Origin of the sequence: Candidatus Cryosericum septentrionale (genome assembly GCF_003570995.1) — a bacterium.
Classification (GTDB): Bacteria; Caldisericota; Caldisericia; order Cryosericales; family Cryosericaceae; genus Cryosericum; species Cryosericum septentrionale.
Window position 1 is genome coordinate 1 of record NZ_QXIY01000033.1, and the last position, 57671, is coordinate 57671.

A 57671-nucleotide genomic window follows, 5' to 3' on the forward strand; every position below is an offset into this window, starting at 1 on the left:
AACAGCTTCGGTGAGCGGAATTGCGATTACTTCGGTGCCGCGGAGAGCAGCCATCTTGCCGAATTCGCCGTCATGGATCATCTCGACGGCTTTCACGCCGACGCGGGATCCCAGGATGCGGTCGAACAGAGTGGGGCTGCCTCCCCGCTGGATGTGCCCTATCGTGGCCGAACGAGTCGAGATTCCCGTCTTCTCCTCGACGATCTTGGCCACTTCCGGCCCCACACCCCTGTCCTGCAGCAGCATGTGGCCGAAGTCGTCTAGTTTCTCGCTGGTGACCTGCGTGACTTCTACGCCCTCGCTCACGACGATGAAGGCGTACTTCTTGCGCTTGTAGGCGGTCATGACCTGGCGCACCATGGCGTCCCAGTCGACGGGAACCTCGGGGATTAGTGTGTAATCGGCTCCTGAGCCGATGCCGGTGTAGAGTGCAACCCATCCGGCGTGCCTGCCCATGACTTCCAGGACGATGATGCGCCGATGGGACAGTGCAGTGTCCTTCAGCCTTCGCGAAGCGTCGAGGGCAACACTCACTGCCGTGTCGAATCCGAATGTGAAGTCCGTTCCTGACAGGTCATTGTCCATCGTCTTTGGAACGCCGACGACCTTGACGCCCAGCGCTGCAAGCTTGGTGGCTACACCCAGCGTGTCGTCCCCGCCGATGGCGATGACGGCATCCAGACCCAGGGCCGCGATGTTGGCAATGATCTGCTGGACGAGCACCGGGTCCTTGAACGGGTTGGTCCTCGAGGTGCCCAGAATGGTGCCACCCCGGTCGATGATCTCGTCGACGCGCGCGAGGTCCAGCGGTTCGGTCTCACATGAGAGAAGTCCCTGCCAGCCTCCGACAAGGCCAATGCACTCGTCTCCGTAGTCGAGCGCTCTGAACACCGCGCCGCGTATCGCCGGGTTGAGCCCGGAGCAATCCCCGCCGCCTGTCAGAATTCCGATTTTCATCTGTAAGTCGACCCCCATTCGTACATACTAATAGTAGATGTAGCGCACCTCCATTGTAGGGTTGCGTCAAGATGAGTCAAGGTGACGTTGTGGAGTGCGAATCTCATGGTCGAACACCGGTCGAAGGAGCGCACATGTCGGCTGGGGAGGTTGCCGTGAATCGTAGATGGGTTATTCTGGTCCTGCTCATCGTCACCGTTGCGGGCTGCAGACCCCGGACCACGTGGCCGGGCGCGAACAAGGTGGTGTCTGCGGCGGACGAACAGCGTGTTCACGACGCCGTTGCCGAGCTTGCTTCACCAGCCTATGCCGATCGTCGCACTGGAACGCCCTTACAGTTCAAGGCGATTGGTCTGCAAGAACCTCCCGGGTACAAGGACTATCTTGCCACCTATGACGTACCCCTGTATGTGGTGACCTCATTCACGGGCATCAAGGCAAGCTTGGTTTATGCTGAGACAGACATTAAGTATTTGGTGCCATCGGCGCAACATAGTGGCTTCCGACCGCGCGAGCGGTCACAGGTAGGTTGGCCACTTCACCATTTTTTTCTTGAGGTTGATGGTTCTGCCGTCGACCACGAAGGTGCCGTCCCCGTTGTGATGGATCATCCGGCGTTCCTTGCGCTCCGGATCAGTCCAGGCCTTGACTACTTCCAGGATGAAGAGGTTGTACTTGTCGACCAGGCTGTTGTCTGACACCCGGCATTCGAGATTGGCGAGACACTCGGCCACGAGTGGCGACTTCACCTTTTCGGCCGACACCGGCGTCAGACCAAAGGCATCGAACTTGTCGACGTCATCACCCGAACAGTTGCCGATCTCGACCACTTTGGATGCGAGATCGACCGTGGGAACGGCGATCACGCATTCTCCGGTCGCGCATAGTGCCGTGAAACTGTGATCCCAAGGCCCGATGCTGCAGCCGATCAAAGGCACGCTGCCGTCCTCGCTGCCGTCCTGTATGATCATGTAATAACTCATCGTCATGATGTTAGTGCTCCCTTTATACGCAGTCGTCATCAGTACGACCGGACCCGGTTCAAGGAAGCGGTATGCCTTAGATAAAGAAAGTTCGTTCATGATGACCACCTCTCTTTCGACCTCAGTTATGAAATAATCATAACAGCGTAAGAGACAAATTACAGTTTAGTAAATAGGGACACACCTATTTGCTGTAATATCACTCAGCGGAATGATAGCGATCTCAACACATGCTGGTATCCGGAGACAAAGCGTAGCCGCTGTTTGAGATAAACGATCTAGTATGCTAGATAGGTCATCGTAATTGTCTTGGTCGCTTGGTTGTAGTTTACTGTAGCGCCCAGCGACTCTGCGACAAAGCGGACTGGAAGGAGCGTGCGCCCGGCGACAATGATCGGGACGACCTTTGCATTCGTGTCGATGGGAGTGTTCCGACCGTTGACAACCGCGGTTGCTTTGCTAAGGGTCAATGTGATGTTGTTCATGCCTCCTGTTATTGTCGCGGTATGCGCTGTTGCATCCCAGGTGACAGTGACACCAAAGGCTTCGGCGATGGCCCGCAGCGGTACCAGCGTCCTGTTGCCCGAACCCAGGAACGGAGCAGCATCCAGTGTTACCGTCGTTGCACTTCCGTCCCGCGGTGCCACGGTCATTTGTGTCTTGTTCAGGGTGAGTGTCAAGGTAACATCAATGGAGGGAGTCATCGCGGCGGCACGACGGAAGAGCTTATTGTCGTCGCGCATCCAGGCATAGGCGGTCGCGTTGGATCCTGTTCCGACTGTCATATACCATGACCATATGTTCTGCGCCGCCAGGCCCGTGAAGGCGGGGACCCAGTGGTCGCCGTTGTCGTCGGAGCGAACAATGCCGACCGCCGTCGCTGCGTACAGTGTGCGATTTCCTTTCTCGTCGACGGCTAGATGGAGACGGGTCAGGGATCCTGACAGACTACCTTTCGAGATCTCCGTCCAGTGAGACCCCTGATCATCAGAGCGGAAGACCGAATAGTCTCCCGGTGGATGCGACGTTGCTACGTAGATGGTCGCGGGCTTCACGGGGTCGACAATGATTTGCGCAACATACGTGTCGGTAAGGCCGGATGTGCTGAGCCGTTTCCAATGAGCCCCCCGGTCCACAGACCGGAGCACGCCCCCTTGGTCTCCAGCATAGATCGTTGTTGGAGTTGTAGGGTCGATGGCCATCGTGCCTGCCGATATGTCTGTCCAATGGGCACCGCTGTCGGTGGATCGCCAGAAGCCTGTCTGTGTGCCGAGCGTGATAGCGTACAGAATAGCGGGCGTCAAGGGGTCAACGACAATGTCATTGATATTTTTTCCCTGAAGGCTGCCCGAGCAATTCGTCCAATGTACGCCGCGATCTGTGGAGCGGAAGATGTCCATTTTCGACGGCGCCGCGGACACCTTTTCGCACACAATGTACGCTTCTGACGGGGCGACAGCAATGTGTCTGACTACCGTTCCCGAAAGACCAGCCGAGACATTCGTCCAGTGGAGGCCGCCATCATCAGAACGGAAGGCGGCAGCATTCGTCCCGCTCGAACCTCCGGCATACAGCCTGTCCGGGTTCGTCGGATCGACTGTCAGTGTTGTCAAAGGCGTCACTGGGACTGTCGAAACCTGTTCCCAGTGGTCGGCAGGAGCGTCCTGTGCCGCCCGAACAGCAGGGTTCGGCAACAGCAAAGCGCCAGCGAGTACGAAAACCAAAACAACCTGCAAGACCCAAAGAATTCGATGTTGCATGTCTTCCACCTCCTTCGTATATCTCGACTCCTCTATATATTACAGGGAGCGTGTTAAGTCAAGTAAAGCAAGTATAAAGTAAAAGACGGAGGACTTAGATACACCATCTCCAACAACCTGGATACATATGCCAGAGCTCTGATACATATGCAACGACTTCAATCCATTTATTGGGACTCTAATTCCTTCCCTCGGGACTTGGCGAAGAGTTCTGGAGGTCTTCGTTTGCAGGAGTCATCGTGGCTTCCACACCAAGGATGTGTATAGTAATATATATAGTGTCAAGTGGACGTGATGAGCAAGCACCATGTCGGGGCGTGCGGCTCCGGCGAAGGGATAAGTGCTGATGGAGACGGTTCTGACAAGCCTTGGGCTCGCGCTGCTGTTCCTGTTCCTCGGGATCCCCCTGATGCTAGGCAAGGTGAAACGCAACAGCCTGTACGGCGCCCGGTTCCCTGCCACCATGGCAGACGACCGCGTCTGGGATGTCGTGAATCGGAAGACGGGATTCGTGTTTGTCGCGGGGGGAGCGGTGGCAGGGATTGTCGACCTGCTTGCCGTCGCCGGGGTCGTCACGCGGGATGTGGGGCAGTACGTTGTGGGAGCCCTGATGGTCTACATCCTCATCACGAGTGTCTGGCTGTGGCGCTACTCCGAACGGGTTGCGCGGGAAAGGGGCGTCACCGCCCGTGACATGGACGTCGGCAGGACCGAACCTCTCTTGGTCGCCATCGGCTGTTTCGCCGTGAGCGTCATAGGGGTTCTGTCGGCGTTCTCCACGCCCAATCCATGGCTTGGTTTTCGCGTGCCGGCGACGCTTGCCGATCCGGCGGTCTGGCATCAGGTCAACCTCAGGGTGGGACTGACCCTTGCCGGCTTGTCCGGCGTCTTTGGGTTCATGTTCCTCGGCCTGCGCAACATGACTGAAGGGGAGCGAAAGCGGCTGTTTTCGGGACTATTCATCGGCTGGCTCGCCGCAATCATCCTCGTGGCGGTAGCCGGCACCTTATTTGCATACAGCCTCACATACTGAGGGGGAGGTCGCCATGCGCTTCGGGCTATCACTTACTGACGGTGCCGTGTTTATGGCCGCATTGTCTATAGGCGTACCGGTCCTTATCTGTCTGGTGACACTAGTTAGCCTGAGGAGCATCCCCCGGTCCCAGCGCATTGCCGTGTCCGCGTTTGTCGCTTGCGTCACCCTGTTCGTCGGTGCTCTCGGTGTGTTCTTCCTGGTCGCAGAACTCCGTGCGGGTGTCGTGGTTGGTGATCAGATGGTCGTCGAGATCCCTCCGTTTGCCTCGGTCAGTGTCGAGCGCGCCGACATCCGTCGGGCCCATAGTGTGGCCGACCGGGCACAGGAACCGGACCTGGCTATCGCCGTCAGAACGAACGGTACCGCCGTCGGATCGTATCTGCTGGGAAACTTCAGACTAGAGGACGGGCGCTCTGCGGTCCTGATGCTGTCTGGACCAGCATGCGTCGTGATCGAGCTCAAAGACAGGGTCCTGATGCTGGCTCCTGACGACCTTGACGGATTTGTCCGGGCGTTGCTGGCGTGGGGTGTCCCGGTCCTGTGACCGGCGAGGAGACAGCATGGTCGAACTGACAGAAGAAGGCCGCGTGTTCCGTCCACGTGTGAGTGGATGGACCCGTGCTTCCACCTGGCTGCTTGCAGTCGTGCTGACAATTCCGTCTTTCAGCCTCATCATGGTGGGGCATGACGCCTGGGGCGAGTTGTGGTGGACGGTCCTCCTGATGGCTGCCCTCGCGGCGGCTGGCATCGTGGTGTCGGCGTATACCGTCGGCGTCGTCCGCACGATGCGCTACATCCTGACGGCAGATGCAGTCGAGATACGCGCGGGTCGCAATCTGCGCCTCATACCGTTCAAGGATATTGTCCGCGTCGAGGTGGTCGACCTCGCGTTCAACCCCCTGTCCAGCTACCGTTTGCCGGGGCTTGCTCTGTATGACGTCATATACAGCGACGAAGGTATCGTGACCATGTTCTCCACGCACGCCCTGAGGGACGTCGTCCTCATAGAGACCGCCGATCACCACAAGTACGGCATCTCACCCGAAGATGAAGCCGAATTCGTGGGCGATCTGCGGTCCCGACTCCAATTGTGAACACCCATTGTGCCTGACACCAAAGGCGTTCACAATTGCACCGTAACGCTGGCGGTGTATCCTGAAAGCTAGGGGGCCGTGGATGGCTTCCCAGTGGAGGAACGCTGATGTGCAGGATGTTTGGAATAGTCGCCACGACGCCACAATCCATAGCTCCTTGGATGACCGACATCGAACCTTCACTACGTTCACTCGCAATTGCCGACAAGTCCGGTCAACCGAACGCGGACGGCTGGGGTATCACATGGTATGACGGCGAACAGGACTGTCCCCATGTTGTCAAGGAGCCGGGACCTGCAAACGAATCGCCGCTCTTTGAGCAGACTGCCCGCGAAGTCAGCGCCTGCGTTGCTCTTGCTCACATCCGCCGCCGCAGTCGCACGTCTCGCCGGCTGGCCAATACACACCCGTTCGTCGCGGGACGCTGGGCATTCTGCCACAACGGGTACTGCTCGCGCGAACGTCTGATGGAGCATCTCCTGCCCAAGTTCAGGAACGGCCTTGAGGGCGAAAACGACAGTGAAGTCTACTTCGCGCTGCTGCTACAGCACCTCGAGTCGGCGACCGACCCCCTCGATGCTCTGAGGGGTGCTGTCCACGAGGTAGCGTCCGTCGGAGACTTCACCGGCCTCAACTTCCTCCTGTGCGATGGACGACGCATGTATGCGTTCCACTACAGCACTGATCCGGAGCGACACAGCATGTACCTGCAGCACCAGAGTGGCAGGGAACTCGTCGCCAGCGAACCCCTGGGCGCCGGTTCCTGGGAGGAGCTGCCCAATGGCTCGCTGGCCGTCCTGACGCCCGCAGGGCACACGCTCGCCTCTCTGATCTGAAACCAGGCCACAGGGACTGGCTCGCAGAAGGATTCGGCGGTTTCCTGGAAACTACGCCTTTGCTTTTTGGGGGCGTTTGTCTACCATATGGCATGTAATTGAGGTCACACTTGGAGGTACCACTGATGGTCTTGTGGAAAAGCATCGTGCTCGGAATTGTACAGGGGTTGACCGAGTTCCTGCCTGTCAGCAGCTCGGGGCATCTGGTCGTGTTCTCGGGACTCCTCAAGGCCGATTCGACGCTGGCCTTTGACGTGGCCTTGCACTTCGGCAGCCTCATCGCGCTGGTGATCTTCTTCTGGGGTGACATTGTGGGCTTGTTCCGGGGATTTCTTGCGACCTTCCGTCGCAGTCGGTCTCATGAGGAAGCGCGCAAGCGCAACATGTTCTGGCTCATTGTCGCGGCCATTATTCCGTCTGGAGTCATCGGTGTCATGTTCAGTGCGACCATAGAGAAGGCTTTTGCCAGTCTGTACGTTGTAGCGGCCATGTTCCTGGTCACAGCCGCCCTGCTGTTTCTGCAGCGTTTTTCGTCGACGGCCAGGACTATCCGCGAGGTTGGCTGGAAGGACGCTCTTGCCATCGGCATCGGCCAGGTGTTTGCGCTTCTGCCGGGTCTTTCCCGCAGTGGAACGACGATGTCCGTCGGCGTTTATAGGGGTCTCAAGCAGGAGGATGCCGCCCATTTCAGTTTCCTCATGGCAATCCCGACCATCGCGGGCGCCGCGATCTTCAAGCTCAAGGATTTTCTGCAAGCGGGGATGTCCTCAAGTGCCCTCACCGAAATCGGCATCGGTGTCGTCGTCAGCGTGCTGACCAGCCTCGTCGCGATCGGGTTGCTGCTCAAGGTTGCGCGGAAAGGCAAGATGCAATGGTTTGCGCTCTATTGTGTTACCGCGGCAGTTTTCACGTTTGCAGCCCACTATTTTGGACTTATCTGAGCTTTGCCCGGTGCACAGCAATCGGATTGAGGGTACAATAATAAAACGTATCACGTGAAAGGGGAGTGTGACCTATGTTCGAAAAAGGAAATGACAAGAAAGACATTGGCGGCCTTGCACTGTCGCTGGGTATCCGTGACGAGGAAGTCGATTTCTTTGGCAGATACATGGCCAAGATCGATTACCATATTCTCAATCGCTTGCAGGATAAACCGGATGGCAAGTACATCGATGTGACAGCTATCACGCCGACACCGTTTGGCGAAGGCAAGACTGTCACGACCATTGGGCTGGGTATGGCGCTGAACAAACTGGGATTCAAGACGGTCAACACACTGCGCGAACCGTCCATGGGTCCAGTCTTTGGTATCAAGGGCGGTGGAACGGGTGGTGGCAAGTCTTCTCTCTTCCCGATGGAGCAGATCAACCTGCACTTCACGGGTGACATTCATGCAGTGGAGACAGCAACCAACCTGCTGGCCGCCGTGGTGGACAACCATATCTCTCAGGGAAACGAACTGGACATCGATCCTCAGAGCATCAGCTGGCGCCGGACCATGGACGTAGAGGACCGGTCAATGCGCAAGCTCACAATTCAGTTGACAGAGAAGCAAAATGGCGTCAAGACGGAGACGTCGTACGAGACTGGCTTCGATATTGCCGCTGCTTCACCCATCATGGCCATCATGGGCCTGACGACGGGATTCGAAGATCTGCACGAGCGTCTGTCGGAGATTGTTGTTGCGCGTAGCCGCAGTGGAGCGGCTGTGACGGTCGCGGATCTGCGTGCAACCGGGGGCCTAGCTGCTGTCCTCAAGGATGCCATCTATCCCAATCTGGTTCAGACCGAAGAAGGCACGCCGGCCTTTGTTCACATCGGACCATTCGCCAACATCGCCTTTGGCAACAACTCGGTGCTGTCCGACCGTACTGCACTGAAACTTGGTGACTATGTCGTGACAGAGAGTGGGTTTGGTGCCGACATGGGTTTCGAGAAACTCATGGACATCAAAATCCGGCAGGCCGGTATGAAGGCGCCTGACTGTGTGGTCATCGTTGCTACGATCCGCGCGCTCAAGATGCACGGCGGTGCGTTTAGTATCAGGCCAGGCAAGAAGCTTGATCCCGCTCTTGTTTCAGCTGTCAACATGCCGGCACTCGAGCTGGGCTGCGAGAACCTCCGGGTGCATATCGAGAATGTTCGTTCCTATGGCCTGCCAGTTGTTATCGCTGTCAACAGATTCCCGGACGACACTGCCGAAGAGGTAGCGATGGTTCAGGCCAAAGCCCTGCAGTTTGGTGCGCTGGCCGCCGTTCCGCACACGTTCTTTTTGGATGGCAGCGAGGGTGGTCTGGAGCTGGCACGCGCTGTCCAGGAAGTGGCATCGACCTCCAACGTGGGCGTTGTCCACTATCCATATGAATTGACCGATACCATCGAGGACAAGATGCGCAAACTGGTCCGCGCGATCTATCGTGCCAGTGACATCGATCTGACGCCTGTGGCGGCCGAGCGCATCAAGGAGTTCACCGCGGCCGGGTATGACAAGTGGCCCATCTGCATGGCAAAGACGCATCTGTCCATCAGTCATGATCCCGATGTCAAGGGCGCACCCTCCGGGTACCTGTTCCCAATTCGCGACATTCGTGCTGCGACCGGTGCGCGTTTCCTGTATCCATTGGGCGGAACGATGCAGACCATGCCGGCACTCTCCAAGGTCCCTGCCCTGGTGAATATTGACGTGACCGGAGACGGTGTCATCACTGGCCTTCGCTAATCTGCCGAACCCGACCGGCACTGTGAATATTCCGCTCTGTGGCGTCCGTGCTGATTGGATACAATGGAGTGCAGCAACATAACTTGCGCATGGAGGTGAGCGTTGAAACAAACATTTCTCAATCTTGGTGCAGCTTTTGTAGGTGAATCCATGGCCCGCAACCGGTACACCATGTACAACAAGGTGGCCCGGACCGAAGGGTTTGAGCAGATAGCAGGGATCTTCGCGGAGACCGCTGATCAGGAACGGGAGCATGCGAGCATCCTGTTTCATTTTCTCCAGGACATCAAGAAAAAGAACGGTGGCGAACTGAAGCTCGCAAACGCGGAAGTCCCGCTGGTGCTGGGGACAACGGCCGAGAACCTGCAGGCGGCCATCGACGGTGAACACTATGAGACGACCACGATGTACCCGGTCTTTGCCGACATCGCCGATCAGGAAGGCTACAAGGCAATCGCGGAGCGCCTGCGTGCCATTGCGCTAGCTGAGGCCCACCATGAGGAACGGTACAGCAAGCTCCTCAAGGAAGTCAAGGGCCACTCCGTCTTCAAGAAGGGGCACAAGGTGGTCTGGGTCTGCCGCGAATGTGGGTATGTCTATGAGGGGACCGAGGCGCCGACCAAGTGCCCCGCCTGTCAGCATGCGCAGAGCTTCTATCAGGTCAAGTCGGAGAACTACTAGAGTCAGAGAGACAGTCATGGGGCCTGCTCCGGCAGGCCCCATTGTGTCTGACGGCGCATGAGCACGCGCATCGACAACTGTTTCGTCTGTTCACCGGATAACCCGGCCGGTCTCCATCTCCGTTTTGACATGAGGGACGGAACCAGCACGGCTGAGTTCTTGCTGGATTCGGCGTTCGATGGGTATCACGGCGTGACGCATGGAGGCATCCAGGCGGCAATCCTGGATGACGCAATGGCCAACATCTTTTTCAGCATGGGGCTTCCGGCGTTCACCGTGGACATCCATGTGCGCTACCACCGGCCGATGTATTCCGACCGGAAGTACCGGGTCGAGGCCAGGCTGGCCGAAGACCGTGGCAGCCGTATCAAGGCGACAGAAGCATGCATCAAAGACCTCGCAAGCGGTGAGGTCGTGACCGAGGCGATGGCGACGTTTCTTATCGGCCGAAGTCTCTTGGAGAGTGTCAGGAGTAAAACCGAAGATGAGCACCAACAACAGGAAAGCCACATCGAAATTGAGTCGGACGCAGGAGCTGCAGAAGAAGTATCCGGGCCACAAGCCCATTCCGCCGAGTACGCGGACAGTGGTCATCACGCTGGCAGCGACAGTCATCCTGTCGCTGTTGCTGGTGTTCGCCTTCCTCAAGAAGGCTCAGACCCCACAGGCGGTAGGCAACAAGTACGTTGTGCTGGAGACGAGCATGGGCACGATCAAGCTTTTACTCGACGGAGACAAGGCTCCCAGGACCGTCACCCAGTTCCTTGAGAACGTCGTGGGTGGCAAGTACGATGGACTTACCTTCCATCGGGTCGTGAAGGGATTCATGATCCAGGGGGGCGACCTCAATGGCAATGGTACGGGAGGCGGAGCGATCCGCTTCGAGAAGACCGACATCGGCCACGTCCGGGGTGTCATCTCCATGGCGGCATCGTCAGAGGCGGGAGTCACGCAGTCGGACATGCAGTTCTTCATCATGGATGGCGACTACACCAACCTGGATGGCAAGTTCGCAGCGTTTGGCCATGTTGTCGAAGGTATGGACGTCGTGGACAAGATTGCGAACGTGCCGGTCGGAGAGAATTCCAGCATGCCTGATGAGATGTCGGTCCCTCTCACCAAGATCACTATCATTCGGGCGACCGAAGTCGCCAACTAGGAGTGTCACATGGAAGAAAAGAACAGGGTTGTCCGTATGGAAACATCCAAGGGTACGATGAAACTCGAGCTGTACGCCACTCGGGCGCCCAAGACTGTCGAGCGGTTCATGACGGCCGTAAACGCCGGCAAGTATGACGGCCTCAAGTTCCATCGCATCATCAAGGACTTCATGGTTCAAGGCGGCGACCCACAGAGCAACGGCATGGGCGGAGGCAGCGTCAAGTTCGAGGGCTCGGACGTCAAGCACATTCCCGGCGTCATCAGCATGGCGGCTCAGCAGGCACACGTCGACCAGTCCGACATGCAGTTCTTCATCATGACCAGCACGTCTGACCAGCTGGATGGCAACTACACCGCGTTCGGACATGTCACAAAAGGCATGGAGGTTCTGGGGGCCATCGCGGCGACACCCGTTGCCCAGGCACCGTGGGGCGAATGTTCACGTCCTGTCGAGGACGTGTGCATCGTCAAGGCGTCCGAGATTCTCGACTAGGAGGAATTGGAAGGCCCTCATGGCTATTCACATTGTAACGGACTCCACAAGTTACCTTCCCACTGGTTTTGCCGAACAGCACGACCTTCCCGTCGTGCCGCTCAAGGTTTCGGTCGACGGAATATTCTTCCGCGAGTTTGTGGAGATATCTGCTGATGTCTTCTACGCGAAGCAGAAAGCTGGAGCCAAGTCTGGCACCACGCAGCCCGGCCCCGAGGATTTCATCACGGTCTACACCAAGTTGCTCGCAAAACCGGACGACGAAGTGTTGAGCATTCACCTGTCAGCTGCCATGAGTGGAACACTCAACAGCGCGTACATTGCAGCGGAGCAGACCGATCCCAGGCGCATCCATCTCTATGATGTGCGGACGTCAGGTCTCGGGCTCGGGTTCATGGTCATGCAGGCCGTCAAGCTGGTTGCGGGCGGAGCCGGCATCGACGGCATTATCACGATGCTGGACGGGATGCAGCCACGCACGCATATCTACTTTCTCGTTGGCACAATGAAGTATCTCGTCGAAGGCGGACGTGTCGGGAAGGCGGCCGGCGTCGCAGCCGGCATCCTGCAGATCAAGCCCATCCTCACGGTCAAGGACGGTATCGTCGACGTGTTCGAACGGCCGCGAACCATGCGGACAGCCCGAGACCATATGTGGGCAATCATCGACCAGGCGGTCGTACGGGGTATCGAGCACATTGGGTTCCACTATGCGGGTAACAGAGCCGAGGTCGAGGCCATGCGGACTGAGTTCACGAGGCGCACAGGTATTCCCTCCGTCCTCAGCCAGCTGGGCCCTTGTATCGGGTGTCATACGGGACCCGAGGCCATGGCAGTCGTCATCGTCGACAAAGCAGTCTGAACAAGATGGCTAACCTGGGCGCAGCGGCGAACTCGGACAAAACCTGTCGCCCAGGCACCGTGGGGCGAACGTTCACATCCTGTCGAGGACGTGCGCATCGTTAAGGCGTCCGAGATTCTCGACTAGGAGGAATTTATGGCTATTCACATTGTAACGGACTCCACAAGCTGCCTTCCCATTGGTTTTGCCGAACAGCACGACCTTCCCGTCGTGCCGCTCAAGGTTTCGGTCGACGGAGTATTCTTCCGCGAGTTCGCGGAGATATCTCCTGATGCCTTCTACGCGAAGCAGAAAGCTGGAGCCAAGTCTGGCACCACGCAGCCCGGCCCCGAGGATTTCATCGCGGTCTACACCAGGTTGCTCGCAAACCCGGACGACGAAGTGCTGAGCATTCACCTGTCAGCTGCCACGAGTGGGACACTCAACAGCGCCCACATTGCAGCCGAGCAGACCGATTCCAGGCGCATCCATCTCTACGATGTGCGGACGACAGGTCTCGGGCTCGGGTTCATGGTCATGCAGGCCGTCAAGCTGGTTGCGGGCGGAGCCGGCATCGACGGCATTATCACGATGCTGGACGGGATGCAGCCTCGCACCCATATCTACTTCCTCGTTGGCACAATGAAGTATCTCGTCGAAGGCGGACGTGTCGGGAAGGCGGCGGGCGTCGCAGCCGGCATCCTGCAGATCAAGCCCATCCTCACGTTCAAGGACGGGATCGTCGACGTGTTCGAACGGCCGCGAACCATGCGTGTCGCGAAGGAGCGCATCAGGGTACTTATCGACCAGGCGGTCGTACGGGGCATCGAGTACATTGGGTTCCACTATGCGGGCAACAGAGCCGAGGTCGAGGCCATGCAGACTGAGTTCACGAGGCGCACAGGTATTCCGTCCGTCCTTAGCCAGTTGGGCCCTGTCCTCGGGTGCCTTACGGGACCCGAGACCGTGGCAGTCGTCATCGTCGACAAAGCAGTCTGAACAAGATGGCCAACTTGGGCGCAGCGGCGAATTCGGACAAGAATGAGTCGGAAAGGGGCCAAGCGTGAGCATCCATATTGTAACGGACTCCACAAGCTATCTTCCCATTGGTTTTGCCGAACAGCACGACCTTCCCGTCGTGCCGGTCAAGGTCTCGGTCGACGGAGTATTCTTCCGCGAGTTTGTGGAGATATCTCCTGATGTCTTCTACGCGAAACAGAAAGCTGGAGCCAAGTATGGCACCACGCAGCCCGGCCCTGAGGATTTCATCACGGTCTACACCAAGTTGCTGGCAAACCTGGACGATGAAGTGCTGAGCATTCACCTATCATCCCGCGTGAGTGGGACGCTCAATAGCGCGTACATTGCAGCCGAGCAGACCGATCCCAGGCGTGTCCATCTCTATGATTCGCGGACGTCCGGTCTCGGGCTCGGGTTTATGGTCATGCAGGCCGTCAAGCTGGTTTCGGGTGGAGCCGGCATCGACGGCATTATCAAGGCGCTGGACGGGATGCAGCTACGCACGCATATCTACTTCCTTGTCGGTACAATGAAGTATCTCATCAAGAGCGGGCGCATCGGCAAGGCGGCGGGCGTCGCAGCCAGCATCCTGCAGATCAAGCCCATCCTCACGGTCAAGGACGGTATAATCGATGTGTATGACAGGCCGCGCACCATGCGGGCCGCCCTAGACCGCATGTGGGGGCTCATCGACCAAGCGGTCGTACGGGGCATCGAGCATATTGGGTTCCACTATGTGAGCAATAGAGCCGAGGTCGAGGCAATGCAGACTGAGTTCACGAGGCGCACAGGTATTCCGTCCGTCCTTAGCCAGCTGGGGCCGGGCGTCGGGTGTCATATGGGACCCGAGACCGTGGCAGTTGTCATCGTCGACAAAGCAGTCTGAACAAGATGGCCAACCTGGGCGTAGCGGCGAATTCGGACAAGAATGAGTCGGAAAGGGGCCAAGCGTGAGCATCCATATTGTAACGGATTCAACCAGCTATTTGCCGGCGGGTTACGCACAACAGCACGGGGTCGACGTTGTTCCCCTCCGGATCACGATCGATGGAGTGCTTTACCGGGAATTCGTGGACATTGCTTCAGATGAATTCTATATGAGACAGGAGTCCGGCGCGAAGGCTGTAACATCGCAGCCGGGACCGGAGGAGTTTGTCGGGCTCTACAAGAGGTTGTTGCAGAACCCGGAGGATGAGGTTCTCAGTATTCATATCTCCAGCCTCATGAGTGGAACGCTGAATAGTGCGCATGCGGCAGCCGCGATGATAGAGTCGCAGCGGGTGGTCCTGTATGACAGCAGAAGCAGTGGTCTGGGCCTTGGATTCATGGTCATGGAAGCCGTTCATCTGGCTGAGACAGAAGCAACCGTGCCTGACATTGTGGCGGCGTTGGATGCGATGCAGGCTCGCATACATATCTACTTCCTGGTGGGCACGCTGGAATACCTGGTGGCGGGGGCTCGTATCGGCAAAGCGGCCGGTGTTGCGGGCAGCATCCTGCAGATCAAGCCAATCCTGACGATCAAGGACGGCATGATCGATGTGTACGACAGGCCGCGCACCATGCGTGTCGCGAGGGAGCGCATCTGGGCACTTATCGACGGCGCAGTTGGGCACGGAGTCGACCATGTGGGATTTCACTATGCGGGCAACCGTGCCGAAGTCGAAGCTCTTCAACAGGAGTTTGAACGCCGGACAGGTATTCCGTCTGTCCTCAGCCAGCTGGGCCCTGTCGTCGGCGGCAATACGGGGCCCGAGACGCTGGGCGTTGTCATCGTCGACAAAGCAGTGTAATGTGAAACGGGGGAGAGAAACCTCCCCCTTTCACGGCCATGTGAGCAGTCCCGCTGTCTCCGCCGGCGGGACGAATGCGCAAGCGGAGAAGGAGTCGACAATGGCCATCCACATCGTAACAGACAGCACGGCGTGCCTGCCGCAAGGGTATGCCGAAGAGCATGGCGTCACGGTCGTTCCACTCAAAGTCTCACTCGACGGCGAGTACTTCCGGGATGGCATCGACATTGCGAACGACGAGTTCTACCGCCGCCTCGTGGCAGGCGCAACAGCGGCCAGCACGCAGCCGTCACCCGACGAGTTCGCGTCCGCATATCGCGCCATTCTGGACAAGGATCCCGAAGGAGACATCGTCTCGATTCACATCAGTTCACGCATGTCGGGCACGCTCAATGCGGCTCTCACTGGGCGCAACCAGCTGGACACGGTTCACGTCCGGCTGGTGGATACCTGGAATGCTGCTCTGGGTGTCGGATTTCCGACGATGCGAGCAGTGGAGCTCGCCGCGGCAGGGGCGCTGCTGTGGCAGGTCGTCGCCGAGGTGGAGGCGCTGTGTCTGCGGACCCATACCTACTTCGTGCTCGACTCCCTCAAATACCTCGAGAGAGGCGGGCGCATCGCAAAGGCTGCTGCCATCGCCGCCAGCATCCTGAAGATCAAGCCCATCCTCACTTACATCGAGGGGGTCGTGGATGTCGTGGACCGTCCCCGCACCAAGAAAGTTGCGCTGGAGCATCTGTGGGCAATCATCGACAAGCATGTGCAGAAGGGGATCGAATACCTCGGGTTCCACTACGGCGCCAACCGGGTCGAGCTGGAGGACTTCCAGCGTGAGTTCACGTCCAGGTACAACCTGCCGAGCATTCTGACCCAGCTTGGGCCTGTCGTCGGGACATATTCGGGGCCCGACTTGATCGGAGTCGTCATTACGGAGAAGAAGTCACCATAGCCGACAACGGACGGGAGAAACCATGATCTACGCCATTGCCTCGCTGTGCGACTGGTTTGGCGCCAAGCGCGTCGCCATGCGGTTATTTGCTTCGGCTCCACGTTCAGACTATGGCGCATGGTGGGGGGCGGTCGGTCTCATGCAGACCGGCAGGGACGAGGAGGCACTGGGCCTCCTGACACGTATACGCGCCATTCATCCCGGATGGAAGCGCACCAAGCGGCTTCTGGCAACACTGTACCTTCGTCGCGACCCCGAGAAAGCCGTTCAGCTCTATAGTCCTCCAATGGGCATCTGGGAAGAGGTCTTCCTGGGGGACCTGCTGTACTTCTTTCTTCACCGCGAGGACGAGGGGATACAATGGTGGCGTCAGGCATATGAGAGGGTGGACTGGAATACTGCCCGCGAACTGGACAATCCCGCGCGTCTCCTGCTCAAAAGGCTGTGTCGCATCACCAGCGACCCCGTGTTGCTCGAGCGGTTTGCGGAGCTGGACACCGACAACTTCCGCCAACAGGACATCGTCAACTATGTCGGCATCTTGGCATCGCGCGGCGAGATGGACAAGGCGAGGGAGATGCTCGACCGTGGTTTCTACATCTATCGCGGGGACCCGATACTGACAGCGTGCTGGGAGAGGCTCGGATTTGGCCAGCTGCCTCCGTACAAGGTGAAGACCTCGGGGACGGCGTCCGTCCGACACAACGTGTACACCGGGCTGCTCACCGAGGCGAGCGACCTCTCGTCGATCGTGGACAGGGTCCACCGGGAGTACCCGACGGGCGTCGTTACGATTGCCAGCAGTGTGATGACCATGTGCGAGGGGACGCTGATGTGGGTTGGCACGTTCAAGCCGTCACGCCTGGCGCGGTTCCTCGGTCCCTACACAGGGCACGGCGGTGGAAAGTTCATTCACTGGTACAGCTATCCGATGGAAGCAGCGTGGAAGGTTCAGGCATACATCGAGCTGGCAGGAACTTTCCGCGTCCTTCTTGGGGCGGGCGCCACGGTACTGGGAAAGCTGCTCCATCGCAAGGGCTGGTTCTATGCGGTGGTTGGTCCCGTGGCCAAGGCGGTCGATAGCGACAAGGTGATGCCCTATGATGTGTGCCTCGTCCCCGGCCCACTCGACGTAGAGACGAGCATCGCCACCCTGGCACGCAAGGGGGCTCACGTGAGCGTCGTTGACGTCAATGATGTCTTTGGCGCTGAGATCGTTGCGTCGACCGAAGGCGTCGACGAGGACTGGCTCAGGCGGTCGCTGGAGGACAACCCGGCGGGCAACGACGACTCCATGACGCCCATCGTCGTGGTGATGCCGGAGTAGCCAGAAGGGAACGTATGCAATGAAAAAGGCGGGAGCAGTGATGCCCCCGCCTTGTACATTTCCTGTGTCCTGAGGTCAGTTGGTGGCTGAGGTCTTCGGCAACACGCCGGCATAGACGATGAGCTGCGTCGCCTGTGTCGTCGTACCGTTGGATGAGACCGGCGTCACAACCAGGACCACGACCGAGTCTTTGGCATACCCCTCACTGACCGTCGTGTCACCGAAACTGTTGTTCTCGACATCACCTGCGAAACCTTGCTGGCGCAGCCACGCGTCGATGTTCACAGCTTCGTCCGAGGTCGCCGACTTGGCCATTATGACGACGCCCGAGAGGTTCAGCTGCGTCGGGTTGCCCTGGCCGGTGGCGACGTACCAGTCAAAGCTGTGCGGTACAGCCATGGAGAACTTGAGGCTGCTGTTTGTCTTCAGGTTGCTCAGGAGTTGCCGGGCGGGGGCAATGTCGGTTGTCGGAACCGGCGTTCCCTGCTGCTGACTCCCATGCCCGAGCATATACCATGCGACCCCGGCGGCCACGATCAGCACAGCCAGGAGAATGACCAGCACCTTGATTGCGATTTTCATTCAGCAAAACCCCCAGACTGTTGTCAAATAGATAGTTTATTATACCACATTCGCCGTTGCTTCAACCTTGAAAAAGCGATGATGGTCCAATGACATTGACGTTGCCCAGGACGCGAAGGTTCCGCAGGGACATGTTGACGTTTTGTCCAGCCAGCCTAGCATGATTAGTACAGGTGTGTCGAAGGCGGAGGTATATCGCATGCAGATCGAAATAGCGTGGCGTGACGAACGGGTCAACGTGTTTGCTCTGAGCGGCGTGAGCATGGGCATACGACTGGAGCCACAGTTGTTCGTCTGCAAGAAGCGTCCCATCGGGCACCGTGGGCCGTTCGTCCTCGACCCGCGCAAGGGTCGCCCTCGGTTTCAGTTGTCGCAGCTCGGCGCCACAGCTCAGGAGACAGCCAATCGGACTGAGTATGTCCTGTCCTACGTGGCCGAAGTGAACAGCTACCTGCATATCCCTGTCAACTACGACGTATTTGCGGGACTGTGCGCTGAGGGCTGGTTCTCGCTGTGGAACCCCTCGGCGCCGCTAGCCTACTTTGAAGATCTGCATGACGGTTACCTCGCGCTGATGCGGGTCTCACGACTTGATGCCGAGGTCCCGGAGCAACTGCTCGAGCATGGCAGGTCCGGTGCCAACTTTATCTACTACCTCGACCCACCCGTCACTGTGCAGAAGATGCACCCCATCCTCCACCCCGATGTGTATGAGCGCCGCAAGTGCGACCTCATGACCTTCCTGTCCGACCACAACTGGCTCCTCGGCGAGGAAGGTCCGACTGCGTCAAGGGAAGTGGAGACAGAAAGCCTGTTTGACGCGTCGGAGTCGTCCGAGAGACCTGCTCGAAGAAGATAGGAGAGGACCAACATGAAGCAGCACGAAGCCGTTATCGAGGCGATGGAGCGCGAGGGTGGATATGCGACACTTGGGCGACTCTATCAGGTTGTACCAACCATCACAGAGTGCGCATGGGGGACAAAGACGCCCTTCGCATCGATTCGCAGAATCGTGCAGGACCCGCGTTTCTTCTTCAGAATTCGTCCGGGCCTTTGGGCGCTGAACGACTGTCGAGACCGTTTGCCCGAAAGCGTCTTGCCATCCGGGAAGACCCCTGTTGCCAAAGTGAGCGAGAACACTCATGCATACTACCAGGGGCTAATTGCCCAAGTCGGTGCTATGCGCCACATGGAGACTTTTGTGCCGTTGCAGGACAAGAATAAGCCGTTCATGCAACAAACCTTGGCCTCGGTCACAACTGTTCCGACGATGTACAAGTTCACGTATGACGAGACGCTGAGAAAGGCTCAGACTGTGGACGTCGTGTGGTTCAACGAAAGGAAGATGCCTGAGACCTTCTTTGAGGTCGAGAACTCGACAGATATGCTGAATGCACTGTCAAAGTTCGTGCAGTTGCAGGACTTCGCAGCTGGCTTTTTCATTGTGGCTGACGCCTTGCGGAAGCGCGAATTCACGGACAAGGTAGCTTTGACAGCATTCGGTGACGTGCACAATCGAGTTCTGTTTGAAAGCTATGAACATGTCGCAGTTTTGCATGCGAAGCTAACAGAGCTGGCCCTGCTCGAACAAGGCGAGGGCCAAACACTGTAACACGCTGGCTGGCTTCTCCGCCTACCGACCTTCGGCTACGAGTGTATTAGGACGTTCATGGCAAGCTGCCGTGCCCCGCAACTTGTGGCTGCAGGGCACTTCGGGTCTCATCGTTGTGCTACTTGGCTGTGACTGTGATGGTTTTGGTCTGGGCAGGAAGAACACTTTCCCACGGGCGGGCGTAGGCCAGGGTAATTGTTGTCGTTCCCTTCCCGACAGCCTTGAACGTGAAGGTGTCCGTGCCGCCCCCTCCAACAACCTGAGGATCGCGGGCTTCTGCCACATATGCGTTGTCGACGAACGCAACCACGTTCGTGTCCTTTGTCGTCTGGCTCCAATTGTACCCGGTGGTGGCGTTGGCGTCCAGTGAGATGGTGAACGTCTTCCCGACAGTCGTTTCGAACGTATCCCCGGTGATCTTGCCCCCTCCGGAAGCTCGGGTCAGCACAAGGGCGACGATTACGGCGGCAACCGCCACCACAATCACGACGACAGCCAGTATTCTCTTCTTCATGATCTCATCTCCTTGAACCAGTCGGTGTCTCCGACCGTCATCCCTAGGACGTATGGAGTGCCGACACGGTTCCCGGGGTTACCCGGCCGACTGTGGACTGTTGCCCAGCATCGCGTATCCTGATATAATACAAAAAGAGGTATTCCATGGCGACAAACGAGCTTCACGGTAAGCAGTCCCGGCTGGTCGACCTCATCACGGTCCAGCCGGGAGCAGTTGTCAGCAAGACGCTGATCGAGCGGCCAACGGGGACAGTTACGCTGTTCGCGTTTGACAAGGGGCAGAAGCTGAGTGAGCACACGGCCCCGTTTGACGCGCTCGTGGCAGTACTCCAGGGGAGCGTCGACATCATCCTTGACGGCGTGCACCACACCCTGACAGCGGGGGACGCCATCGTCATGCCGGGTGGTGTCGTTCACGCAGTGGATGCGCTGGAACCATGTATCTGGCTGCTGACGATGATCCGGTCCTGACACCTGGAGGGACACGCAAATCCCTTCGCGAGGTTATGGTCCCCGCCGTCTTTGCACGTCGATTCAACCCGAAAGTGCTTGCGAACTGATGATTCGACCGGTCAGTCGATGGCTGTGACCTGTGTGTTTTCGCACAATGGTGTACTATATTGAAGTAGTGACAATGGCCGGTGGGCCAACATCGATGGAGGTGTGCGCATGGACGACAACGTCGCCAAGTTTCTGGAGGAACGGCTCGGCGGGGAGCAGTACGCGAAGCTCACCAAGATCTCAAATGGGAAACTGTACGATTTCATTGCCCACTTCATCAAGTTGCTCGATCCAGCGAGTGTCTTCGTCTGTGATGACTCGACCGGGGATCTCTCCTACATTAGCGAGAAGGCCATCCACGATGGGGAGGAGCAGCGCCTGGCAATGAATGGCCATACGATTCACTTCGATTCGCCTCTCGATCAGGGTCGCGACAAAGAGCACACGAACATCCTGGTAGACCCGGGCGAAGAGATGGGTCCCGAGATTTCCACTCGCGACCGCACCGAGGGTCTCAAAGACATAGGCGAGGTCATGGACGGCATTATGCGCGGACGTCAGATGCTGATCGTCTTTGCTACGCTGGGGCCGAACGGTTCCGAGTTCGCTATCCCCGCAGTTCAACTTACCGACAGCCCCTATGTCGCACATTCGGAGAAGCTGCTGTATCGGCCTGGCTATGAGGAGTTTATCCGCCAGGGTGAGCAGGCACACTTTTTCAAGTTCGTGCACTCCGAGGGCGAGCTGACCGAGAGCAAGACGACGAAGAACATAGACAAACGCCGTATCTACATCGACCTCAAGGACGATACTGTCTATAGCGCCAACACACAGTATGCCGGCAACACGCTGGGCATGAAGAAGATGGCCATGCGCCTTGCCATCCACCGCGGGTCGCAGGAGGGCTGGCTGTGCGAGCACATGCTGGTCATGGGCATCCACGGGCCTCATGGTCGCGTCACCTACTTCACGGGCGCGTTCCCCTCGATGTGTGGCAAGACCTCGACCGCTATGTTGGACGGCGAGAGCATCGTTGGCGACGACATCGCCTATCTCCGTAAGATCGATGGTGTCGTGCGAGCAGTCAACTGCGAGCACGGCATGTTTGGTATCATCCTGGGTGTCAACAGCAAAGACGACCCTATCCAGTGGAAGGCACTTCATGCGCCCGGTCATCAAGTCATTTTCAGCAACGTCCTCAGGACCGATGACGGCGGGGTATACTGGGAGGGCAAGGACGCAGCGGTCCCTGAGCACGGTGTCAACTTCAAGGGCGAGTGGACCCCGGGCAAGCTCGACAAGGATGGCAAGCCCGTGCCCGCTTCTCACGCAAATGCCCGCTTCACGCTGGGACTGGGCATGCTTGAGAACCTGGACAAGAACGTGGACAATCCTGACGGTGTCGAGGTCAGCGCATATGTCTACGGCGGTCGCGATTCGGACACTTGGGTCCCAGTAGAGGAATCCATCGACTGGGCTCATGGCATCGTCGCCTTTGGCGCATCTATCGAGTCCGAAACGACAGCTGCGACCATTGGCAAGGCCGGCGTGCGTCAGCACAACCCGATGTCAAACCTGGACTTCCTATCCATCCCGCTGGGCAAGTACCTGCAGATCAACGTCGATTTCGCCAAGGGAGCCAAGTGGCTGCCAAAGATCTTCGGCGTCAACTACTTCCTCCAGAGCCGCCACGGCAAGTTTCTCAACGGCAAGAATGATAAGAAGGTCTGGTACAAATGGATGGAGCTGCGCTGCAACGGTGACGTCAAGGCCATCAAGACCGTAACGGGCTGGATCCCGGAGTACAAAGACCTTGCCCCGCTGTTCAAGGACATCATCGGTCGCGAGTACACGCACGAGGAGTACGAGGCCGAGTTCTCACTGCGCATCCCCGAGAACCTGAGCAAGATCGACCGCGTCATTGCAAGCTGGAAGAACAGCACGCACGACACGCCTGAGGTCCTGTTCACCGAGCTCGAGGCCCAGCGTGCACGTCTGCTGGAAGCACAGAAGACCTTCGGCGACGAGGTCAAGCCCTCGCAATGGAGTGTCATCGCCTAGCCCTGTAACATCAGGTACTTTGGGGACAGGCCACACTAGTGTTACAGCGCCTCTCCATGTGGAGGGGCGCTGTCGTCATTTCTGGCCGATTCCTCTTGCCTGAGGCGGACCGGCCTGTCAGCATCATCGGTGTTGACCCCGGGGCGTGCTGGTGCTAGATTGGCTCGAAGCGCACTGGTGGGAGGTTCGCATGGAGTCGTCTTACACGGCACCATTTGCACAGGCATACAACCAACGATGGACCGGGTTTGTAACGCTGGTCGGGCCGAGGCTGCGGACCTTGTACGAGGAGGTCTGTCCCCGGGGCGAGCGGTCGCTGCTCGACGTCTGCTGTGGCACTGGGCAGCTGGCGCTGCAGTTCCTGCAGGCGGGGTATGTCGTGACTGGTCTGGACAACTCGGAACCCATGCTAGCCCATGCGCGCATCAATTGCGCTTCGTTCGTATCCTCTGGCGAGGTCTCCCTTGTCCAGGGTGACGCGGCCGACTTCTCGCTATCCTCGCGGTTTGGGCTTGCCGTGTCGACGTTCGACGCCCTCAACCACCTGTCCGGCATCGACAGCTTGCTGTCCTGTTTCGCCTGTGTGCACCAATGTCTGCTGCCTGGAGGCTTGTTTGTGTTTGACCTCAATACGGTGATGGGACTGCGACGCTGGAACAATGTGACCGTGGAGGACGCCCTGGATGCGATGGTTATCAACCGCGGCATGTACGACGAAGGCAAGCGTCAGGGGCGCATCAAGATCTCTGGATTTGTCCGGCAGGAGTCGGGCAGCTGGCTTCGCTTCGACGAGACATTCGTGGAAAACGCGTGGTCGGTGCGAGAGGTGACCACGGCGTTGCTGGAGGTCGGGTTCAGTGCGGTCTACCAGGCGCGTGCCGCAGACCTGACCGTACCTCTTGCCGACCCGGAGTCTGAGCCCCGCGTCTTCTTCGTCGCTCGGGTGTAACAGAAGTGGGGTCTTTCCCCATTGTTTCACGGCAGTAGCAGAACCGGCCCCGCCTTTGAACGGGGCCGGTTGTTGTTCCACGAGAAAAGAGGCGGCTAGAGGGACAGGATGATCTGCTTGGCGCGCGGGATCTTTGCGGAGGACATGGACAGTTCGTCGATGCCCATGGCGATAAGAACAGGGATTGCCTGCGGGTCGCCTGCCAATTCCCCACAGACGCCCACCCATTTGCCATGGGCGTGTGCCGCTTCGATGGTCATGCGGATGAGTGATAGCACGGCTGGATGCAGCGGCTGGTACAGATAGTTGAGGTCGCGGTTCGTTCGATCGGCGGCAAAGGTGTACTGTGTCAGGTCGTTGGTACCGATTGAGAAGAAGTCGACTCTGTCGGCAAGACGCTCCGCATCGAGGGCCGCAGACGGGATTTCCACCATGATGCCGACCTCGAGGTCGTGGTCATACGCGATCTCTTCTGCGTCCAGTTCCTTGCGCACGCTCTGGAGCAGGAGATTGGTCTGTTCGATCTCTTCAGCGACGGCGATCATCGGGTACATGATTCGCGTCGTGCCAGCCGTGCTCGCCCGCAGAATGGCGCGCAGCTGAGTCTTGAACAGTGTTGGTCTGCGCAGGCCAAGACGGGTCGCGCGTACGCCGAGGAACGGGTTGGCCTCGGCGGGCAGGTGCAGGTATGGGATCTGTTTGTCTCCTCCGATATCAAGGGTCCGAATGATGACAGGCTTGCTGCCAAATGCAGTGAGAACAGCGCGGTACGCTTCGACCTGCTCTTCCTCGGTGGGTGGGCTGTCCCGGTCGAGGAACAGGAACTCCGTGCGATACAGGCCGACCCCGTCGGCGCCGAACCGCAGGGCCGTGGCGACGTCACCAGGGCCGCCGATGTTGGCAGAAACCTCAATACGCTTGCCGTTCCTGAGGGCCACTTCCTTATCCTTGTACTGGGTCAGGAGCTCCTGTTCTGCTGCAAGAGCGCGGGCGCGCTCTTCGAGGGTCGCACGTTCCTCGGGGGTGGGGTCCAGAACAACCGTCCCGGCGGCTCCGTCGACGCCCAGGCGTACGTGTTCATCGACGCCTGCAAGCGCCGTGCCTAGGCCGACGACGGCGGGAAGGCCGAGTGCCTGAGCAAGGATGGCCGTATGGCTTGTTGTGCTACCCTGCTCTGTCACAAAGCCCAGCACATTCTCGCGGTCGACGGATGCGGTATCCGCTGGAGCAAGGTCACGCGCAACGACGATCGCCGGGTACGGCAGGGCGCGCAGGTCGGCCTTGGGCATCCCCAACAGGGCGCGGACCACACGATCCCCGACATCCCGGATATCCTTGGCCCGCTCACGGAAGTAGGCGTCGGCCAGGTTGTCCATTAGCTGGGCACTGTCCTCATAGGCACGGTGTACGGCTGCTGCGGTGCTGTATCCTTCTCGCGCATACCGTTCCATGGCCTGCTGCAGCGTCGGGTCGTCCAGGAACATCTCATAGGCGGAGAAGATCTCGGCTTCCTTGCTCTTGCCCTGCTCTTTCATACGTGTGTATAGCGCTTTGACCTGACGATGGACGCTCTCGTTTGCTAGACTGATCGCCTTGAGTTTCTCCTCCCCGGAGATGGAGTCGTGAGATTCGAGATCCAGGATGATGTCGTCCGGGCGGTAGATGTATACTCGACCGATGGCGATGCCTGCTGATGCAGCAATTCCTTTGAGGGTGCTCATTCCTCTTCGCCGATGGTGGTTGTCAGCAGAGTCTCCAGAGCGTCGAGTGCTACAGTCTCATCAGCTCCTTCAGCCTCCACCTCGATGACAGAGTTCTTGCCAGCGCCCAAGGAAAGCACGCCGAGGATACTCTTGGCATCTACTGTACGGCCTTCACGGGTGATTCTGATCCTTGACTTGAAGTGCACCGCTGTCTGAACGAACAACGTGGCAGGACGTGCATGCAACCCACTCTTGTTGTGAACAGTAAACGTTCGCGCTGTCATAGTGCCGTCGCCTCCCCGGGCGTTCCCCGCCTTTTCCGTCGTGGTGGGGCGTCGACTGTCAGTCTACTTCGGATGTAGAAAATGTAACACAGAATCGTGAACAGCAGTGAATCGCCGCTCCTGAGCTGTCGTCAGTCTTGGGGTATGCCTGTGCGGGGAGCCTCTGGGGTTCGGAACGTGGTGTCCGATCCTGTCGTGAGGTTGCCATCTGGTGCGACCCGCACCAGACGCGTGTGATATAGCGTGTCTGGTTTGAGCCCCGTGACTGCAAGGTCGACATTGCATGTCACGTATCCGAGAAGTGGACCCTGCTTGTCCGTGGCGTAGTCGTAGGTTTCCGAAGCACCATATTCGAAGAACCAAAGGGCTGGCTGACCATCAGGCCTGATGACTCCCTTCAGCATTGCCGACGTCGACGTTATCGATGACGGAGCAAGCGTCGTGACAAGACTTTCGGGTTCGACTGGTTCGGGTTGAGGGTTGAGAATCGTGGCAGGGACTGAACTTCTCGTCGTCACGGCAGGCTGGGCCACAACGGCTGTCTTTGCAGAAGTTGCAGGCTTGGGAGCCACTGCGACGGTGACCGGCGACTTGACGATGTGGTAGTACTTGACGTACGTCCAGCCGCTGAACAGCCAGCCTAGGGTTGTTTTCTTCCGGTCATACGTGTGGGCGTTGAAAAGGGGTTGGCCGTTCGACTGCTTGGCCGAGACAAATACGGCGTGACGCAGGCCCAGCCAGTTGCCGAAAATGGCGACATCGCCGGGTTGCAGGCCGGTCGGTGCACGCGAACTCGAGGACATCTTCCAGACAGTGGCTTTGAGGGTGTTCGTCAGGAAAGTGTCCAGGTTCATGCAGAGCGCAATGCAACCCCTCGTGTCGGCCGAAGAGCTTGCCCGCAGGTTGAGGCCGCCTGCAATAAGGCACTGTGAAACAAAGTTGGCACAATCACCGAAGCCGTAGCTCTGGAACTTGGGATTGCGCTTGTTCCACCACTGGTCCGCATACTGGATGGCTTTGAGAGGGTTGTACGTCCCAGCGCTGACGCGTGGGGCAGGAGAGAGAACCACCGAGGAGGCTGTCGCTACGATGATGGCTAGAACGACGGCGATCTGCCTTCTCCAGCGTGCTTCTGCTTTTGAGTTTGTCACAGTACAACTCCTTTCTTCCCGCGTGGTCCGACTTGGGATGGCCAAATAAGGGGCACCCTTCCCTTCTGCCGAGTTCATTAAAGCCAAGCCGGTTGTCTTGTCAAGAGCGCAAGAGCGTGAGCTGCCCGTTCTGCCGCTAACGAAGGAGATTGCGAAGCGTGTCGACCAGGAGAAGGACGTTGAGGCCACTGACGACGACCGTCGTCGTCCACAGGAGGACGCGGTCGAGTATAGTGTTCACATACTTTCCCATCACGCGCGGGTTTGAGGTGAGCAGAATCTGCAGGATGATCGTCCACGGTAGCTGAATGGAGAGTGCTATCTGGCTGAAGATCAGGCCCTTGAACGGGTTGGTGATCACGAGCGCAATCAGCAGAGCCCCAAGCAGTGTTATCATGATGCCCAGCCTAGTGTGATTGTCCGACGGATCATAGGGTTCCCCCGACATGCCGGCAACAATACTGCCACCTGCCATGCCCGCAGTAACTGAAGATGAGAGGCCGGCCATGAGTAGTGCTCCACCGAAGACGATGGCGGCTGCCTGACCCAGCATGGGCCGCAACATGGCCTGTGCCTGTCCAAGTTCTGTGACGGTGGTTCTGCTGGCAAAAAAGGTCGCTGCGGCAAGGATGATCATGGAGCTGTTGATGGCCCAGCCGACCACCATGGAGTTCAGGGTGTCCACGAACTCGAACCGGAGTTGCTTTTCTATGACGTCTGTACCCTTCTGGTTCAGCTGGCGGCTCTGGATGATCTCGCTGTGCAGGAAGAGGTTATGCGGCATGACGACGGCGCCGAGGACACTCATGATGACAGGAATGGAGCCCAGGGGTATGGCGGGGGTAACCCACCCGGTCGCCACCTCTGCCCAGGGGATACGCACGAGCGACAACTCATACAGGAAAGAAAGCCCTATCAGCGACACGAATGCGATGATGAGCTTCTCGATGCGCCGGTAGCCGTTGCTGAGAAGGAGCCAGATGACAGCGGTCGACACGAGAATGGCGCCGATACGCAGAGGCAGCTTGAACAGCAGGTTGAGCCCGATGGCGGCTCCCATGATCTCCGCAAGGGCCGTGGAGATGCAGGCGGCAACGGCCGAGCCCAGAACAAGGTGAGCGAACCAGGGACGTATGAACTTCGTGGCTGCCTCGGAGATGCACAGACCCGTGACAATGCCCAGGTGGGCGGCATTGTGCTGCAGGACGATAAGCATCAGTGTCGACAGTGTCACCATCCACAGGAGGCGGTACCCATAGAGCGAGCCTGCAGCGACATTCGATGCCCAGTTGCCGGGATCGATGAAGCCCACGGTTACGAGAAAGCCGGGACCAATGTACTTCAGGAGTTCCAATGCCTGAAGACGCGGAGTATGACCGTTGAATGATTTCTGGATCCGTGTGCGCAGATTCATGAGCTGAGTATATGTGGCCCGGGAATGTCATCAAGCGTCTGCGGGCAGGTCTTGCCCGTTCCTCTTGAAGTTGTGGTTGCACCGCGCCTGACAACTCCTACAATAATATTATCTATAGCAGGACATTCGAACGAGCACCCCAGTGGCGGGGTGCGTCATGGCCATAATGGCTCACCTTTCCGGTTGTCTGTTCTCTGAATTGAGTGGAGGTTTTCATGCGTATCAGGATCGAAGTACAGAGCGCTCTCGACAAGTTCATTTTGCCTCAGGGGTACAACCCCTACGTGCAGGGGCTTGTCAATGCGTGCATCCCCGAAGACATCAAGTGGTCTGGCATCGCGACGGGCACGGAAGAGGTCCATTTCAAGCTCTTCACCTTCTCGCAGCTCTATGCGAAGTCGGTGGAGCGCATCGACATCGCCCCGCGTGAAGAAGCTGAAGCGGATGGACACGTTCACTATCAGTTGGTGATGTCCTCACCTGTCTGGTTCTACCTGTCGTCGCCCAGCCCCGAGTTCATCGAGGCGCTTTCGCCTCGCCTGGAGCAGGCCCATGACCTTCACCTCGAGCGGAACCTCGTGCAATCGGTGCGTGTCAGTGCCGCCTACCCCGTTACCATACCCGCTCACGGGTTGGTGACATGGCGCATTCGCACCATCAGCCCCATCACCGTGTACCAGAGCGAGAGCAAGGACAGCAACTCCGCACGTTACTTTGCGCCCGACGACCCGTTATTCGCCAAGATTGTTCTGGACAATGCCGTGCGCAAGTACTACGCCTGGACACAGGAGAAGGCACCCAGCGATGGTTTCAGCATCATCTGTCTCGACCATACGCCGCATCTGGCTGTCATCTCGTTCAAGGACACGCCTGTGCGCGGCTATACAGGACGTTTCCAGTTGACTGGAGATGCCAAGCTGCTGTCGTTCCTGTACGAGTCGGGCCTGGGAGGCAAGAACTCTCATGGGTTCGGGATGTTCGACATCGCGCCTGAGGGAGAGGACGACGCTCATTGGCGTCGCAGGACAGAAGAAGATACCCATGAGGTGCGCAGGACTCCTTCGACGCCTATGGCCGCTGCCGATCAGGACAAACCGGACCGCCACGAGCGATCGAACAATCGTGGACAGGAAGGGCACGTGTGGCACGGCGAGCATCACGGTGCCGCTGGCGAGAGCAGCCCCTCGGGAAGTGCGGGATCCAAAGACGATCGGACGCATGTCAGCCGCCCGCGTCCCCAGGGTGAGCATTCAGATCGTCCGCATACCGACCGCCCTTATTCGGACAGGCCGCACACAGAGCGTTCTGCCTCGGACCGTCCACATACAGATAGACCGTATTCAGATCGTCCGCATACCGACAGGCCCTACTCTGACCGTCCCAGGACGGAGGGGCCGCGACTCGATGGCACGCCAGGAACGAGCCGGGGAACGGGGCGTCCAGGTACGGACAATCGAAGGTTTCAGTCTTCTCCGCGCGGTGGTACTTCTGATCGGAGAGGCCCTCGCGGCACAGAGGAACCGAATCGCAAGTTTGTAAGCCGCTATGCTCCCGACATCAAGCCGGTGAGCCACGAGAAGGCGGCTACCGGTTCCTACAGCATCTGGGATGGCAAGGCGAAGACCGAGCTGCCGCGCTTCGTCCGTCCGGACGGCACCGAGAGCACTGGCGGTCCTCGTCCGAACGAGCATCGTGGGGGACCTCGTCCTGATGCTTCTGGTCGTTCTTCAAGTGGAGACGGGCGCCCCCAGGGTGACAGACGTGGTGGGAGTTTTGGTGCTTCCAGACCAAGCGGAAGCTCTGGTTCAGTGCACCGTCCCAGCGGAGGGCACGGTGATCCGCGCGATCATAGGGGAGGCAAGGGCGGCCCCTACAACCACTAGCTTCGATCGAGATTGAGCTGACCACGAGAGGCGCCATACGGCGCCTCTCTTCTGTATGAGGGATCCGTGCCATTTCTTGTTCGTAGTACGAATAAGGGTATACTACTAGACGTCTGAAGCAGGTGCGGGTTTGTGCCCCACCGTCTGGAGGAGACCGTGGCAAGAACCGCATCAAGAAAAGAGATACTCGAGGGACCCATCGTCCGGATCATGTTCAGACTGGCATGGCCGTTGATGATTTCCAGCCTGCTGCACTACCTGTACAATATGGCCGATACCTTCTGGGTAGGTCACTTGCCCGTGTCGGAGAATGCCTCCGCGGTCGCCGGACTTCAGATAGCCGGCCCGGTCATTTTCTTCCTCATGGCATTTGCCTTCGGGTTCAACTCCGGAGGGCTGGCGCTCGTGTCCCAGTACATGGGTGCTCATCGGAAGGAGGAAGCGAATACGGCAGCTGCCAAGACGCTTTCGCTGTCGATTGTCTTCGGGCTGTTCATCATGGTTACAGGCGTCATCTTCTCACCTGCCCTGCTGAGGCTCCTCACCTCAGACCCTGCTGTTGCCCGCGCCGGAACGGTCTACACGCGTATCATCTTCATCGGCATGCCCTTTGAGTTCGTCGCGGCGGCGTATGCCCAGGTCATGGCAGCGTACGGGGATACGATCACGCCCATGCTCGTAAACTTGGCGACCGTCCTCGCTAATATTGTCCTGGACCCATTCATGATCTTCGGGTGGGGGCCCTTCGCGCGCATGACGGTGGCAGGGGCTGCGGTGGCCACCATTATCTGCCAGGCCATCGCCGCAGTCATCTCACTGGTCATACTGTTCAGGGGGAGACATGGTCTCCGTGTCAGCTGGCGCGACCTTCTTCCGGACTGGTTCTGGTACAGGCGCATTCTCAAGATCGGCCTTCCTGCTTCCATTGGTGTCTCTGGGACGTCATTCGGGTTTCTGGTTCTGACGGGCATCATCGGCCGTGTGCCCAACGCTACAGTAGCACTCTCGGCATATGGCATCGGTGACCGCTTCATCAACATCAGTTTCGTTGCCATCGATGGTCTGTCGCTGGCCATCTCGACGATGGTCGGGCATGCTTTGGGCGGGGACCTGCGGAAACGAGCCAACAGTGTCGTATGGACTGGCACTGCGCTGATGTTTGGCATGCTTGTGGGTGAAGGGATCCTTCTGTGGGTTTTCACGCCATGGTTGTTCAGGGCCTTCATTCCAACACAGCCAGCGATCATCAGCGAAGGCATCCTGTTCATGTCCCTGTTCCTCCCCTCCATTCCGTTCTTTGGCATCGTCAACGGGGTCCAGTCGGCGTTCCAGGGTTCAGGGCACAACACGCCGCCCATGATCATGCAGCTCGTACGTCTCTGGGGTCTTCGCGTCCCGCTGTCATGGTTCTTTGGGTTTGCCATGCACATGGGATCGCGCGGTATCTGGACCGGTATGCTGATCAGCAACGTCCTTGCGGCTGTTCTGGCACTGGTGTTTCTTGCAACGGCCGACTGGCACCACAAGGTCATTGAACACAGGCTTGCACTGGCTGAGGCGACCGATGAGACGGGCACGTCAGAGTTGATCCCGACGCCGGCCGAGCCCGGGGTGTAGGGGGGGCGGACATGAGCCGGCGTCCGACGATGCCCACGCGCGAGGAGATCCTTCACGGTCCAGTGGTGGCGACAATGTTCCGGCTGTCCTGGCCCGTCATGGTAAGCTCCCTGCTCAACATGGTGTACAACATGACCGATACGTTCTGGGTCGGGCACCTTCCAAAGACCGAGAACGCGGCAGCAGTCGCTGGGCTTCAGGTGTCAGGCCCTGTTGTATGGTTCCTCGTCGCATTCGCGTTCGGATTCGGGTCCGCAGGTCTCGCTCTCGTTTCGCAGTTCATGGGAGCGCACAACGAGGTTGACGCGGAGAAGGCGGCTGGTCAGACCATGTCTCTGGCAATCCTGCTTGGATTCGCTGTGGCGATCATCGGCGTGGTGCTGTCGCCGATTCTTCTCCCCGTCCTGACTCCAGACCGGGCCATTTCGGCGATGGCGATAAGCTACACGCGGATCATCTTCATCGGGATGCCCGCCATCTTCGTCTCGGCCCTGTACGCGCAGATCATGAATGCTTATGGAGATACTGTTACGCCGATGCTCATCAACACGATCACCGTCGGTCTGAATGTCATCCTGGACCCGCTGATGATCTTCGGATGGGGCCCGTTTGTCCACATGGGTGTAGCCGGTGCCGCTCTTGCGACCGTCCTATGTCAGGTCCTGTCCGCCGTTATCTCGCTCTCGGTTCTCATGACCGGGAGGCGAAAGCTGAGAGTGACCTGGGGCGACCTGCGTCCCGAGATTGGCTGGGTCAAACGCATCCTCCGCATCGGACTTCCCGCATCAGTCGGGGCATCCGGTACGTCCTTTGGGTTCATTGTCCTGACGGGCATCATCGGCCGCGTCCCCAACCCCACGGTTGCGTTGTCGGCGTATGGGATTGGTGATAGGATGTTCAGTATCACTTCCCTCATCAACGATGGGGCTGGCATGGGCATAGCCACGATGGTGGGACGGGCGTTGGGTGCCGGCATGAAGGAACGGGCCACAGCCGTCGTGCGACAGGGGACGACTGCCATCATCGGCCTGATGGCAGTTGCGAGCGTTCTTCTGCGCCTCATTACGCCCCTGGTGTTCCGGGCGTTCATTCCGAGCCAGCCGGAAATCATCGCCGAAGGCGTTCTCTTCATGTCAATCTTTCTCTGGGCCAACCCGTTCTTTGGGCTCATGATGGGTGTCCAGTCGGCGTTCCAGGGCTCAGGACACAACGTTCCAAACATGATTCTGGACCTGGTTCGGCTATGGGGCCTGCGCGTGCCGCTGGCGTGGTTCTTTGCCATGACCCTTAAACTCGGATCACGTGGCGTCTGGATTGGCATGACTGCCAGCAACGTGGTGGCAGGTTTCCTCTCGCTCATTCTTGTGTTCACGATCGACTGGCGCCAGAATGTCATCGAGCACTTGCTTCTTCCTGAGGCTCTCCTCATGGGCGAGGAAGCCATATCATCCATCTCCAGCGTTGAGGTCGACGACCGTCCGTAGGCCGTCTGCGCCTGCGTTCACCCTGCTGATTGCCGCGTCTTCACGGGTGTGCTTGACACCGCAAGCCATCATGCGTAGCATACAGGCGCTGTGCTATTCTCTCGCCCCAGGAGGCGCGAATGTTCTACCTCAGTAACATTCTTGGCATGCGCGTTCTGGATCGAAAGCAAGCCGTAGTCGGCTCGATAGCTGACCTTGAAGTGGCGACTGGCGAGAAGTTCCCGGTCGTCGTGGCTGTTCTCGTCAAGACGCAGCGCGGCTTGACGCGCGTGGCGTGGCATAACGTGCGCGGCCTGGGCATCACAGAGTGTACTCTCAAACTCGCTGATGCCGAACTTCAGCCCAACTTCAAGCTGGAAGACACCTCCATGCTGTTGCTCAACCATGTGTTGGACAAACAGATTGTCGACATCCACGGTGCGAAGGTCGTGCGTGTGAACGATATCGAGCTGGCGGAAAGTCACGGGCAGCTACGTGTCATAGCGGCCGATGCCGGGTTCCGGAGCTTCATGCGCAGAGCTGGATTCGCGTGGCTCATCCACATTATCGAACGGCGACGCCATCACAAGATTGGCGAGAACTCGATTCCGTGGAGCTTTGTAGAGCCCCTCGGGCGTGATGTTCGCAGCGTGCAGGTGAGGGCGACGTGGAAAGAGCTCTCGAAACTGCACCCTTCGGATTTGGCGGACATCGCGGACGACCTGGATTTTAATGAGCGCGACGCTCTGTTCAAAGCGCTGAACGACGAGCAGGCAGCCGATACGCTGGCCGAACTGGAGGACGACAAAGTCAAGGTCAGTATCTTGGAACGGCTCGGTGTGGCCCGTGCGGCCGACATTCTGGAAGAGATGGACCCAGATGACGCTGCGGATATCCTGCAGGACACGCGGGCTGAAACGCAGGAGGCGATGCTTCAGGAAATGGATCCGGAAGAACGTGAGGACGTTCGTGAGCTGCTGGCCTATGACGAGGATACAGCCGGTGGCCTCATGACCAACGACTATCTCGAGATCAGACAGGAGATGTCGGCCGAGCAGGTCATCGAGGTTCTCCGTCGGGAGGCTCCAGACACGGAGACCATCTACTACCTGTATGTAACTGATGATGACGGGCATCTGGTGGGGATCTTGTCGCTGCGGGCGCTGATTGTCGCGCAGCCCGGCACCGCCGTAGCCGACATCATGCAGAAACGCACCGTTTCCGTGTTCGTGGACGATCCGAAGGGCAAAGTGGCGGAGATCATCGACAAGTACAGCTACCTTGCGCTGCCGGTTGTTGACCACGAGGGCGTCCTGCAGGGTATTGTCACGGTCGATGACGTCCTCGACCAGGCCATGGACTAGCCTGGCGCCATGGCACGAATCTGGGAACGCGTCAGGGGCAAGTTCCAGCGTTTTGCGCTGACACTGCCCATCATGCTCGCCGTTCTTGGACCCGGCATCATTACGGGCAACGTCGACAACGATGCAGGGGGCATTACCACCTACAGTGTCATCGGGGCCAGGTTCGGGTACTCCATGTTGTGGATGCTCCTGCTGATTACGTTTACGTTGGCCATGATCCAGGAGATGTGCGCCCGCATGGGCGTGGTCACGGGCAAGGGACTGGCAGACCTGATCCGCGAACGGTTTGGCATTCGCGTGACCATGGTGGTCATGCTGCTGCTGGTGTTTACCAACCTGACCAATACCATGGGAGAATTTGCCGGCGTAGCGGGAGCCAGCTCGATCCTGGGCCTGAACCGTTTCCTCGTCATTCCTGTCGTTGCATTTTTCGTCTGGCTTCTGGTCGTCAAGGGTTCATATCGTGCTGTGGAGAAGGTTTTGCTCGTGTTCTGTGTCCTGTACCTGACCTATGTCATCAGTGCTTTCATGGCACATCCCAACTGGGGAGTTGTTGCCAAGTCCGTTGTCGTTCCGACGTTTCAGATGAACCCCGAGTTCATCTCGCTGTTCATCGCGACGATAGGAACCACGATTGCGCCCTGGATGCAGTTCTACCAGCAGTCTTCGGTCGCGGAGAAGGCGATCGATCTGAAGCAGTATCGCTATGAGGTTCTGGACACCTATATTGGCAGTTTCCTCACCAACTTCGTCTCCTTTTTCATCATCGTCGCGTGCGCAAGTACTCTGTTTGTGGCGGGCGTCCGGGTCAATACAGCGGCAGAAGCGGCAGGCGCGCTGGCACCACTCGCGGGAAAATACGCGTCGATTCTCTTTGCCATCGGCTTGATCAACGCCTCGATCATGGCTGCTGGGGTCCTTCCTCTCTCGACGGCGTATTCCGTGGCAGAAGCATTTGGCTGGGAGTCGGGGGTCGGAAAGTCATTCCGCGAGGCCCCTCTCTTCTATAGTCTATATACGGCTCTTATCGTGCTGGGTGCGGGAACGATCATGTTCGTACCGGAGAGCAAGCTCATCGGCATCATGCTGTTTTCGCAGGCGGCGAATGGGGTCCTGCTTCCTCTGATACTTATCCTCATGCTGAAACTGATCAATGACAAGTCATTGATGGGTGAGTACGTCAACAGTCGGGGCAAGAACATCGCGGTATGGGCGCAGGCGATCGTCATGATCATCCTGGCGACGACGCTGACGGTCCAGACCGTGCTCCAGATGGTGAGGAACTAGGTTCTTGACTCTACAACAACGAGAGTAGACTGTAGCCATCGGATAATTCGGTTAGCGAAAGGAAGAGACTGAGTGAACATTCGAAAGCGGCTACCGGCTTTTGAGTCCAAAGACTACCGGCTCTGGTTTGCCGGCCAGAGTGTATCTCTTGTCGGTACGTGGCTCCAGAACACAGGGCAGTCCTGGCTGGTTCTCAAACTGACAAACTCACCCCTCAAGCTCGGGGTGCTGACCAGCATCCAGTTTCTCCCGTCTCTGATCCTCTCGGTGTTCATTGGACCGATCATCGATCGTTTTCCAAAGCGCTCGATCCTGTTGTTCACGCAGATCATGTATGCGCTGGCCGCCGCCGCTCTGGCTGCCGTGACGTTTGGGGGTCATGCGCAGTACTGGCAGGTGCTGGTTATTGCCGCCGTCACAGGCCTCATCAGTGCTATCGACTGGCCGACCAGACAGGCGTTTGTGGGTGAACAGGTGAACGACAGGTCTGCCGTCGTCAATGCTGTTGCCCTCAACAGCACGATGTTCAACATCGCCCGTGTTATCGGTCCTGGTATCGGCGGGGTCCTGATCGCCATCGTGGGCATTCCTTGGACATTTGCCCTGAACTCGGTCAGCTTCATAGCCGTCATCATCAGCCTGCTCCTGATGAAAGCAGGCCGCAAGCCGACCAAGAGCAAGATGGGGAGCTATGCCCAGGAAGTCCGCGAGGGCACGCAGTACATTGCCCAGAATCAAGTCATCATAAGCCTCTTGGCGATAGCAGGCATCATCAGCCTGTTCCTGCTCAATTTCAACATCACCATTCCCAGCTTTGCCCAGCTGACTCTTGGCCTACAGGCAGATGGCTACGGGGGACTGATGTCGGCAATGGGAGTAGGCGCACTCGCCGCCGGGGTACTCATGTCTCTCGGTGGAGCACGCCTGGAACCGACTCCTGCCTACATTTATGGTTCGGGGTTCATCCTGGCGGTTGCGATGATCCTCGTCGGAATACAGCGGAATTTTTACTTGACCGGCTTGCTGCTGGTCTTCTGTGGATTCGGCATGGCGGCTTTGTCGACGATGTGCAACACGGCGCTCCAGATGCAGTCACCCGACAACATGCGCGCCCGTGTCATGGCTGCCTACAACCTCGTCTTCGTGGGTTCGACCCCCATCGGCGCGCTCTATGCGGGCAAGATCTCGGATGCCCTCGGTGCCAATATGGGCTTCTTCGTCAGTGGGGTCATTGGTGTCGTATTCCTGGGGGTGATGCTGGTCTTCGTTACCCCCCGCGCCTTCCGGGGCCTGCGAACATTCGCCGTGGCTGACTCATCCGCCGGAGGCGGTTCTCAGACGGTCGGTTCCTCCGATGGGCTGGACGCCCGAGCGGCTGGAGTGGACAAAGACTGACGCACACGTGTGGCCAGTTCCTGAAGCGTGTAAGGTTTCGGGATGAAGGCCACGAATCCCGTACTGGCGAAAGGAGTGTCAGTCGCATCGTAGCCGGACATCAGGATTGCGGCCACCGACGGATTGATCTCACGAAGCTTCTCGAACAAGTCCTTGCCATTCATGTGCGGCATCATCATGTCGACCAGGACAAGGTCGATAGACCGCCATGAATCCTTGTAGATAGCGAGCGCGTTCACTGGATCGGCGGTGTCGGTGACGTGATATCCGAGACCCGAGAGGACCTTGACGGCAACACTGCGGACAACATCTTCGTCATCCACGATGAGCACCGATTCTCCCCGCACTGACCGAGGCATCGACCCGGAGACGGGTGTCTGGCGAGCCCTTCCCTGTGCTTCGGCACGGGAGACAGCCGGAAGGTACAGTGTGAACGTCGTTCCCTGGTTTGGCACTGAAGCCACGGTGATGATTCCCTTGTGGTCGTGCACGACGCGCCAGACGATGGACAGTCCCAACCCGGTTCCTTCAGGCCGCGTCGTGAAGAACGGTTCGAACAGGTGGTCCCTGGCCTCAGGTGATAGACCGCAACCAGTATCTGACACCCTGATCTGTACGTAGCTGCCGTCTGGGAGAACAGGAACGCCGTGGCTGACGCAGAAGGATTCGTCGATGATGACGTTGCAGGCGTCGACCGTGAGTGTGCCGTCGTGGTGTCCCATAGCATCGCGGGCATTGATGACCAGGTTCAGGATGACCTCTTCCAACTGCGTCCGGTCACCGAGAACGTATGCCAAATCTGGAGAGATGCTTTGTACTAGGGCAGTGCGTTTGTCAAAGCCCGGCATGGTGATCGAGAGCGTATCCGCCAGGACCTCGCCGATATCGACGTCGGCGATTGTCGGTGTGCCGTTGCGCGAGAAGGACAGCAATCGGTGCGTTAGTTCAGCGGCACGCCTCGCGGCGCGTTCAATGGTGTCCAGTCCCTGGTAGAGTTCAGTCCCTTGCATTGCGTCGACCCTGAGCAGCGACGCATGCCCCATGATCCCACCCATGATATTGTTGAAGTCGTGTGCGATTCCCCCTGCGAGTCTGCCGACGGCTTCCATCTTCTGTGACTGCAAGAGCTCTTTTTCCAGCTGCCGAGTTCGTTCCTCTGTGAGTCGCTGTTCTGTGACATCCCGGAAGATTCCTTGGACAATTGAAGCCCCGGCAGATGGTATGGACTGCAGGGAAGCCTCACAGATGACCTGTCGGCCGTCATGGGTGACGAAGGCCCAGTCAAACCGCTGTGCCTGTCCGGCAAGGGCCTGGTCTTCGAACGTGCGCATGGCGTCGGCAGATGGACGGCCGTCGGGCTGCATGGTGGGACTGATATTCGGGATGATCTTTCCTGTCAACTGTTTGGTTGTGGTGCCAAGCACTCGCCCTGCGGCGGTGTTTGCCTGTGTAATGACGTAGTCGCTGACGATCAGAATGGGATCGGGAGCTTCATCGAACAGAGCGTGATACTGCTGGTACGCCGTGCGAACGGTCTGTTCGGCTTTGAGCTGGTCCCGCAGGTCACGTGCGACGATGAGCACCCGTTTGCTTGGAGCCTGCAGGTTCGACATCATGACTTCGACAGGGATGAGGGCTCTGTCAAATGTGACAAACTGCCACAGCGTTGACGTAAGGCTTCGGTCCAGCAGAGACGTCAGGGTTTTCGACACATCTGCCTGTCCGACGAACATGATGGACCCCAGTGTGGCGCCGAGCAGGTCAGACTCTTTTCGAGCAAGAAGCGAACACAGTGCTCTGTTGACGGCCTCGATGCGCAGCTGTCCGTCAGCGCTGTCCACAAGCAGGGCCGGTTCCGGGACTGCTGCAAACAGCTGCTGATAGTAGGCGGCCCGGTCACGGGCGGCGCGTGCCGCGCGTTCACGTGAAGTAAGCAGGTAGATGACGAGCAGGACGGTGGCGATACCCCCGAGGACCAGCATTGTCGTTCCCAACCGATCGCTGCCGGCGTAGATGTTGGCGGCAACCACCAGCTGGGGAGGTGGCACGACCGGAGTGGTGGCATCGACCCGGGATATCGGTATGAGAAGCAGGACTGCGACGACAGCAAGCCCGACTGCGCGACGCATGGCGTACTGCGCTGCGAATGCTCCCCGGTACCCAGAACGACCAGTATTCACCGAGGTTACCATCCCCACTCTACCCACTGTCAGCATATATTTATAATATCCCGTAAACTTCCTCTGTAAAGCTCAAATCTGGCGTGCGCGGCTATCCTGCGGCGCGTTGAGGGGCTCAGTCTGAGGAGGAAAGTTCTGACAAGTGGGGATATGGAACAAGTAGAGAGGCTCGGCCGTCTAAAATATGCGTGTATACTGTATTTGTGTTGGAGGTATTGTGAAATGGTACATAAGCTCAGGGTCTTGTCTCGAAAAGCGTTGTGTGGTGTCGTAACACTGATACTCTTGTGTGCACCGGTGCCGGCTGCACACGCCCGAAGCACAATGGTTGTCCTTACGACGGGCAGTGCACGGGCGGTTGTAGACGGTCGCACGGTAACCATGCTCGTTCCCCCGATGATTGACCAGGCTTCTCAACAGACACTCGTCCCGATCGGGTTTGTTGCGAGGCAGTTCGGTTTTGGTGTGTCGGCAGTGCCCCAGAGCCTGGCCATCACGCTTTCAAGCGTCGAGCACACGATACGTGTGAGTCCAGGCAGTCTCGAGGTTCTCTTAGACGGTTACGTCGTCGGACTCTCCGTGACCCCGCGAGGGTTGATCGGTGAAGTGCTGGTCGCTGCTGCTGATGTGCAGCTACTGCTCTCTGTGCAGTATTCGCGCAGTTCGGTCGACCGCGAGTCGGTGTTCACGAAGGTTACCCCGGATCCAGTTGTGGTGGGACCTGTCGATTTTGGCGCCGTCACTTTTGAGACTCGTCGCGAACAGGTGTTCATGCAGACAGTGGACTTTAATATCATCCGTATCGACATGACGGGCAAGGGAATCCACGTTCTGAGCTGCCAGTCCATGGGTGGTCTGGGAACCGCTCGCTTCCCATCTACGTACGTGAGCAGTCTGAAACCGCTTGTACTCATGAACGCGACACCTTTCAATATGACGAGCTATATCATGAGTGGATCGGTTCAGGACCAGGGCACGCCTGTTTACTACTCGGGAACGTATGTCTCGACGATTGGTATTGACACAGACAATACCCCCTTTTATGTCGAAGGCACAGCTCACGTGGTCGTACGGCTGGACACGGGCAAGGAGTTTTCCGTAGCTCGCATCAACCAGCCCCCGGCCGCACCGTCGTCACAATCGCTTTCTCTGTACTCCAACTACTTCAGGGGCGGCCTGTCCGTCGGGGCGACCGAGGTGCTTGCGGTGCTTCAGCAAGGGAAGGTTGTCCGACTCATGTCCGGCAAGTACTTCACGCCGCGGACGCTGGCTGCGGGACAGATAGCACTGTATGCACGGAATCCTGCCGTCGCTGCGGCTTTGCGAATGTCGCCCGGAGCAGACCTGCGCTCCTACGTGGGTACGCGTGATTGTACTGGTTCTACGTTTGTGCAGTGTGGACCCGTCGTCGTGCTCGGAGGCAAGCCATATGTCGACTATCGGAAGTACAAGGACATTAGTCGCACCGCCAAGCTTGGTTCCCGTGCATTCATCGGCATGGACGACCAGAAGCATCTATATTTCATCGTGACGCCGGCAAAGGTGCGCCTGCAGTTCGGCGACGTCAGCCTGGCGCTGTCCCGGCTCGGACTCTTCACAAACGTGGTGACGCTCGACGGCGGAAGTTCGACGACCCTGTACTACAAGGGGCAGTATATCATAAAGGGAACTCGAGCATTGACCAACGTGCTGTGCGTCCCATCAATGTAGCAACTAAAGTTCGAGCTGTGGTTTGAAGGGTAACTAACCGCCTTCTTTGATGAACCGAAGGGGGTTGTGACGCAGGGGCATTGGTATGGCTCTGATGTTCGACGAGATGGCCAACCTCTGGATGAGAAGGGCCTCGCTCGGGTGGCTGGCCGTGGAGAAGGATGCACGCAGTTTCTCTGAACGCGCTGGGATGAGCGTGATGCATAGGTACGCTGCTCTGTGCAAGTCGTTGCCGTGAGCGAGACCGTATTCCCTTGCTTTTGACCAATTTGGACTACGATAGTATCGTATTCCTGACAGATTGGTCAACTCGCAATGCTTGTTGACTGTGGAGGAACCAGAAATGGGTGAACACAAGAACAAGGCCGGTTCGCCGGTACGAAATGGTCGGCACGGTTCGGAGCCGCGCACACGACAGACTTGGTCGACGATGGACAATGCTGCCAAGCGTCTGTTTATGGCCGTGCTGGTCGTGATGGCAGGAGCTCTTCTGTCCATGGTACCCGGGGCAAGGATTCCAGGGTACGTTGTGAGCGCCATCGGTTTCGTGTCGTACGTCCTCCTCCGTCTCATACCCGCGTGGTGGACTCGGCGTTCTTCGAGGCATGTGCCGGGAGCGCAGTAAAGAATCCCAACTCAATCATGAATTGTATAGTGCCTTGTCGCAATGCTCAGTCTTTCCAGAGAAGGCGACACTGCTATTGGAGACATGAGGCGGAGCTTCCCATGGTCAGCCCCGCAGGCGTCTCCGTAGCAGTAGGGAATGCAGGCAGAACAATGCAAGTTGCCGCTCGATTCGTGGTGCCATCGAACGAAGGCCTCGGTGTCCTGGTTGCAGTTGAGCCGTTTGTGAAGGGAGAATGCGATGCTTGAGACTGGATGTGGAAGCGCCGTCATCACCCCTCGTGCCGGGTTGCAGATGGCTGGATTTCTTGGCAAACGCATTGCCGAGGGCGTTCATGACGACCTCATGGCCAGGGTAGTGTATCTGGCAGACGGACCCGGGAATCGCATGATGCTCATCGTCGTGGACACACTCGAGGTAGACCGACAGTTCGTGGACGAGGTACGGAGACGGGTGGAGCAGGAGACCGGCGTACCTGCCGTCTGTTGTTTGGTTGCGGCTATTCATACGCATTCCGGACCTTCCGGGCTCGGACGGGTCGCTTTGCCGGGAGCGGCGGAAGACACCCAGCTTCTTGGGACTTTTGACGAGAGGCTGTTCAAGCGCACGGTCGCAGGATGTGTCACCGCTGCCAGAAAAGCTTGCAGGTGGGCTCGCGAAGGCACTATCAATAGCGGCATAACGAGCATGCAGCAACCGATCTGTGGTAATCGACGCGTTCATACCACAGAGCAGGTGCAGATGCGCGTGCTGGAAGTGGAAACAACCACACGATGCGCAGTGATCTATAACCTCGACTGCCACCCCACTGTCCTTCACGAGGAGAACCGCTTGTACAGCGCGGACTTCCCGGGGTTCGCCGCCAGCATCATGCCTCTCTTCGAGCCCTTTGTCACAATGCCCGTGTTCCTCAATGGGGCTGCCGGCGACATGAGTACGCGCTTCTACCGGCAGAGCTCCGACTTTGCAGAGGTGGAGCGTATTGGTACCATCGTGGCCGAGAGTGTTGCTGCAAGTCTGGATGTGCTGGAGCCAATGAAGGGACCGTTTGCGGTGCGGGCTGTCGAAGTTCCCCTGAGGCTGAAAGCCAGGCAGTTCCCCTCGGCGCAGGACCTTGAGCGCCGCATTGCTGACGCCCGGAAGAAGCTGGAAGTAGCTCGGTTGGAGCGGGTGCGGAATCTGAGGCCCCTGCAATCGGCTATCGAGGGACTGACTTTTGCGGCCAGGATAGCCGACAGTGCAGGCAGTGTGGAATACATCGACTCACGTCTGTCGCTGGTTCGATTTGGTGACATACTCGTGGCCGGGATTCCCGGGGAGCTGTTTTCCAGCCTGGGGAATGACATTCGAGCTGCATTTCCAGACCATGTTGTGCTGGTCGCCGGGTACTGCGGAGATTATGTGGGGTATATCCCCGATGCAGCAGCATATGACGAGGGTGGCTACGAGGCGTTCACGACATTCATCGCCAAAGGCGAGGGGGAGCAGTTGCGGGATGCTGCCATCAACGGGCTGCGTGCACTCTTGGCGTGACAGGGAGGGACCAGTGGAACAGCGGCTGATGATCCAGGAAGTGCGTGAGACGGTTTCAGTTCTCGAGCGCCTTGCGCACGAGGAAGGGCCGTCGATCGAGGGAATCGGGCAGCGGTTTGCCGCCACTGATCCTGACGTCGTCATTGAATCGGGACGTGGAACGTCGGACCATGCCTGCATGTACGGTCAGTATCTTATTGAATCGCTCTTGCGAATTCCCGTGGCTCTGGCGCTTGGGTCGTTGTACACGAACTACGGTCTGCCTCCCCGCATGCGGCGCGGCGCCGTCATCGCCATTTCGCAGTCGGGCGAGACGGAAGATGTTTGCAAGGTTGCGGAGCAAGCCGTCAAAGACGGCACCTTTACAGTCGGCGTCATGAATGTCCAGGGCAGCACTCTCGATCGGACAGTAGCTCCTAATTCGCTGTTTCTGCGGGCGGGACCCGAAGAGAGTATCGCCGCTACGAAGACCTTTACTGCATCACTGGCGGCACTCCTCCTTCTGGTCCACGCCGTCCGGGGCGACGCCTTTGACATCAGTACCGTCCTCGAATGTCTGGGAGGCATCGTCGAGCGAGAAGAAGAAGTGCGTCAGCAAGCACTGCGCTACACGTTCACTGATGACTTTGTCGTGTTGGGCACAGGCTATTGCTACGCGAATGCCCTGGAGGGCGCTCTGAAGCTGAAGGAGACCTGCTATATCAATGCGCAGGGTCTCTCCTCGGTTGACCTTATCCATGGGCCGCTGGCTGTCCTCAATCCAGATCTGCCTGTCATCATGTTTGCTCCGAACGACGCATGTCTGGACCTCAACATAGCAGTTCTGGAGCGTATCAAGTCGACGCGGGCTCATGTGCTGGTGGTCTCCGACAGTGACAGAGCCTTGCAGTACGGTGACATTGCGTTTCGCATCCCCCATGCGGACCCGACTGTCTATCCACTGGAGAACGCCCTGTTCGCGCAACTGTTTGCCTACAGCCTCTCGATTGCACGTAAGCTGAACCCGGACAAACCCCGTTTTCTCCGCAAGATCAGTCTCGTCCAAGACAACGAACGTCGTGCAGGCAACCCCGATGCGGACACTCTGCATCCCTGAACTACAGCACAGAAATCGATATGGCTATTGCGTGTCAACTCACGTAAGAATGTACGTGAACGATCAGGTCGTGAACTCACCAGAAACGGAGGCGTAGCTGCCACGTCTTTTGATGACCAACGGCTGCCTCCTTTTGGCAATTGCATCCAATTGGTCCTGGCAGAGGAAGATCTCATGGAGGAGGCTGGTCATGTCCAGTTCTGCACGGGTGGCAAGAAGAGGTTTCTTTGTCTCTTCGGGGACATCCTGCCGTGCGAGCATGTGTGCACAGGGGGTCTGTGCTGTGTTATACACCTTGGTGATGTGGCTCCCGGTCCTTTCCTTGTGGAGGAGCTTCTGGCTGGGAAGGAACCAGTTTACCAGGAGATGCAGTGCCTTGTACAGCCGGTTCAGCAGATCAATCTCCTCCCGGGTGTCATACCGGTCGTACCCCACGAACTTGCGGATGACAGAGTTATTCTTCTCTTCCACATGGGCGTTGTCGTTCCCCTGATACGGACGGGAACGGGTGAAGGTGATCCCCCGGGTATGCCAGAAGCGGACGAGATGGCCGTTCATGAACTCAGACCCATTATCCGCATGCAGGGAGATGACTCTCCCTGGGTACCTGCGGAGACACGACTCCAGTGCAGCCACTACATACACTTCTGCTTTCGTCCGTACGGCACCTGCTTCGGTCCATCCGGTGCTCCGGTCGGTGATGGTCAAGGTCCAGTTGAAGTCATCCACCGCTTGTCCTCCGTCATGACCCACCAGGTCCACGGCCAGGACACCAGGGAGATCCAGGGGAGGGTCCATGCAGGTCTGTATGGGAATCCTGTCCCGCAGCGGGGTGCTCCGGGTATGGGAGATCCCATGGAGACGGTACCTCTTTCGCTCTCCAGAGAGGAGTCTCGGGGTCGTGGCAGGACTCATCTGGAGGAGGAGCCTTCGGGTCTCCTCATCGATACGGAGATGTCCATGGGTGACCAGGTTCTCCACGAAGAGGGCCATGCCTGCTGCCAGACGGACAGGACCCAGGAACGTGCTTGCACTCCAGATGGCGATCAGTGCCTTCTGGACCGCAGGACCATACCGAGGTGGACGGTACTGGTGGATATGCTTCGTGGGGTCAGCCACCAGGATGGTCTCTCTCAGAACGTACCGCTGTCCAGCCTGGTGCAGGACACGGGCCGCATATCTCCTGCAATACTCAGTGGATTCACAGAAGTCGTCCAGCATCACCGACTTCTTTGCTTTCCTCGCCTTCAGACATGTTCGTGCTTTGACCATCGTGAGCTCCATTCCCGCTGTTTCTTTCCCACTCGAAGGGCCAGCAGCATTGTGCCCTCCTCGACCTCCATTTTGGATGAGGTGATGCGCTCATACAAGAATCTGCCAAATATGGTGTAGACTTAATTTATGGTTGAGATTAGAGGGAGAGATATTGAAGTTATTCTGTATCTTCTCGCACAGAAGTATCCTGTTTCTCCGTCTAAGATTTCCAAAGAAATCGATGTCAATATCAACACCCTCAGAAAGGACATTCCTCAGTTTAGAAAGTTCTTAGAAGAAAATGGATTGTCGCTCATAGCTAAGCCGAAGATAGGCTTAAGAATAGATGGCCCTCCTGAAAAAAAAGAAAACCTCAGGGAAAAGCTCAATTCCCTTGGAAATAGGATCCTTCCCAGAAAAAGGAGAATATGGTACATAGCAGAAAGTTTCCTTTCTGAGGAACGAATCCCGACGATTGAAGATTTGTGCGAAACGCTTGATATTTCAAGACCTACTACTCTCAAATACATTCGTGAAGTCAAAGAGTGGCTTTCAAAAAAAGGAATTGAGGTTTTCGGAAAACCTGGTTTTGGCTATTATATTAAGGGAGACGAAGAAGACATAAGAGATGCCACAATAGACTCCATCAAGAATTTCTTAGAGTTTGAATTTCAAACGGCGGCTTTGGAATTTTCACAGGGAAATCTAAGACATAATCTGCTTGGAGTTTTCGAGAATACAAACTTAGATGCAATTGAAAAATGCATAGATGAGGTTCAAACACACATCAAGAAGAGATTTGTTGATGAAGATTTGCTGAACCTTGCAATTTCTCTCGCAGTATCTATTAAGCGTATAAAGAGAGACCACAAAATAAACCTTGAAACAAAAAGGATTACTGAAATTCTATCCAACCCAATATCCCCAATTGTAGGAAGCAGTATTTCTTCACTCAAGGATCAATCTCAAGTAAGGTTTACGGACGACGAAATATCATATTTGACATTAAAGTTTATTGGTTCGAGAACGCAGGATGTGGAAGGCACAAGAGGCTTTACAACCACTTCGCAATTCAAGAGAATTGCAGAGGAAATTGCACAGTTAGCCGGTAGATTATTGGGTTTGCCAATAGACAAAGAGGGTGAATTCGTCTCAATGCTAGCTCATCATCTCGAATCTACAATCACAAAGATCAAAATGGGCGTTAAAATAGAAAACCCTATATTGGAGATGGTTAAGAAAGAATATCCCATCGCTTACGCTATTGCAGAAAGGGCTTCTAAAATGATCAAAGATAGATTTCATTTAGAAATGCCCGATGAAGAAAAAGGCTACATCGCAATGTATATTGCGGCTTCTCTTGAAAAAATAAAACAACCAACAAAAAGAAAAGTTGTAGTTATTTGTCCAATGGGTGTTGCAACTTCAAAACTATTATACTACAAATTAACTAATGAAATCCCGGAAATTGAAATAGTTCAGGTTGGGTCGATTAAAGAGCTTGAAGAAGGGGAAATCCAACAGATAGTAGACCTTATAATCTCTACAGTGCCGCTATCAGGAGTAAAAGGAGTAAAGATTCCTTATGCTGTTGTCTCTCCATTTTTAAGAACAGAAGATAGAAAATTAATCAAAGAGATACTAAAAATACGAAAAGGAGAGTTGACAAGTGATATAGCAGAAGAAGGTGTGTTCGATGAGAGGCTAATTTTCCTGCAAATTAGTGTTAATTCATCAAGAGAAGTCATTAAACTCCTTGGAAATGTGCTCATAAAAAATGGGTTTGCAAAAGATGGGTTAGTGGAAGACATTTTATCAAGAGAAAAGAAATTTCCAACAGGTATAAATACAGACATCCCAATTGCTATCCCTCACACAAGTCCAGAGTTTACAATTAAGAAAGGACTTGCAATTGCAACCCTCAAAAATCCCGTTAAGTTTCGGGAAATGGGTAACCCACAAAAATCCTTGGATGTAAGAATTGTAATAACGCCAGTTTTAACGGGGAAAGAAGAAGACGGAAAAGAGTTTTATGAGGTGATACAAAAATTAAGAGATTATAAAGTAGCTAATGAATTACTGCAGTGTTATTCTCCTCAAACAATTGAAAAAGTTTTTATAAAGTAATAATTCTACAAATAGTCAAAAAAAATACCACAATTTCTTTCCTATCATAATAAATATCTGATTGACATTTGAACGCAAACCAATATCGTTACCTTAAGAAGGATAATGTGAACTTTGAAGATATGTTAAGAGAAGACTTAGTCTTTACAAAGGGGATTAAATCCTGATAAACCTCATAATTTATCAGCAGTTGTTAAAATTTAAAACTAAACGAGGCAATTTATGGAATACTCATTAAAAGAGTTATTGGTTAAGAACGCAGTGAAAGCGAAAGCGCAGGTAGCTGATCGAAATGAGGCTATTGATTATGTTGGTAATCTGTTAGTCAAGTCTGGCTCGATCACAGGTGATTATATATTGGCGATGAAGAATGTTTTTGCGAAATTAGGACCATATCAGGTTGTTGTTCCTGGCATCGTTCTTTTACACGCACATCCGGGAAACAGTGTGATTAAGACTTGTATTGGGTTTGTTACCCTAAAAAAGCCTATAGCCTTTGCTAATTCGCAGAATGATCCTGTTGATATCGTAATTGTTTTAGGAGCTCGTGACCGAAAAAGTCATATCAAAGCACTCGCTGAGCTAGCAAACCTACTCTCGAACCAACAGTACTTAACTAAGATCAGGAAAACCAAGAGCTCTAAAGAATTGTATAATTTGATTATATCATTAATAAGATAGGATTAAGAAAGGAGAGAAAAATGCGTATTACTACATTGTGCGGAATGGGATTTGGAACGAGTATGATGTTGAAACTTTTTATTGAGGATATTCTTAAAGAAAACAAAATGAAGAATGTAGAAGTAGTACCCACTGATCTAGGTTCTTTCAAAGGCCAAGAAGCTTCCACAGATATTGTTGTTGCACCGTTTGACATGGAGCGGCACCTAAAAAGCAGCACTTGTGTAGTAGTATTGATTAGAAATCTTGTTGACAAGCAAGAAATAAGGGAGAAGGTTCTGGATGCGATTGAGAAAGCAGAGCAAAGGAAAGGAGGTGATGAAATCGGGGAAGAAAAAAGTTAAATTTTTGTATAGAGAAAAGGTAAATTATTAATAATCTAAAAAATAGGAGGTAAAGAATGGGAGTTATAAATGCAATTATTGCGTTTGTTACATTACCCGCGATTATGCTTGGTATAATTGCTTTGGTTGGTCTGCTCCTGCAGAAAAAGCCTGCAAGTGAAGTAATATCAGGCACCTTTAAGACTGTATTGGGACTACTTATCCTGGGTATTGGTACTGGTGCTTTAATTGCTGCATTAAATCCTATCCAGCAATTGTTTCAGTTAGGTATCCCTACTAGCAGCAAACTAATCACTTTTGTTACATTTGACGAAGGTGTAGTTGGTGCTGTTCAATCTGGCAATATTGGCAATATTGGCACTGAACTTGCCTTAACCATGCTGTTTGGTTACATCATTCATATTCTTCTTGCACGCTTCACCAAGTTCAAATATTTGTACTTAACTGGTCATATGATTTGGATCCATGCAGGAGCATTCGCTCTTCTCTTTCACTCTTTTGGCTTGCCTCTATGGCAAGTTGTCCTTTATGCATCTATTGTAGATGGTTTATATATGACTTTATCTCCTGCTTTGGCACAACCTATTATGCGTAAGATCACTGGTACAAATGATGTTGCTTTTGGTCATGGACAGACTTCTCTGAACATGGTCTGTGCCTGGCTAGGTAAACTCGTTGGCAAGCCAGAAGATTCTGCAGAAAAGGTTAAAGTCAAGGATTCCCTAAGTTTTTTCCGTGACATGGCAATTTCCATCTCTCTCATCATGCTTATTGTATCTTTAATAGCTGGAATCATGGCTGTGGCTCGAGTTGGATCAGCAGCAGTTGAAAAACAAGTCAGTGGAGGCCAGAACTGGGTGGTATTTGCCATACTTCAAGGTCTTGGATTTACAGCTGGTGTACTTGTCTTACTACAAGGCGTGCGTATGTTGATTGCTGAGATCGTCCCTGCTTTCAAAGGTATCGGCGAAAAATTCATCAAGGGTGCCATCCCCGCACTTGACTGTCCAGTAATATATCCATTCGCTCCCAATTCCCTAGTGTATGGCTTAATCTCTGGCGTTATTGGTCAGGTAGTTGGAATGATCACTCTTGCTTTAATAGGCTGGCCTATACCGCTGCCCAGCATGATTGCAGCCTTCTTCGCTTCCGGCTCAGGTGCCATCTTTGGTAACGCTACCGGTGGCAGAAGAGGTGCATGGCTTGGCGGTTTCGTTTGGGGATTCGTAGGTTGGCTTATGATTAGTTTTGCTTATAAGTTTCAAGTCTTTGGAAACTTAAGCGCTCTTGGTGCTACTAGTCTTGGCTTTACTTGTCCCGATGCAATTATTCCTAGCACTGTTATATGGCTAGTCGCTAAGTTATTTGGAGTTTAATTATTAGTGATATGAAAGTGATCATCCATCCCTATCAGATATTTACCCCTTACAATCTTTTAGAAAACACTGCCATTCAGATAGGAGATGGAAAAATTATCGATTTGATCGCTGCAGATAAGGCTAAATTTTTTCCAGATTTTGAATACATCCGCTTAGAAAAATTGATTGTCACACCGGGCTTAATCGATGTACATACCCATGGTGCCTGGGGTGGAGATACAATGGATGCGACCTTAGAGTCCCTTAACAAAATGAGTAACTTTTATGCGTCACATGGTGTGACTGCTTTTTACCCCACCACCTTGGCTGCAAGTGAAATAGAAATTCTCAAAGCTCTGAAAAATGTAACTCAAAATAGAAACAAAGTTGCTGGTGCACAGGTACTCGGAGTGCATCTGGAGGGACCATACTTGTCTCAGGAGTTTAGAGGTGCACAGTCACCAAATGTATTACGCTTGCCCGATAGAAATGAGTATAAAAAATGGTTTGATTTTGATATTATCAGCCTAATTACTATTGCTCCAGAACTGGCAGGTAGCCAAGAGTTAATTGAATATGGAGTGAACAACGGCGCTGAGTTCGCAATTGGACACAGCGCCGCATCCTATGAAGAGGTTATCCACGCAGCAGACTTGGGTGTGCGACAAGCTACTCACGTATTCAACGGCATGAAGGGACTTCATCATCGTGAACCCGGCACAGTAGGAGGCATCCTGACAGATGACCGCATATATGCTCAGGTAATTGCAGATGGTGTTCATGTCCATCCTGCTGTTGTGAAGTTAATTATCCGCGCCAAAGGTTTTCACCGTACTATATTGATTACTGATTCAATTCGTGCCACTAGTTTGGCGGACGGTAATTATGAGCTTGGTGACATGATAATTAGAGTTAACGGTGGCATTGCTAGAACCTCATCCGGCGGACTTGCTGGCAGTACCTTGACGCTGGATCAGGCCATTAGGAATGTAATTAAATTTGCTCAGATTTCATTCCAGGATGCCATTACAATGGCCACTTATTCTCCAGCAGAAGCCTTGCGTATACAGGATCGTAAGGGCCAGATTCGGGCAGGAGCAGATGCAGATCTTACTTTTTTTGATGAACGATATCAAGTAGTGGCAACTATGGTAAAAGGCAAACTTGTTTTTGGGAAAATAAAATAATAAAATAAAACGATAGAGGAGGTACATTAAATGTCAAAATTGTCAAAGGAGTATTTAAAGCAAGTAATTAACCTAATTGAAAAGATCAGTGTTGAAGAAGAAGATGCTATTAATCAGGCTGCCAATATGATGGCAGATGCTATTCAAAAAGGCCACAAGATTTTTGCATTTGGCTGTTCGCACTCTTCCTTGCCCGTCCAGGACATCTATTATCGCGCTGGTGGTCTAATGTTGATCAACCCTATTTTTGCACCAGGCATTGCCTCTCTGGATATTCACCCGGTCACAATGACTTCTGGATTGGAACGATTAGAGGGACTCGCCAAAGTGTTATTAGATAACTATCCTACTCAAAAAGATGATGTGCTCATTCTCGTCTCCGTCTCCGGACGTAATGCAGTGCCAATTGAAATGGCGAAGATTGCTAAAGAGCGTGGAACCAAGGTAATAGGGGTCACTTCCCGGAAATATACGGAAGGGGTTACGTCCCGTCACTCATCTGGCAGGAAAATGTACGAGTATGCCGACGTGGTTCTGGATAATAAGGTAGACAAGGGCGATGCTGTCATAGAAGTAGAAGGTGTCGCGGAGAGATTTACTCCAGCTTCGGGCGTTACTAGCACCGCCCTGCTACACGCATTGATCACAGCTACTATCGAGGAATTATTGAAGCGTGGCATCACTCCACCGATCTATGTTGCAGCCAATGTAGATGGAGGCGAAGAGCATAATGCCAAATTAAAGCAACAGTATAAAGATCAAATACTTAACTGGTAAATCTCGCATCGACTCATCAATAATGTACGTGAAATGTCTCCGTCAACTCATGAGAAAACGGAGGTGAAGAATGACAGAATACTGCTGGTCCTTGGGATGAGAACAGGGCAGCGGGAATGGAGCTTACGATGCCCCCGAGGATATTAGTCCAATCCGAGGGGCGGTTCCAGGAAGGCAAGAAACTCACGATGGTCAAGGCAGAGGCATATCTGAAGGCAGGGAAGACAAGGAAGTCGGAGGTGTTGGACGATTTCCGTGAGGAGGCGGGATACTGCAGGAGACATGCTGCCCGTGTCCTGCAGCAGGCAGGACAGCGGTACCTCCTGGGAGAGGAGATCCTGGTCGCTGATCCCACGAAGCATATCCACCGGTACTGTCCTTCCTGGTACGGCCCTCTTGTCCAGCAGGCACTGATCACCGTCTGGAGTGCAAGCACGTTCCTGGGACCGGTCCGTCTGGCAGCAGGCATGGCCCTCTTCGTGGAGAACCTCATGACCCATGGGCATCTCCATGTCGATGAGGAGACCCGGCAGCTGCTCCTCCAGATGAGTCCTGCCACCATCGGGAGACTTCTGGCAACAGAGCGGCACATGTACCGCCTGCATGAAGTCTCCTATACCCGGAGCACTCCTCTGGGTGGCAGGATTCCCGTTCAGACGTGCATGGACCCTCCTCTCCCCATCCTTGGCGTCCCCCGTGGACCTGGTGGGTCATGACGGAGGACAAGCGGTGGATGACTTCAACTGGACCTTGACCGTCACCGACCGGAGCACCGGATGGACCGAGGCAGGAGCCGTCCGCACGAAAGCAGAGATCTATGTGGTCGCTGCCCTGGAGACCTGCCTGCACAGGTACCCAAGGCATGTGGTCTCTCTCCATTCCGACAACGGGAGTGAATTTATGAACGGACATCTCGTCCGCTTCTGCCGTACCAGGGGGATCACCTTCACCCGGTCCCGTCCGTATCACAAGAACGGGGCGCCCATGTGGAGGAGAAGAACAACTCCATCATCCGCAAGTTTGTGGGGTATGACCGGCATGACACCCAGGAAGAGGTGAACCTCCTGAACCGGTTGTACAAGGCACTGCATCTCCTGGTAAACTGGTTCCTTCCCAGTCAGAAGCTCCTCCACAAGGAGAGGACCGGGAGCCACATCACCAAGGTGTATGACCAAGCACAGACTCCCTGTGCCAGGATGCTGGCACGGATGGATGTTCCAGAAGAGACAAAGAAACAGTTGCGATCAACATGTGCAGCACTGGACCTGACGAGCCTGCACCACGAGATCCTCCACTGCCAGGAACACCTGAATGCAATTGCCAAAAGGAGACAATCTTTGGTCATCAACGGTGGCAGCTACGCCTCCGTTTCTGGAGAGTTCACGACCTGATGGTTCACGTACATTCTCGTACGATGGAGGGAGATACTATTGAGAGTCATATGGATGAGAGGAATGGGTAGACCGTACGTACATTGAAGCAATGAGGGATCCTCATGAGCTTGTACGATAGATGGATCGCCCTTCCAAAGTTTGTGTAGTATCAGAAGCGGAAGAAGGTTCTTCCAGCTTGGGTTGTGGACGAAATGAAACACTCATGGAAGGGCAACCCATTACAAACTCTCCTCATATGCAAGGAGGTTTCGTATGACAGAGTATATCGGCATTGATGTTTCAAAGCAATCGTTGGAGCTCTGGGATGGAACACAGGAGGAGGAAGTTCCAAACGAAAGAAGACTAACAACCCTGAAGAAGTTACTCAAGAAGAGGTATGGAGGAGAGTGGAATCAGCAAGTAAGGTTCATCTATGAACCAACAGGGCCCTATTCCAACTATCTGCGTGTATTTGCTTCAGAGAATGAACTCAAAGTTCATGAGGTGAATCCAAAGAAGAGTGCGAACTTCGCAAAAGTGCTGGGGAACAGATCGAAAACAGATGCCATTGATGCGAAGATGCTCTCCGCCTTCCATGCCTTGCTCGCAGAAGAAGACTTCTGTATCCCTGCGATGGACGAGAGAGCGGAACAGCTCGGAGCATACCTCGGGAGCTATGAGATCATCCAGAAGACAAGGACCATGCTCTCCAACCACGTGCATGCTCTGGAGGAGAAAAGTGGTGTGACGAGGAAGCTGAAGGACTCACTGGAGAAGGAGCTGGGGCGTCTTGGTACGATGGAGGAACAGCTTGAGAAAGAGATGGGGGCAGTTGCAGAGGATCATGAGGAGACACGAGAAGCCCTCCACAATCTTCTTTCCATGAACGGGATAGGGATCATCTCTGCCATGAGTCTCCTGTACCTCTTCAGAAAGTATCCTGGTGCTCATAGAAATGAGATCACAGCACTTGCGGGACTGGACCCAGGACAGAGGCAATCAGGTTCTTCCCTCCAGGGCGGAAGAAAAATCAGTAGAGCAGGAGACCCTCTCCTCAGAAAGGTCCTCTCCCTGGCTTGTATGAACAGTATCCAACACAATGAGTGCATACAAGCGTTCTACAAGCATCTCGTGAGCGATAACCACAAGAAGCCCAAAGTTGCATTGGTCGCTTGCATGAGAAAACTTCTTTTCATCGCCCACCACCTCTATGTGACAACATCGAAGTACCGGGCTCTTCACCATGATGCCAATCTATGTTTGTCCTCTTGACACGGATCGTAGTATCTTTACGTGAGTTGACACGGTAGAAGCACTAATAAAAAATGGTCCAGAGGGTAGTTGTCTGATGCTTGGTGTTAAGTGCAAGGGTTTTGAAGCAGGAAGTGAAAATAATAGTATTATTGTAGAGCAGCCTATGGTTTCGGAAGTAAAGAAGAAGTAGAAACACTTGATTTGGCATTAAGTCAGCCTTTAGATTTATTAAGGTATTTGAAATAATGGTGAGGAGGAGTATTGTGGATAATTTACATCCATTGATACATATAGTGAAAAGTCAAAAAAATGGCATTGCCAAAGGTATTTATTCTGCTTGTAGTGCAAATGAATATGTAATTGAAGCAGTTTTAGAAAGGGCTCTTTTAAATGCTGACTATGCATTAATAGAAGCTACGGCCAATCAGGTAAATCAATTTGGCGGATATACGGGAATGAAACCGGAGGGTTTTAGAAAATTTGTTTATTCCATTGCAGAAAAGGTGAAATTTCCATTTCAAAAAATAATTTTAGGAGGAGATCACCTAGGACCGCTTACCTGGCAAAATGAAAATACTCAAGAAGCAATGCAAAAATCTGCTGAACTCATTCGAGAGTATGTACTTGCAGGTTTTACAAAAATACACATTGATACCAGTATGCAATTGAAAGAAGACAACCCTTCTGCTCACCTTAATACAAAAGTTATAGCGGATAGGGGTGCTAGACTTTGTTTAGCAGCGGAAAAAGCCTTTGGAGAGTTGCAAAAAAAAGATGCAGCTTCTGTACACCCTGTTTATATAATTGGAAGTGAAGTCCCAATTCCTGGAGGCAGTCAGGAAAAAAAAGATTTGGTAAACGTTACAAAGGTATCTGATTTTGAAAATACTGTTGATACTTTTAAAGAGGCATTTCGCAGAAACAATTTGGAGAGGGCATGGGGAAATGTCATAGCAGTGGTTGTGCAGCCTGGTGTTGAATTTGGAGATGAAACGATCCATAGTTACAACAGAGAAGAATCAAAGGATTTGATAAAAGCTCTTAAAAAATATCCAAGCTTTGTATTTGAAGGGCATTCTACAGATTATCAAACCGCATATTCTTTAAAAGAAATGGTAGAAGACGGCATTGCCATATTGAAAGTTGGACCTGCTCTGACATTTGCTCTTAGAGAAGGCTTATTTGCTTTGAATTATATGGAGAATGAGTTGTTTAGATATAACCCTGAAATTCAGCTCTCCAATTTTATTGAAACACTTGACAAGGAAATGTTGAGAAAGCCTGATAACTGGCGAAACTATTACCATGGGAACTCAGATAAAATAAGGTTTGCCAGAAAGTATAGTTACTCGGACAGGTGCAGATATTATCTTCCTGTGGAGGATGTAAAAGAGTCAGTTAAGCTTCTTATAGACAACTTGAAAACAGTAAAAATCCCTTTGACCTTGATTAAGCAGTTTATGCCGTTGCAATATGACAAAATAAGAAATAACAGGCTTAAAAATGATCCAGAAGCTTTATTAAAGGATATAATAATACATTGCATAGAGGACTACATCTATGCAACAACCCCATAACAGAAGGATCAATTTTATTGACAAACCGCCATACTAAATAAAGGAATAGGGAGGTAAAAAAATGTACTTAACCGAACAGGAAATCATGGCAACCGGAGACGCCCTGGGCAAAACCTATCATCAAATACTCGCACAAGAGGAAGAAGTGAAAGAATTCTTCCGTGCAAACAGACAACGTAAATTTGTTTTCATGGGATGCGGCTCCAGTTATATGTTATCCAAAAGCTGCGAGCGTATGTTCGTCAGTCGCCCCAACACTTCCGCTGTAGCCATTGCGGGAGGAGACTATTTAGTTAACCCTGGTACTTATAGTAATACCATCAACGGCAGTATTGTGATGGTACTGTCTCGTTCTGGCATGACTACGGAGATTATCCGCGCGATCGAGCATATAAAAAGAGTGAGTAATGCCAAGGTAATTTCTGTCACAATGAAAGAAAAGAATGAACTGGCGAAGTTATCCGACTTAAGCATTGTGCTGCCGTGGGCATATGACAGCAGTGTCTGCCAAACACGGTCTGTCACCAATCTGTATGCTTCCGCCCTTCTAATTAATGCCACCTGTTATGATGATCAGGAACTAAGGGCTGCTGTGAAGGAATCCATAGACCAGAACAAAAAACATATGGATCGATACCGTCCTTTGTTGGAGGATGTGGCAAAAAGAGATTTCAGCGATGTAGTTGTCCTCGCTGATGGCGTGCTTTGCGGCATTGCGGAGGAGGGTGCTCTAGTGTTTACCGAGGTTGCCCTTATCAGTGGAAAATACTTTAATATGCTGGATTATCGTCACGGCCCCAAAGTGCTTAATTCCAGCAAAACCCTTACCATTTTTGCAGTGCAGCCCAATGAAAGTAGCTACCAGCAAAGCATGATAGCCGATGTAAAAAAACATGGCGGTACGGTAGTCACTTTTGGCTCTGAAAAGTCAAATCAGTACAACTCGGATTTTCATGTGTCCATCAGCGGGATCAGCCGTTTTGAGGCCTATGGCATTCCATTTATATACACCATGCAAATGATAGCTCTGACCAAAGCAATCCGTATCGGAGTAAACCCTGACATGCCTACGGGACTGGACGCATACATTACATTAAAATAGCGGGAGGAAAGCTAATATGCTAGTAACAACAAAAAGAATATTAAATGATGCCAAAAAAGGT

General features: G+C 55.0%; 55 protein-coding genes and 1 pseudogene (1 of these 56 running past the window's edge). 45 read left to right on the forward strand and 11 right to left on the reverse strand.

The genetic code is table 11. From position 1 onward, the window contains the following. From SMC1_RS07440 to SMC1_RS07450, 3 genes are all read right to left on the reverse strand, one after another. The coding region (locus tag SMC1_RS07440; protein ID WP_133299411.1) for a 6-phosphofructokinase at positions 1 to 957 on the reverse strand (957 nt) is incomplete at its 3' end. Between the two features lie 518 nt (positions 958 to 1475). Beyond that, positions 1476 to 2039 (reverse strand): flavin reductase family protein, encoded by a 564-nt coding sequence (locus SMC1_RS07445; protein WP_119086151.1) that lies wholly within the window; start codon positions 2037 to 2039, stop codon positions 1476 to 1478. A gap of 179 nt (positions 2040 to 2218) precedes the next feature. After that, positions 2219 to 3700 (reverse strand): stalk domain-containing protein, encoded by a 1482-nt coding sequence (locus tag SMC1_RS07450; protein WP_119086152.1) that lies wholly within the window; start codon positions 3698 to 3700, stop codon positions 2219 to 2221. Positions 3701 to 4046: 346 nt separating this feature from the next. Between SMC1_RS07450 and SMC1_RS07455 the strand changes: the two genes are divergently transcribed. The 16 genes and pseudogenes from SMC1_RS07455 (at position 4047) to SMC1_RS07530 (ending at position 17650) form a co-directional block, all read left to right on the forward strand. Continuing rightward, positions 4047 to 4733 (forward strand): SdpI family protein, encoded by a 687-nt coding sequence (locus SMC1_RS07455; RefSeq protein WP_119086153.1) that lies wholly within the window; start codon positions 4047 to 4049, stop codon positions 4731 to 4733. A gap of 13 nt (positions 4734 to 4746) precedes the next feature. Continuing rightward, positions 4747 to 5280: a PH domain-containing protein gene (locus SMC1_RS07460; RefSeq protein ID WP_119086154.1), complete on the forward strand. Its 534-nt coding sequence runs from the start codon at positions 4747 to 4749 to the stop codon at positions 5278 to 5280. A gap of 16 nt (positions 5281 to 5296) precedes the next feature. After that, positions 5297 to 5830 carry a PH domain-containing protein gene (locus tag SMC1_RS07465; RefSeq protein WP_119086155.1) on the forward strand — a complete coding sequence of 178 codons (534 nt, stop codon included), beginning with the start codon at positions 5297 to 5299 and terminating at the stop codon, positions 5828 to 5830. 107 nt (positions 5831 to 5937) lie between these two features. Beyond that, positions 5938 to 6666 (forward strand): class II glutamine amidotransferase, encoded by a 729-nt coding sequence (locus SMC1_RS07470; RefSeq protein WP_119086156.1) that lies wholly within the window; start codon positions 5938 to 5940, stop codon positions 6664 to 6666. A gap of 125 nt (positions 6667 to 6791) precedes the next feature. Continuing rightward, complete coding sequence (locus SMC1_RS07475; RefSeq protein ID WP_119086157.1) at positions 6792 to 7607, forward strand: undecaprenyl-diphosphate phosphatase; 816 nt, start codon at positions 6792 to 6794, stop codon at positions 7605 to 7607. Between the two features lie 74 nt (positions 7608 to 7681). After that, positions 7682 to 9385, forward strand: a complete 1704-nt coding sequence (locus SMC1_RS07480) for a formate--tetrahydrofolate ligase (RefSeq protein WP_119086158.1) — start codon at positions 7682 to 7684, stop codon at positions 9383 to 9385. A 102-nt stretch (positions 9386 to 9487) separates the two neighbouring features. Continuing rightward, positions 9488 to 10066, forward strand: a complete 579-nt coding sequence (rbr, locus tag SMC1_RS07485; protein WP_119086159.1) for a rubrerythrin — start codon at positions 9488 to 9490, stop codon at positions 10064 to 10066. A 129-nt stretch (positions 10067 to 10195) separates the two neighbouring features. Beyond that, positions 10196 to 10405: pseudogene (locus SMC1_RS11290) on the forward strand (PaaI family thioesterase); the annotation flags it as partial. A gap of 145 nt (positions 10406 to 10550) precedes the next feature. After that, the gene (locus SMC1_RS07495; protein WP_119086161.1) at positions 10551 to 11225 is read left to right on the forward strand and encodes a peptidylprolyl isomerase; all 675 of its coding nucleotides are present in this window, start codon (positions 10551 to 10553) and stop codon (positions 11223 to 11225) included. Between the two features lie 9 nt (positions 11226 to 11234). Beyond that, complete coding sequence (locus tag SMC1_RS07500; protein ID WP_119086162.1) at positions 11235 to 11720, forward strand: peptidylprolyl isomerase; 486 nt, start codon at positions 11235 to 11237, stop codon at positions 11718 to 11720. Between the two features lie 19 nt (positions 11721 to 11739). After that, positions 11740 to 12582: a DegV family protein gene (locus SMC1_RS07505; RefSeq protein WP_165849321.1), complete on the forward strand. Its 843-nt coding sequence runs from the start codon at positions 11740 to 11742 to the stop codon at positions 12580 to 12582. A 135-nt stretch (positions 12583 to 12717) separates the two neighbouring features. Continuing rightward, positions 12718 to 13560, forward strand: coding sequence for a DegV family protein (locus tag SMC1_RS07510; protein WP_119086164.1), 843 nt, complete (start codon positions 12718 to 12720; stop codon positions 13558 to 13560). Positions 13561 to 13624: 64 nt separating this feature from the next. Further along, positions 13625 to 14467 carry a DegV family protein gene (locus SMC1_RS07515; RefSeq protein ID WP_119086165.1) on the forward strand — a complete coding sequence of 281 codons (843 nt, stop codon included), beginning with the start codon at positions 13625 to 13627 and terminating at the stop codon, positions 14465 to 14467. A gap of 64 nt (positions 14468 to 14531) precedes the next feature. Next, the gene (locus SMC1_RS07520) at positions 14532 to 15374 is read left to right on the forward strand and encodes a DegV family protein (protein ID WP_119086166.1); all 843 of its coding nucleotides are present in this window, start codon (positions 14532 to 14534) and stop codon (positions 15372 to 15374) included. 100 nt (positions 15375 to 15474) lie between these two features. Further along, entirely contained in the window at positions 15475 to 16323 is an 849-nt protein-coding gene (locus tag SMC1_RS07525) for a DegV family protein (protein WP_119086167.1), read from the forward strand. 22 nt (positions 16324 to 16345) lie between these two features. Further along, on the forward strand, positions 16346 to 17650 hold the full coding sequence (locus SMC1_RS07530) for a tetratricopeptide repeat protein (protein ID WP_207799358.1): 1305 nt from the start codon (positions 16346 to 16348) through the stop codon (positions 17648 to 17650). Positions 17651 to 17725: 75 nt separating this feature from the next. Here the strand turns inward: SMC1_RS07530 and SMC1_RS07535 are convergent, their stop codons facing one another. Then, a complete protein-coding gene (locus tag SMC1_RS07535; RefSeq protein WP_119086168.1) occupies positions 17726 to 18232 on the reverse strand; it encodes a hypothetical protein in 507 nt (168 codons plus the stop codon). Between the two features lie 199 nt (positions 18233 to 18431). Here SMC1_RS07535 and SMC1_RS07540 point away from each other — a divergent pair, with 199 nt between their 5' ends. Further along, complete coding sequence (locus SMC1_RS07540; RefSeq protein ID WP_119086169.1) at positions 18432 to 19091, forward strand: hypothetical protein; 660 nt, start codon at positions 18432 to 18434, stop codon at positions 19089 to 19091. Positions 19092 to 19103: 12 nt separating this feature from the next. Next, the gene (locus SMC1_RS07545) at positions 19104 to 19844 is read left to right on the forward strand and encodes a hypothetical protein (RefSeq protein WP_165849322.1); all 741 of its coding nucleotides are present in this window, start codon (positions 19104 to 19106) and stop codon (positions 19842 to 19844) included. Positions 19845 to 19962: 118 nt separating this feature from the next. On the opposite strand, the gene SMC1_RS07550 is transcribed toward SMC1_RS07545, so the two are convergent. Continuing rightward, a complete protein-coding gene (locus SMC1_RS07550; RefSeq protein ID WP_119086170.1) occupies positions 19963 to 20358 on the reverse strand; it encodes a protease inhibitor I42 family protein in 396 nt (131 codons plus the stop codon). A 146-nt stretch (positions 20359 to 20504) separates the two neighbouring features. Between SMC1_RS07550 and SMC1_RS07555 the strand changes: the two genes are divergently transcribed. The 3 genes from SMC1_RS07555 (at position 20505) to SMC1_RS07565 (ending at position 23871) form a co-directional block, all read left to right on the forward strand. Then, positions 20505 to 20831 carry a cupin domain-containing protein gene (locus SMC1_RS07555; RefSeq protein WP_119086171.1) on the forward strand — a complete coding sequence of 109 codons (327 nt, stop codon included), beginning with the start codon at positions 20505 to 20507 and terminating at the stop codon, positions 20829 to 20831. A gap of 198 nt (positions 20832 to 21029) precedes the next feature. Further along, positions 21030 to 22922 carry a phosphoenolpyruvate carboxykinase (GTP) gene (locus SMC1_RS07560; RefSeq protein WP_119086172.1) on the forward strand — a complete coding sequence of 631 codons (1893 nt, stop codon included), beginning with the start codon at positions 21030 to 21032 and terminating at the stop codon, positions 22920 to 22922. A gap of 190 nt (positions 22923 to 23112) precedes the next feature. After that, positions 23113 to 23871 carry a class I SAM-dependent DNA methyltransferase gene (locus SMC1_RS07565; RefSeq protein ID WP_119086173.1) on the forward strand — a complete coding sequence of 253 codons (759 nt, stop codon included), beginning with the start codon at positions 23113 to 23115 and terminating at the stop codon, positions 23869 to 23871. A gap of 95 nt (positions 23872 to 23966) precedes the next feature. Here SMC1_RS07565 and ptsP read toward each other — a convergent pair whose 3' ends face one another. From ptsP to SMC1_RS07585, 4 genes are all read right to left on the reverse strand, one after another. Then, on the reverse strand, positions 23967 to 25592 hold the full coding sequence (ptsP, locus tag SMC1_RS07570) for a phosphoenolpyruvate--protein phosphotransferase (RefSeq protein WP_119086174.1): 1626 nt from the start codon (positions 25590 to 25592) through the stop codon (positions 23967 to 23969). Continuing rightward, on the reverse strand, positions 25589 to 25858 hold the full coding sequence (locus tag SMC1_RS07575) for an HPr family phosphocarrier protein (RefSeq protein WP_119086175.1): 270 nt from the start codon (positions 25856 to 25858) through the stop codon (positions 25589 to 25591). Before SMC1_RS07575 ends, ptsP begins: the two co-directional genes overlap by 4 nt. Positions 25859 to 25989: 131 nt before the next feature. Next, on the reverse strand, positions 25990 to 27009 hold the full coding sequence (locus SMC1_RS07580; RefSeq protein ID WP_165849323.1) for an amidase domain-containing protein: 1020 nt from the start codon (positions 27007 to 27009) through the stop codon (positions 25990 to 25992). Between the two features lie 136 nt (positions 27010 to 27145). After that, entirely contained in the window at positions 27146 to 28423 is a 1278-nt protein-coding gene (locus SMC1_RS07585) for an Nramp family divalent metal transporter (RefSeq protein ID WP_119086177.1), read from the reverse strand. A 215-nt stretch (positions 28424 to 28638) separates the two neighbouring features. Between SMC1_RS07585 and cas6 the strand changes: the two genes are divergently transcribed. The 6 genes from cas6 to SMC1_RS07615 all read left to right on the forward strand — a co-directional run bounded on the left by cas6 (position 28639) and on the right by SMC1_RS07615 (position 37432). Beyond that, positions 28639 to 30306 (forward strand): CRISPR-associated endoribonuclease Cas6, encoded by a 1668-nt coding sequence (cas6, locus tag SMC1_RS07590; RefSeq protein WP_119086178.1) that lies wholly within the window; start codon positions 28639 to 28641, stop codon positions 30304 to 30306. 156 nt (positions 30307 to 30462) lie between these two features. After that, complete coding sequence (locus tag SMC1_RS07595) at positions 30463 to 31923, forward strand: MATE family efflux transporter (protein WP_119086179.1); 1461 nt, start codon at positions 30463 to 30465, stop codon at positions 31921 to 31923. An 11-nt stretch (positions 31924 to 31934) separates the two neighbouring features. Continuing rightward, positions 31935 to 33407: an MATE family efflux transporter gene (locus SMC1_RS07600; RefSeq protein ID WP_119086180.1), complete on the forward strand. Its 1473-nt coding sequence runs from the start codon at positions 31935 to 31937 to the stop codon at positions 33405 to 33407. A 119-nt stretch (positions 33408 to 33526) separates the two neighbouring features. Next, complete coding sequence (locus SMC1_RS07605; protein WP_119086181.1) at positions 33527 to 34750, forward strand: magnesium transporter; 1224 nt, start codon at positions 33527 to 33529, stop codon at positions 34748 to 34750. Between the two features lie 9 nt (positions 34751 to 34759). Continuing rightward, complete coding sequence (locus SMC1_RS07610) at positions 34760 to 36037, forward strand: Nramp family divalent metal transporter (RefSeq protein WP_119086182.1); 1278 nt, start codon at positions 34760 to 34762, stop codon at positions 36035 to 36037. A 72-nt stretch (positions 36038 to 36109) separates the two neighbouring features. Then, entirely contained in the window at positions 36110 to 37432 is a 1323-nt protein-coding gene (locus SMC1_RS07615; RefSeq protein WP_119086183.1) for an MFS transporter, read from the forward strand. Here the strand turns inward: SMC1_RS07615 and SMC1_RS07620 are convergent. Beyond that, positions 37372 to 39612: an ATP-binding protein gene (locus tag SMC1_RS07620; protein WP_207799360.1), complete on the reverse strand. Its 2241-nt coding sequence runs from the start codon at positions 39610 to 39612 to the stop codon at positions 37372 to 37374. The genes SMC1_RS07615 and SMC1_RS07620 overlap by 61 nt on opposite strands. A gap of 222 nt (positions 39613 to 39834) precedes the next feature. On the opposite strand from SMC1_RS07620, the gene SMC1_RS07625 reads away from it, so the two are divergent. From SMC1_RS07625 to SMC1_RS07640, 5 genes are all read left to right on the forward strand, one after another. Then, entirely contained in the window at positions 39835 to 41322 is a 1488-nt protein-coding gene (locus SMC1_RS07625) for a stalk domain-containing protein (RefSeq protein ID WP_207799361.1), read from the forward strand. An 85-nt stretch (positions 41323 to 41407) separates the two neighbouring features. Beyond that, the gene (locus tag SMC1_RS10660) at positions 41408 to 41560 is read left to right on the forward strand and encodes a hypothetical protein (protein ID WP_165849325.1); all 153 of its coding nucleotides are present in this window, start codon (positions 41408 to 41410) and stop codon (positions 41558 to 41560) included. A 105-nt stretch (positions 41561 to 41665) separates the two neighbouring features. After that, complete coding sequence (locus SMC1_RS07630; RefSeq protein WP_119086186.1) at positions 41666 to 41947, forward strand: hypothetical protein; 282 nt, start codon at positions 41666 to 41668, stop codon at positions 41945 to 41947. 240 nt (positions 41948 to 42187) lie between these two features. Continuing rightward, positions 42188 to 43480 carry a neutral/alkaline non-lysosomal ceramidase N-terminal domain-containing protein gene (locus SMC1_RS07635; protein WP_119086187.1) on the forward strand — a complete coding sequence of 431 codons (1293 nt, stop codon included), beginning with the start codon at positions 42188 to 42190 and terminating at the stop codon, positions 43478 to 43480. Between the two features lie 13 nt (positions 43481 to 43493). Then, positions 43494 to 44576 carry an SIS domain-containing protein gene (locus tag SMC1_RS07640; RefSeq protein ID WP_165849326.1) on the forward strand — a complete coding sequence of 361 codons (1083 nt, stop codon included), beginning with the start codon at positions 43494 to 43496 and terminating at the stop codon, positions 44574 to 44576. Between the two features lie 63 nt (positions 44577 to 44639). Here SMC1_RS07640 and SMC1_RS07645 read toward each other — a convergent pair whose 3' ends face one another. Further along, positions 44640 to 45848: an integrase catalytic domain-containing protein gene (locus tag SMC1_RS07645; RefSeq protein ID WP_165849327.1), complete on the reverse strand. Its 1209-nt coding sequence runs from the start codon at positions 45846 to 45848 to the stop codon at positions 44640 to 44642. A gap of 129 nt (positions 45849 to 45977) precedes the next feature. On the opposite strand from SMC1_RS07645, the gene SMC1_RS07650 reads away from it, so the two are divergent. From SMC1_RS07650 to SMC1_RS07710, 13 genes are all read left to right on the forward strand, one after another. Further along, complete coding sequence (locus tag SMC1_RS07650) at positions 45978 to 47957, forward strand: BglG family transcription antiterminator (protein WP_119086190.1); 1980 nt, start codon at positions 45978 to 45980, stop codon at positions 47955 to 47957. A 222-nt stretch (positions 47958 to 48179) separates the two neighbouring features. Continuing rightward, complete coding sequence (locus SMC1_RS07655) at positions 48180 to 48638, forward strand: PTS sugar transporter subunit IIA (protein WP_119086191.1); 459 nt, start codon at positions 48180 to 48182, stop codon at positions 48636 to 48638. 20 nt (positions 48639 to 48658) lie between these two features. Beyond that, complete coding sequence (locus SMC1_RS07660) at positions 48659 to 48982, forward strand: PTS sugar transporter subunit IIB (protein ID WP_119086192.1); 324 nt, start codon at positions 48659 to 48661, stop codon at positions 48980 to 48982. A gap of 56 nt (positions 48983 to 49038) precedes the next feature. Next, on the forward strand, positions 49039 to 50358 hold the full coding sequence (locus tag SMC1_RS07665; RefSeq protein ID WP_119086193.1) for a PTS ascorbate transporter subunit IIC: 1320 nt from the start codon (positions 49039 to 49041) through the stop codon (positions 50356 to 50358). 11 nt (positions 50359 to 50369) lie between these two features. Next, entirely contained in the window at positions 50370 to 51527 is a 1158-nt protein-coding gene (gene nagA / locus SMC1_RS07670; RefSeq protein ID WP_119086194.1) for an N-acetylglucosamine-6-phosphate deacetylase, read from the forward strand. A 30-nt stretch (positions 51528 to 51557) separates the two neighbouring features. Then, entirely contained in the window at positions 51558 to 52304 is a 747-nt protein-coding gene (locus SMC1_RS07675; RefSeq protein WP_119086195.1) for a sugar isomerase domain-containing protein, read from the forward strand. Positions 52305 to 52432: 128 nt separating this feature from the next. Beyond that, positions 52433 to 53020, forward strand: a complete 588-nt coding sequence (locus SMC1_RS10360; protein WP_126855191.1) for a hypothetical protein — start codon at positions 52433 to 52435, stop codon at positions 53018 to 53020. Then, positions 52908 to 53363 carry an integrase catalytic domain-containing protein gene (locus SMC1_RS11295; RefSeq protein ID WP_119086197.1) on the forward strand — a complete coding sequence of 152 codons (456 nt, stop codon included), beginning with the start codon at positions 52908 to 52910 and terminating at the stop codon, positions 53361 to 53363. Before SMC1_RS10360 ends, SMC1_RS11295 begins: the two co-directional genes overlap by 113 nt. Next, the gene (locus tag SMC1_RS07690; RefSeq protein ID WP_165849329.1) at positions 53291 to 53695 is read left to right on the forward strand and encodes a hypothetical protein; all 405 of its coding nucleotides are present in this window, start codon (positions 53291 to 53293) and stop codon (positions 53693 to 53695) included. Before SMC1_RS11295 ends, SMC1_RS07690 begins: the two co-directional genes overlap by 73 nt. Before the next feature lie 255 nt (positions 53696 to 53950). Next, positions 53951 to 54949 (forward strand): IS110 family transposase, encoded by a 999-nt coding sequence (locus tag SMC1_RS07695; RefSeq protein WP_119086199.1) that lies wholly within the window; start codon positions 53951 to 53953, stop codon positions 54947 to 54949. Positions 54950 to 55194: 245 nt separating this feature from the next. Beyond that, the gene (locus SMC1_RS07700) at positions 55195 to 56508 is read left to right on the forward strand and encodes a class II D-tagatose-bisphosphate aldolase, non-catalytic subunit (protein WP_119086200.1); all 1314 of its coding nucleotides are present in this window, start codon (positions 55195 to 55197) and stop codon (positions 56506 to 56508) included. Positions 56509 to 56569: 61 nt separating this feature from the next. Continuing rightward, the gene (locus SMC1_RS07705; RefSeq protein ID WP_119086201.1) at positions 56570 to 57610 is read left to right on the forward strand and encodes an SIS domain-containing protein; all 1041 of its coding nucleotides are present in this window, start codon (positions 56570 to 56572) and stop codon (positions 57608 to 57610) included. Positions 57611 to 57626: 16 nt separating this feature from the next. Further along, on the forward strand, positions 57627 to 57671 hold the beginning of the coding sequence (locus SMC1_RS07710; RefSeq protein WP_119086202.1) for a class II fructose-bisphosphate aldolase. It continues 804 nt past the right edge of the window; 45 of the gene's 849 nt are visible here — the first part of the coding sequence; its start codon is at positions 57627 to 57629; its stop codon lies off the right edge, out of view.

What these genes read in the sequence shown, in the direction of transcription:
- ptsP (WP_119086174.1), bottom strand. Translation starts at nt 25,592, where the DNA reads ATGAGCACCCTCAAAGGAATTGCTGCATCAGCAGGCATCGCCATCGGT.
- SMC1_RS07555 (WP_119086171.1), top strand. Translation starts at nt 20,505, where the DNA reads ATGGCGACAAACGAGCTTCACGGTAAGCAGTCCCGGCTGGTCGACCTC.
- SMC1_RS07510 (WP_119086164.1), top strand. Translation starts at nt 12,718, where the DNA reads ATGGCTATTCACATTGTAACGGACTCCACAAGCTGCCTTCCCATTGGT.
- SMC1_RS07470 (WP_119086156.1), top strand. Translation starts at nt 5,938, where the DNA reads ATGTGCAGGATGTTTGGAATAGTCGCCACGACGCCACAATCCATAGCT.
- SMC1_RS07625 (WP_207799361.1), top strand. Translation starts at nt 39,835, where the DNA reads ATGGTACATAAGCTCAGGGTCTTGTCTCGAAAAGCGTTGTGTGGTGTC.
- SMC1_RS07560 (WP_119086172.1), top strand. Translation starts at nt 21,030, where the DNA reads ATGGACGACAACGTCGCCAAGTTTCTGGAGGAACGGCTCGGCGGGGAG.
- SMC1_RS11295 (WP_119086197.1), top strand. Translation starts at nt 52,908, where the DNA reads ATGAAGTCTCCTATACCCGGAGCACTCCTCTGGGTGGCAGGATTCCCG.
- SMC1_RS07500 (WP_119086162.1), top strand. Translation starts at nt 11,235, where the DNA reads ATGGAAGAAAAGAACAGGGTTGTCCGTATGGAAACATCCAAGGGTACG.
- SMC1_RS07630 (WP_119086186.1), top strand. Translation starts at nt 41,666, where the DNA reads ATGGGTGAACACAAGAACAAGGCCGGTTCGCCGGTACGAAATGGTCGG.
- SMC1_RS07605 (WP_119086181.1), top strand. Translation starts at nt 33,527, where the DNA reads ATGTTCTACCTCAGTAACATTCTTGGCATGCGCGTTCTGGATCGAAAG.
- SMC1_RS07650 (WP_119086190.1), top strand. Translation starts at nt 45,978, where the DNA reads ATGGTTGAGATTAGAGGGAGAGATATTGAAGTTATTCTGTATCTTCTC.
- SMC1_RS07575 (WP_119086175.1), bottom strand. Translation starts at nt 25,858, where the DNA reads ATGACAGCGCGAACGTTTACTGTTCACAACAAGAGTGGGTTGCATGCA.
- SMC1_RS07475 (WP_119086157.1), top strand. Translation starts at nt 6,792, where the DNA reads ATGGTCTTGTGGAAAAGCATCGTGCTCGGAATTGTACAGGGGTTGACC.
- SMC1_RS07540 (WP_119086169.1), top strand. Translation starts at nt 18,432, where the DNA reads ATGCAGATCGAAATAGCGTGGCGTGACGAACGGGTCAACGTGTTTGCT.
- SMC1_RS07585 (WP_119086177.1), bottom strand. Translation starts at nt 28,423, where the DNA reads ATGAATCTGCGCACACGGATCCAGAAATCATTCAACGGTCATACTCCG.
- SMC1_RS07530 (WP_207799358.1), top strand. Translation starts at nt 16,346, where the DNA reads ATGATCTACGCCATTGCCTCGCTGTGCGACTGGTTTGGCGCCAAGCGC.
- SMC1_RS07495 (WP_119086161.1), top strand. Translation starts at nt 10,551, where the DNA reads ATGAGCACCAACAACAGGAAAGCCACATCGAAATTGAGTCGGACGCAG.
- SMC1_RS07445 (WP_119086151.1), bottom strand. Translation starts at nt 2,039, where the DNA reads ATGAACGAACTTTCTTTATCTAAGGCATACCGCTTCCTTGAACCGGGT.
- SMC1_RS07545 (WP_165849322.1), top strand. Translation starts at nt 19,104, where the DNA reads ATGAAGCAGCACGAAGCCGTTATCGAGGCGATGGAGCGCGAGGGTGGA.
- SMC1_RS07525 (WP_119086167.1), top strand. Translation starts at nt 15,475, where the DNA reads ATGGCCATCCACATCGTAACAGACAGCACGGCGTGCCTGCCGCAAGGG.
- SMC1_RS07505 (WP_165849321.1), top strand. Translation starts at nt 11,740, where the DNA reads ATGGCTATTCACATTGTAACGGACTCCACAAGTTACCTTCCCACTGGT.
- SMC1_RS07645 (WP_165849327.1), bottom strand. Translation starts at nt 45,848, where the DNA reads ATGGTCAAAGCACGAACATGTCTGAAGGCGAGGAAAGCAAAGAAGTCG.
- SMC1_RS07460 (WP_119086154.1), top strand. Translation starts at nt 4,747, where the DNA reads ATGCGCTTCGGGCTATCACTTACTGACGGTGCCGTGTTTATGGCCGCA.
- SMC1_RS07480 (WP_119086158.1), top strand. Translation starts at nt 7,682, where the DNA reads ATGTTCGAAAAAGGAAATGACAAGAAAGACATTGGCGGCCTTGCACTG.
- SMC1_RS07450 (WP_119086152.1), bottom strand. Translation starts at nt 3,700, where the DNA reads ATGCAACATCGAATTCTTTGGGTCTTGCAGGTTGTTTTGGTTTTCGTA.
- SMC1_RS07455 (WP_119086153.1), top strand. Translation starts at nt 4,047, where the DNA reads ATGGAGACGGTTCTGACAAGCCTTGGGCTCGCGCTGCTGTTCCTGTTC.
- SMC1_RS07550 (WP_119086170.1), bottom strand. Translation starts at nt 20,358, where the DNA reads ATGAAGAAGAGAATACTGGCTGTCGTCGTGATTGTGGTGGCGGTTGCC.
- SMC1_RS07610 (WP_119086182.1), top strand. Translation starts at nt 34,760, where the DNA reads ATGGCACGAATCTGGGAACGCGTCAGGGGCAAGTTCCAGCGTTTTGCG.
- SMC1_RS07660 (WP_119086192.1), top strand. Translation starts at nt 48,659, where the DNA reads ATGCGTATTACTACATTGTGCGGAATGGGATTTGGAACGAGTATGATG.
- cas6 (WP_119086178.1), top strand. Translation starts at nt 28,639, where the DNA reads ATGCGTATCAGGATCGAAGTACAGAGCGCTCTCGACAAGTTCATTTTG.
- SMC1_RS07665 (WP_119086193.1), top strand. Translation starts at nt 49,039, where the DNA reads ATGGGAGTTATAAATGCAATTATTGCGTTTGTTACATTACCCGCGATT.
- SMC1_RS07675 (WP_119086195.1), top strand. Translation starts at nt 51,558, where the DNA reads ATGTCAAAATTGTCAAAGGAGTATTTAAAGCAAGTAATTAACCTAATT.
- SMC1_RS07635 (WP_119086187.1), top strand. Translation starts at nt 42,188, where the DNA reads ATGCTTGAGACTGGATGTGGAAGCGCCGTCATCACCCCTCGTGCCGGG.
- SMC1_RS07535 (WP_119086168.1), bottom strand. Translation starts at nt 18,232, where the DNA reads ATGAAAATCGCAATCAAGGTGCTGGTCATTCTCCTGGCTGTGCTGATC.
- SMC1_RS07465 (WP_119086155.1), top strand. Translation starts at nt 5,297, where the DNA reads ATGGTCGAACTGACAGAAGAAGGCCGCGTGTTCCGTCCACGTGTGAGT.
- SMC1_RS07695 (WP_119086199.1), top strand. Translation starts at nt 53,951, where the DNA reads ATGACAGAGTATATCGGCATTGATGTTTCAAAGCAATCGTTGGAGCTC.
- SMC1_RS07705 (WP_119086201.1), top strand. Translation starts at nt 56,570, where the DNA reads ATGTACTTAACCGAACAGGAAATCATGGCAACCGGAGACGCCCTGGGC.
- SMC1_RS07565 (WP_119086173.1), top strand. Translation starts at nt 23,113, where the DNA reads ATGGAGTCGTCTTACACGGCACCATTTGCACAGGCATACAACCAACGA.
- nagA (WP_119086194.1), top strand. Translation starts at nt 50,370, where the DNA reads ATGAAAGTGATCATCCATCCCTATCAGATATTTACCCCTTACAATCTT.
- SMC1_RS07655 (WP_119086191.1), top strand. Translation starts at nt 48,180, where the DNA reads ATGGAATACTCATTAAAAGAGTTATTGGTTAAGAACGCAGTGAAAGCG.
- SMC1_RS07600 (WP_119086180.1), top strand. Translation starts at nt 31,935, where the DNA reads ATGAGCCGGCGTCCGACGATGCCCACGCGCGAGGAGATCCTTCACGGT.
- SMC1_RS10660 (WP_165849325.1), top strand. Translation starts at nt 41,408, where the DNA reads ATGGCTCTGATGTTCGACGAGATGGCCAACCTCTGGATGAGAAGGGCC.
- SMC1_RS10360 (WP_126855191.1), top strand. Translation starts at nt 52,433, where the DNA reads ATGCCCCCGAGGATATTAGTCCAATCCGAGGGGCGGTTCCAGGAAGGC.